Origin of the sequence: Amycolatopsis thailandensis (assembly GCF_042723255.1) — a bacterium.
Lineage (GTDB): Bacteria > Actinomycetota > Actinomycetes > Mycobacteriales > Pseudonocardiaceae > Amycolatopsis > Amycolatopsis thailandensis.
The window spans coordinates 54031-110542 of the sequence record NZ_JBHXJK010000005.1 but is presented as its reverse complement, the minus strand read 5'-3'; the positions used below and the strand labels follow the sequence as shown (position 1 = coordinate 110542).

The 56512-nt window shown below is 67.5% G+C and carries 54 protein-coding genes and 2 pseudogenes (1 of these 56 cut by a window edge); 32 read left to right on the top strand and 24 right to left on the bottom strand.

What is annotated here, in order from left to right; translation table 11 throughout:
* On the bottom strand, positions 1 to 868 hold the 5' portion of the coding sequence (locus ACFWMR_RS03460; RefSeq protein ID WP_378376649.1) for a glycosyltransferase. It extends 2663 nt beyond the left edge of the window; 868 of the gene's 3531 nt are visible here — the first part of the coding sequence; its start codon is at positions 866 to 868; its stop codon lies beyond the left edge, outside the window.
* Between the two features lie 228 nt (positions 869 to 1096).
* Here ACFWMR_RS03460 and ACFWMR_RS03455 point away from each other — a divergent pair, with 228 nt between their 5' ends.
* The 3 genes from ACFWMR_RS03455 to ACFWMR_RS03445 all read left to right on the top strand — a co-directional run bounded on the left by ACFWMR_RS03455 (position 1097) and on the right by ACFWMR_RS03445 (position 4890).
* Complete coding sequence (locus tag ACFWMR_RS03455; RefSeq protein ID WP_378376647.1) at positions 1097 to 2758, top strand: toll/interleukin-1 receptor domain-containing protein; 1662 nt, start codon at positions 1097 to 1099, stop codon at positions 2756 to 2758.
* A 175-nt stretch (positions 2759 to 2933) separates the two neighbouring features.
* Complete coding sequence (locus ACFWMR_RS03450; protein ID WP_378376646.1) at positions 2934 to 3515, top strand: hypothetical protein; 582 nt, start codon at positions 2934 to 2936, stop codon at positions 3513 to 3515.
* Positions 3516 to 3636: 121 nt separating this feature from the next.
* Entirely contained in the window at positions 3637 to 4890 is a 1254-nt protein-coding gene (locus ACFWMR_RS03445) for a DUF222 domain-containing protein (RefSeq protein WP_378376644.1), read from the top strand.
* A gap of 239 nt (positions 4891 to 5129) precedes the next feature.
* Here the strand turns inward: ACFWMR_RS03445 and ACFWMR_RS03440 are convergent, their stop codons facing one another.
* Positions 5130 to 6218, bottom strand: coding sequence for a DUF5005 domain-containing protein (locus ACFWMR_RS03440; RefSeq protein ID WP_378376642.1), 1089 nt, complete (start codon positions 6216 to 6218; stop codon positions 5130 to 5132).
* A 57-nt stretch (positions 6219 to 6275) separates the two neighbouring features.
* On the opposite strand from ACFWMR_RS03440, the gene ACFWMR_RS03435 reads away from it, so the two are divergent.
* Positions 6276 to 7529 (top strand): choice-of-anchor Q domain-containing protein, encoded by a 1254-nt coding sequence (locus ACFWMR_RS03435; RefSeq protein WP_378376640.1) that lies wholly within the window; start codon positions 6276 to 6278, stop codon positions 7527 to 7529.
* A gap of 66 nt (positions 7530 to 7595) precedes the next feature.
* Here ACFWMR_RS03435 and ACFWMR_RS03430 read toward each other — a convergent pair whose 3' ends face one another.
* The 5 genes from ACFWMR_RS03430 to ACFWMR_RS03410 all read right to left on the bottom strand — a co-directional run bounded on the left by ACFWMR_RS03430 (position 7596) and on the right by ACFWMR_RS03410 (position 11934).
* Positions 7596 to 8144: a snapalysin family zinc-dependent metalloprotease gene (locus tag ACFWMR_RS03430; RefSeq protein ID WP_093933501.1), complete on the bottom strand. Its 549-nt coding sequence runs from the start codon at positions 8142 to 8144 to the stop codon at positions 7596 to 7598.
* A gap of 152 nt (positions 8145 to 8296) precedes the next feature.
* A complete protein-coding gene (locus tag ACFWMR_RS03425; RefSeq protein ID WP_378376638.1) occupies positions 8297 to 9247 on the bottom strand; it encodes a zinc-binding dehydrogenase in 951 nt (316 codons plus the stop codon).
* Positions 9248 to 9265: 18 nt separating this feature from the next.
* Positions 9266 to 9631: a MerR family transcriptional regulator gene (locus ACFWMR_RS03420; protein ID WP_378376636.1), complete on the bottom strand. Its 366-nt coding sequence runs from the start codon at positions 9629 to 9631 to the stop codon at positions 9266 to 9268.
* 36 nt (positions 9632 to 9667) lie between these two features.
* Entirely contained in the window at positions 9668 to 10336 is a 669-nt protein-coding gene (locus ACFWMR_RS03415; RefSeq protein ID WP_093933498.1) for a response regulator, read from the bottom strand.
* Positions 10333 to 11934, bottom strand: a complete 1602-nt coding sequence (locus ACFWMR_RS03410) for an ATP-binding protein (protein ID WP_378376634.1) — start codon at positions 11932 to 11934, stop codon at positions 10333 to 10335. The genes ACFWMR_RS03415 and ACFWMR_RS03410 overlap by 4 nt, the downstream gene beginning before the upstream one ends.
* Positions 11935 to 12139: 205 nt before the next feature.
* Here ACFWMR_RS03410 and ACFWMR_RS03405 point away from each other — a divergent pair, with 205 nt between their 5' ends.
* A complete protein-coding gene (locus tag ACFWMR_RS03405; RefSeq protein WP_378376681.1) occupies positions 12140 to 13459 on the top strand; it encodes a cation:dicarboxylate symporter family transporter in 1320 nt (439 codons plus the stop codon).
* Between the two features lie 82 nt (positions 13460 to 13541).
* Positions 13542 to 14123, top strand: a complete 582-nt coding sequence (locus ACFWMR_RS03400) for a DUF6000 family protein (RefSeq protein WP_378376633.1) — start codon at positions 13542 to 13544, stop codon at positions 14121 to 14123.
* Here ACFWMR_RS03400 and ACFWMR_RS03395 read toward each other — a convergent pair.
* The 5 genes from ACFWMR_RS03395 to ACFWMR_RS03375 form a co-directional block, all read right to left on the bottom strand.
* Complete coding sequence (locus tag ACFWMR_RS03395; protein WP_378376631.1) at positions 14113 to 14514, bottom strand: winged helix-turn-helix transcriptional regulator; 402 nt, start codon at positions 14512 to 14514, stop codon at positions 14113 to 14115. The two genes, ACFWMR_RS03400 and ACFWMR_RS03395, sit on opposite strands and share 11 nt — an antisense overlap.
* Positions 14515 to 14652: 138 nt before the next feature.
* Complete coding sequence (locus ACFWMR_RS03390; protein ID WP_378376629.1) at positions 14653 to 15357, bottom strand: carbon-nitrogen hydrolase family protein; 705 nt, start codon at positions 15355 to 15357, stop codon at positions 14653 to 14655.
* Between the two features lie 9 nt (positions 15358 to 15366).
* Entirely contained in the window at positions 15367 to 15828 is a 462-nt protein-coding gene (locus ACFWMR_RS03385; protein ID WP_378376627.1) for an SRPBCC family protein, read from the bottom strand.
* On the bottom strand, positions 15825 to 16535 hold the full coding sequence (locus ACFWMR_RS03380; RefSeq protein ID WP_378376625.1) for an anti-sigma factor family protein: 711 nt from the start codon (positions 16533 to 16535) through the stop codon (positions 15825 to 15827). The genes ACFWMR_RS03385 and ACFWMR_RS03380 overlap by 4 nt, the downstream gene beginning before the upstream one ends.
* On the bottom strand, positions 16532 to 17083 hold the full coding sequence (locus ACFWMR_RS03375) for a sigma-70 family RNA polymerase sigma factor (RefSeq protein WP_378376680.1): 552 nt from the start codon (positions 17081 to 17083) through the stop codon (positions 16532 to 16534). Before ACFWMR_RS03375 ends, ACFWMR_RS03380 begins: the two co-directional genes overlap by 4 nt.
* 259 nt (positions 17084 to 17342) lie before the next feature.
* On the opposite strand from ACFWMR_RS03375, the gene ACFWMR_RS03370 reads away from it, so the two are divergent.
* On the top strand, positions 17343 to 17978 hold the full coding sequence (locus tag ACFWMR_RS03370; protein ID WP_378376624.1) for a fibronectin type III domain-containing protein: 636 nt from the start codon (positions 17343 to 17345) through the stop codon (positions 17976 to 17978).
* A 73-nt stretch (positions 17979 to 18051) separates the two neighbouring features.
* Here ACFWMR_RS03370 and uvrA read toward each other — a convergent pair whose 3' ends face one another.
* A complete protein-coding gene (gene uvrA, locus ACFWMR_RS03365; protein WP_378275461.1) occupies positions 18052 to 20907 on the bottom strand; it encodes an excinuclease ABC subunit UvrA in 2856 nt (951 codons plus the stop codon).
* Between the two features lie 77 nt (positions 20908 to 20984).
* Entirely contained in the window at positions 20985 to 22208 is a 1224-nt protein-coding gene (locus tag ACFWMR_RS03360; protein WP_378376622.1) for an acyltransferase family protein, read from the bottom strand.
* Positions 22209 to 22315: 107 nt separating this feature from the next.
* On the opposite strand from ACFWMR_RS03360, the gene ACFWMR_RS03355 reads away from it, so the two are divergent.
* Complete coding sequence (locus tag ACFWMR_RS03355) at positions 22316 to 22993, top strand: MBL fold metallo-hydrolase (protein ID WP_378376620.1); 678 nt, start codon at positions 22316 to 22318, stop codon at positions 22991 to 22993.
* A gap of 95 nt (positions 22994 to 23088) precedes the next feature.
* On the opposite strand, the gene ACFWMR_RS03350 is transcribed toward ACFWMR_RS03355, so the two are convergent.
* The 3 genes from ACFWMR_RS03350 to ACFWMR_RS03340 all read right to left on the bottom strand — a co-directional run bounded on the left by ACFWMR_RS03350 (position 23089) and on the right by ACFWMR_RS03340 (position 25315).
* Positions 23089 to 24498 (bottom strand): DUF4365 domain-containing protein, encoded by a 1410-nt coding sequence (locus tag ACFWMR_RS03350; RefSeq protein WP_378376618.1) that lies wholly within the window; start codon positions 24496 to 24498, stop codon positions 23089 to 23091.
* A 141-nt stretch (positions 24499 to 24639) separates the two neighbouring features.
* Positions 24640 to 24936, bottom strand: a complete 297-nt coding sequence (locus ACFWMR_RS03345; protein WP_378376616.1) for a type II toxin-antitoxin system VapC family toxin — start codon at positions 24934 to 24936, stop codon at positions 24640 to 24642.
* A 100-nt stretch (positions 24937 to 25036) separates the two neighbouring features.
* Positions 25037 to 25315, bottom strand: coding sequence for a type II toxin-antitoxin system Phd/YefM family antitoxin (locus ACFWMR_RS03340; RefSeq protein WP_378376614.1), 279 nt, complete (start codon positions 25313 to 25315; stop codon positions 25037 to 25039).
* A 355-nt stretch (positions 25316 to 25670) separates the two neighbouring features.
* On the opposite strand from ACFWMR_RS03340, the gene ACFWMR_RS03335 reads away from it, so the two are divergent.
* Positions 25671 to 26837 carry an HAF repeat-containing protein gene (locus ACFWMR_RS03335; RefSeq protein ID WP_378376612.1) on the top strand — a complete coding sequence of 389 codons (1167 nt, stop codon included), beginning with the start codon at positions 25671 to 25673 and terminating at the stop codon, positions 26835 to 26837.
* Positions 26838 to 27047: 210 nt separating this feature from the next.
* On the opposite strand, the gene ACFWMR_RS03330 is transcribed toward ACFWMR_RS03335, so the two are convergent.
* Positions 27048 to 28286: a hypothetical protein gene (locus ACFWMR_RS03330; RefSeq protein WP_378376611.1), complete on the bottom strand. Its 1239-nt coding sequence runs from the start codon at positions 28284 to 28286 to the stop codon at positions 27048 to 27050.
* Between the two features lie 173 nt (positions 28287 to 28459).
* Here ACFWMR_RS03330 and ACFWMR_RS03325 point away from each other — a divergent pair, with 173 nt between their 5' ends.
* The 8 genes from ACFWMR_RS03325 (at position 28460) to ACFWMR_RS03290 (ending at position 36181) form a co-directional block, all read left to right on the top strand.
* A complete protein-coding gene (locus tag ACFWMR_RS03325; protein ID WP_378376609.1) occupies positions 28460 to 28627 on the top strand; it encodes a hypothetical protein in 168 nt (55 codons plus the stop codon).
* Between the two features lie 58 nt (positions 28628 to 28685).
* The gene (locus ACFWMR_RS03320; RefSeq protein WP_378376607.1) at positions 28686 to 29081 is read left to right on the top strand and encodes a hypothetical protein; all 396 of its coding nucleotides are present in this window, start codon (positions 28686 to 28688) and stop codon (positions 29079 to 29081) included.
* A 78-nt stretch (positions 29082 to 29159) separates the two neighbouring features.
* Entirely contained in the window at positions 29160 to 29654 is a 495-nt protein-coding gene (locus ACFWMR_RS03315) for an AMIN-like domain-containing (lipo)protein (protein WP_378376605.1), read from the top strand.
* A gap of 190 nt (positions 29655 to 29844) precedes the next feature.
* Positions 29845 to 30558 (top strand): HEAT repeat domain-containing protein, encoded by a 714-nt coding sequence (locus tag ACFWMR_RS03310; RefSeq protein ID WP_093933486.1) that lies wholly within the window; start codon positions 29845 to 29847, stop codon positions 30556 to 30558.
* A gap of 36 nt (positions 30559 to 30594) precedes the next feature.
* Entirely contained in the window at positions 30595 to 31281 is a 687-nt protein-coding gene (locus ACFWMR_RS03305) for a hypothetical protein (RefSeq protein ID WP_005159205.1), read from the top strand.
* Between the two features lie 157 nt (positions 31282 to 31438).
* Positions 31439 to 34339, top strand: coding sequence for a discoidin domain-containing protein (locus ACFWMR_RS03300; protein ID WP_378376603.1), 2901 nt, complete (start codon positions 31439 to 31441; stop codon positions 34337 to 34339).
* A 46-nt stretch (positions 34340 to 34385) separates the two neighbouring features.
* The gene (locus tag ACFWMR_RS03295) at positions 34386 to 35189 is read left to right on the top strand and encodes a MerR family transcriptional regulator (protein WP_378376601.1); all 804 of its coding nucleotides are present in this window, start codon (positions 34386 to 34388) and stop codon (positions 35187 to 35189) included.
* A complete protein-coding gene (locus ACFWMR_RS03290; RefSeq protein ID WP_378376599.1) occupies positions 35186 to 36181 on the top strand; it encodes a BtrH N-terminal domain-containing protein in 996 nt (331 codons plus the stop codon). The genes ACFWMR_RS03295 and ACFWMR_RS03290 overlap by 4 nt, the downstream gene beginning before the upstream one ends.
* Here ACFWMR_RS03290 and ACFWMR_RS03285 read toward each other — a convergent pair.
* The 3 genes and pseudogenes from ACFWMR_RS03285 to ACFWMR_RS03275 all read right to left on the bottom strand — a co-directional run bounded on the left by ACFWMR_RS03285 (position 36163) and on the right by ACFWMR_RS03275 (position 38278).
* Complete coding sequence (locus ACFWMR_RS03285; protein WP_378275485.1) at positions 36163 to 36960, bottom strand: DUF1684 domain-containing protein; 798 nt, start codon at positions 36958 to 36960, stop codon at positions 36163 to 36165. The genes ACFWMR_RS03290 and ACFWMR_RS03285 overlap by 19 nt on opposite strands.
* A gap of 85 nt (positions 36961 to 37045) precedes the next feature.
* Positions 37046 to 37342, bottom strand: coding sequence for an antibiotic biosynthesis monooxygenase family protein (locus ACFWMR_RS03280; protein ID WP_378376597.1), 297 nt, complete (start codon positions 37340 to 37342; stop codon positions 37046 to 37048).
* Between the two features lie 170 nt (positions 37343 to 37512).
* Positions 37513 to 38278, bottom strand: a pseudogene (locus ACFWMR_RS03275) (IS5 family transposase).
* A gap of 177 nt (positions 38279 to 38455) precedes the next feature.
* On the opposite strand from ACFWMR_RS03275, the pseudogene ACFWMR_RS03270 reads away from it, so the two are divergent.
* From ACFWMR_RS03270 to ACFWMR_RS03220, 11 genes and pseudogenes are all read left to right on the top strand, one after another.
* Positions 38456 to 39643, top strand: a pseudogene (locus ACFWMR_RS03270) (DUF222 domain-containing protein); the annotation flags it as partial.
* Positions 39632 to 40756, top strand: coding sequence for a 3'-5' exonuclease (locus ACFWMR_RS03265; protein WP_378376678.1), 1125 nt, complete (start codon positions 39632 to 39634; stop codon positions 40754 to 40756). The pseudogene ACFWMR_RS03270 and the gene ACFWMR_RS03265, both read left to right, overlap by 12 nt.
* Positions 40757 to 40771: 15 nt before the next feature.
* On the top strand, positions 40772 to 40975 hold the full coding sequence (locus ACFWMR_RS03260) for a DNA-binding protein (protein WP_378376595.1): 204 nt from the start codon (positions 40772 to 40774) through the stop codon (positions 40973 to 40975).
* Positions 40976 to 41044: 69 nt separating this feature from the next.
* On the top strand, positions 41045 to 41422 hold the full coding sequence (locus ACFWMR_RS03255) for a DUF1801 domain-containing protein (RefSeq protein ID WP_378376593.1): 378 nt from the start codon (positions 41045 to 41047) through the stop codon (positions 41420 to 41422).
* 19 nt (positions 41423 to 41441) lie between these two features.
* Positions 41442 to 41828 (top strand): YchJ family protein, encoded by a 387-nt coding sequence (locus tag ACFWMR_RS03250; RefSeq protein WP_378376676.1) that lies wholly within the window; start codon positions 41442 to 41444, stop codon positions 41826 to 41828.
* A gap of 52 nt (positions 41829 to 41880) precedes the next feature.
* Entirely contained in the window at positions 41881 to 43119 is a 1239-nt protein-coding gene (locus ACFWMR_RS03245; protein ID WP_378376591.1) for a hypothetical protein, read from the top strand.
* A gap of 125 nt (positions 43120 to 43244) precedes the next feature.
* Positions 43245 to 46343, top strand: coding sequence for a glycosyl hydrolase 2 galactose-binding domain-containing protein (locus ACFWMR_RS03240; protein WP_378376589.1), 3099 nt, complete (start codon positions 43245 to 43247; stop codon positions 46341 to 46343).
* 118 nt (positions 46344 to 46461) lie between these two features.
* Positions 46462 to 46866: a helix-turn-helix transcriptional regulator gene (locus ACFWMR_RS03235; RefSeq protein WP_093933475.1), complete on the top strand. Its 405-nt coding sequence runs from the start codon at positions 46462 to 46464 to the stop codon at positions 46864 to 46866.
* 5 nt (positions 46867 to 46871) lie between these two features.
* Positions 46872 to 47267 carry a VOC family protein gene (locus ACFWMR_RS03230; protein ID WP_378376587.1) on the top strand — a complete coding sequence of 132 codons (396 nt, stop codon included), beginning with the start codon at positions 46872 to 46874 and terminating at the stop codon, positions 47265 to 47267.
* Positions 47268 to 47307: 40 nt separating this feature from the next.
* Entirely contained in the window at positions 47308 to 49179 is a 1872-nt protein-coding gene (locus ACFWMR_RS03225; RefSeq protein ID WP_378376674.1) for a Na+/H+ antiporter, read from the top strand.
* A 19-nt stretch (positions 49180 to 49198) separates the two neighbouring features.
* Positions 49199 to 49885 carry a histidine phosphatase family protein gene (locus tag ACFWMR_RS03220; protein WP_378376586.1) on the top strand — a complete coding sequence of 229 codons (687 nt, stop codon included), beginning with the start codon at positions 49199 to 49201 and terminating at the stop codon, positions 49883 to 49885.
* Here ACFWMR_RS03220 and ACFWMR_RS03215 read toward each other — a convergent pair.
* On the bottom strand, positions 49848 to 50615 hold the full coding sequence (locus ACFWMR_RS03215; protein ID WP_378276129.1) for an ABC transporter permease: 768 nt from the start codon (positions 50613 to 50615) through the stop codon (positions 49848 to 49850). The two genes, ACFWMR_RS03220 and ACFWMR_RS03215, sit on opposite strands and share 38 nt — an antisense overlap.
* Positions 50616 to 50637: 22 nt before the next feature.
* Positions 50638 to 51132, bottom strand: coding sequence for an MmpS family transport accessory protein (locus ACFWMR_RS03210; RefSeq protein WP_093933471.1), 495 nt, complete (start codon positions 51130 to 51132; stop codon positions 50638 to 50640).
* Positions 51133 to 51371: 239 nt separating this feature from the next.
* On the opposite strand from ACFWMR_RS03210, the gene ACFWMR_RS03205 reads away from it, so the two are divergent.
* Entirely contained in the window at positions 51372 to 52079 is a 708-nt protein-coding gene (locus tag ACFWMR_RS03205; RefSeq protein WP_378376584.1) for a DUF6597 domain-containing transcriptional factor, read from the top strand.
* Here ACFWMR_RS03205 and ACFWMR_RS03200 read toward each other — a convergent pair.
* The gene (locus tag ACFWMR_RS03200; protein ID WP_378376582.1) at positions 52022 to 53509 is read right to left on the bottom strand and encodes an FGGY-family carbohydrate kinase; all 1488 of its coding nucleotides are present in this window, start codon (positions 53507 to 53509) and stop codon (positions 52022 to 52024) included. The two genes, ACFWMR_RS03205 and ACFWMR_RS03200, sit on opposite strands and share 58 nt — an antisense overlap.
* Before the next feature lie 114 nt (positions 53510 to 53623).
* Between ACFWMR_RS03200 and ACFWMR_RS03195 the strand changes: the two genes are divergently transcribed.
* The 3 genes from ACFWMR_RS03195 (at position 53624) to ACFWMR_RS03185 (ending at position 56275) form a co-directional block, all read left to right on the top strand.
* A complete protein-coding gene (locus tag ACFWMR_RS03195) occupies positions 53624 to 54604 on the top strand; it encodes a LacI family DNA-binding transcriptional regulator (RefSeq protein ID WP_093933468.1) in 981 nt (326 codons plus the stop codon).
* A gap of 334 nt (positions 54605 to 54938) precedes the next feature.
* Entirely contained in the window at positions 54939 to 55520 is a 582-nt protein-coding gene (locus ACFWMR_RS03190) for a DNA-binding protein (protein WP_093933467.1), read from the top strand.
* A gap of 98 nt (positions 55521 to 55618) precedes the next feature.
* The gene (locus ACFWMR_RS03185) at positions 55619 to 56275 is read left to right on the top strand and encodes an RES family NAD+ phosphorylase (RefSeq protein WP_007028108.1); all 657 of its coding nucleotides are present in this window, start codon (positions 55619 to 55621) and stop codon (positions 56273 to 56275) included.
* The last annotated feature ends 237 nt before the right edge of the window (positions 56276 to 56512 follow it).

The following is a 56512-nucleotide window of genomic DNA, read 5'->3' as shown; positions in this document are numbered from 1 at the left end:
CCGCGAGGGGAAGCCGATAGCACATCTCGGTGATCTTCCGGACGACCGCCGGATCGCCCCTTTCGTTCTTCGCTCCCAATTCGGCGACCGACGTGAACAGAGCGACCGCGGCCGCAGGTTCCAGCGCCCGGACGTGCTGGTGCAGGGCCGCGTCCAAGACCGTCAGTGGCTGACGGCTGGCGATTATGACCGCGGACCTGCCGTTGGGAGGGCGCAAGGCATGCACCTGCTGAGCACTCGAGACGTTGTCGAGCATGACCAGGACGCGGCGGCTGGCGAGTTTCTGCCGGAGAAGCGCGGTCCGGTCTTCCTCGGACGACGGCACCAGTTCGCCAGGCACCCCCAGCCGTCGCAAAACACGGACGAGGGCCTCGTCTTTTCCCAAGGGGTGACTGTCCGGGTTGTAGCCCCGCATGTCGAGGTAGATGCAGCCGTCCGGGTAGTCATGATGGAGCCGCTCGGCCACCCACAGCCCGATCGCCGTCTTGCCGACACCGGCCATGCCGTAGAGCACGCAAACACGCGCTAAGCGACTCGGCTCGGCGGGGCTGAGATACCGCTCGAGCGCCCTCGCTTCGTCGTCACGACCGATCAACTTGCTCGGCCCGGCAGGCAGGTCACACGGTGGTTCGACACGGGCACGCCGTTCATCGACTGCCAGGACCGCGGCCGCACGTGCCAGCTCGTTCCCAGTTCCCAGGACGCGATCGCAAGCGGCGGCGAACGTGGTCGTCGGTGGTGCCACTCCGTGCTCCACACGACTTATCTGCGCCTTGCTGTAGTGGATCAGATCCCCGAATGCTTTCAAGGACAAGCCAGCACCGGTGCGCAACTCCTGCACTCTCGCCCCGAAGGCCTTTCGATCCACCGCTGCCCCTCTTCTCGCGGTCACTCGCGTTGCTCAGGTGTTCACCCATGGTCAGGCAAGACACCTCGACAAAGGGTCTCGCCGAGCCGTTCAGCCGTTACAAAACCCGATGGGAACGATGGAACGGCATGGCAGGTCGCGGCCACCACTACACATGGTGAAGTCTCTGGGGAGAAGAGACTACTGGATGAAACCTGCGCCAGTGCCGGCTGAGAGGATCCAACGAACTTGTCCGATGCGACCTACGACGTCTTCCTATCGTTCTCCGGCGACGATCGGAAGTTCGGCCGCGCCCTCGCGAAGAAGCTGCGGGCGCAGAAGATGGACGTTTTCCTCGACGAGGACGGGATCGCGCGCACCGACAGCCTCACGGAGCGTATCGAGCTTGCCTTGCAAAGGTCGAAAACGCTCGTCGCGTACTACTCGGCGAACTACGGCAGCAGGCCCGCGTGCCAGCACGAACTCATGACGGCCTTCCTGGCCGCTCAGCGGGAAGGCACCGTTCGACAGCGGATCCTGGTGATCAACCCCGAGCCGGGGACGGACCATATTCAGCCGATCGAACTGGCGGACACGAAGTTTGCCCTGGCCAGGGCGAGGCCTGGGAGGCTTGCCCGGTGGATCGCGGGAAAGACACGCGAGATGGACGGTCCCATCGGTCCCCCACCGTCTTTCGAGGGACATCTGTGGCCTGCCTGGCTGACTCCGTACGTCCAGAGGTTCTTCGGACGGCACCGTGAGCTTTGGAAGCTTCACACGGAACTCCACGCCAGCAAGTACCCGGTCATCAGGGATCGCGCCTATGGTTCGTTTGTATCGGTCTGGGGCTTGTCCGGCTCTGGGAAGACCGCTCTCGTAGCGAACTACGCATGGCGCTTCGGGGACGCATTCCCCGGCGGAGTCCACTGGCTGAGCCTAGCCGGAGCCGGGTCGAGGCTGGATCGGATCCGGTCAGTCTATAGTGGCGAACTCCGAGGTGTCGGCCGCAAGATGGGCCTGGACCTCGGCCTGGTCCCGGACGACCGACTTCCCTCGACCTTGGCTCGAGCACTCGGCACGTCCGCTGCCGCCAGCCTGTGGATAGTCGACGACCTGCCCCCTGGTTGCGGTCCCGCGGACCTCGACCATCTGGTGCTCCCCGGCGGATGCGGAGCGCACACGATACTCGTCGGTCAGGATGGCGCTTTCAAAGATCATCTGCCTCACGTCCGGGTGGGGCCGCTGTCTACGGCCGAAGCGAACAAGTTGCTGGATTGGTATCGGAAGCCTGACGATGACGTGGACCGGAAGAGCCGCCGGGCTCTCATCCACGACCTGGGCGCCAACCCAGGACCGCTGGTCGCCTTGGGCCTGCACCTCAGGGACCGGCAGGGGCTTTCTTCTTACCGAACAGCCGGAGACGAACTCGGCGCCAAGCAATCTTTGCGTCATGCCGTGTTCGGGGATGCCCGGCGGCTCGTCCGCCGGATGAGTGGTGACGAGTTGGATCTCCTCGGCTTCATTTCCCGGGCCGACCAGTACGAATTCCCCAGTCACGTGCTCGCGACGGTTCCCAGCTTCGCGACCGTCGATATCGGCGCCGTGTTGAACCGCTTGCTCAGCCGCTCGGTGGCGACCCGCGACGGTACTCGATGGAGGGTCGATCCTTGGGTGGTGGAAGCAGCTAAGGGGCGAGTACGGGCACTCGATGTCAAAGCCATCCCGCAGACCGAAGTCACCGACTTCCGCGTAGAGGTCGCCGAGTTTCTCAAGCCGGCGGACGGGTCACGAAGAGAAGACCGGGTGCCAGTGGCCGAGGCAAGCCGACCTCGACGAATCGTGGCCGGTATCTCCGCCCGTCGGCGATGCTGTCGCCGCGGTCCGGGCTGCTCACGCTGTACGACACCGTGAGCGTTCCCGGACGGTTCGGCTGCGGATGCACGGTCGCGTCGTGAAACGATCCACCGATCGCTCGCTTCGGATGCTCACATAGAACCCGCGATTCGCCGAACAAGCCGGTCGCGGAAACAAGACCATGATGGCCCCTTCCTCGCATCAGCTGTGCGGAAGAGGCCATCATGGCCTCATGAGTGATCAGTCCGAGCGGTGGGTCGACGCCACCCAGCTTCCTGAAGAACTCGTTGCTCTCATCGACACCCTCCGCCCCGGCGAGGACGTGCGTATCACCCGGAACGGCGAGACCATCGGGACGATTTCCGGCGCTGTTCAAGAAGAACCGGCTCCTTCGACGGACTCCGAGGACATCACCGTCGTGGCCACCGCCATGAAGCTGTCAGCGTCGGCGCGGGGCTCGTTGTCCGAGCGACTCGGCCCCGGTTACCTCGTCCTGGACCTGCACTCGGCTCCCCCGACCGTCGACGTGCTGCTGGTCCCGCCCGCCAGCCCACAGCTGATCGGCAACTTCCGGGCGCTGTATCCGAAGGCCCGGATCGTGATCACGGAGATCGAGGACGCCGAACTCGGGGTCAAGTACGAGGGCCCGGTCCGCCGCCTCCTCGACGCGGGTGCCGAGGCCTATCTGCCGTCGAGCACGATCCCGCGACTGGCCGAGCAGCTGGATCGCACGATGACCCAGCTGAACCAGCTCACCGGTGGTACGTCGGCTCCCCTGACCATCGAATCGCCGCGGGATCGCGCCTTGGAGTGAATGGTGCGGTCATATCGGCTGATACCAGCTGATTGTCATCACTCTTAAGAGGCGAATATGCCGACTAGCAGTCACGTAAAATTACGAACACGTGTTCGAAATGTGGGCGTATTATGGAGGTGTGTCCGAGACCTTCCTTCCCGAGTTGCCGCAGGAGTTGTGGCGTGCCGGCAAGCTGGAGCTTGCCCATGGCGTGCAACAGTTCCTGCAGCTGATGCGGGTCGCCTCCGCCGCTCTGGGGCAGTTTCTGGCGGAGGTCGAGTCTCGGGGTTCGAAAGACTTGTATGGCTATGGGTCGACTGCGGCGTGGTTCGCCGATGTGGCTGGGCTGTCGCGGGGTGAGGCGCAGTCAGTGGTGAAGCGGGCGATCGCCTTGAACCCCACCCGCAATCTGGACGGCACCGAGGCTCCGGCCTTCGCACCCACCGTGGGCGCGGCGGCCGCCGCGGGCATGATCGGGGACGAACGGATCGACCAGATCCTGGAGATCTTGGCCAAGATCCCTGCGGACACGTCGGTGGAGGATCTGGAGAGCGCGGAGAAGATCCTCGGGAACCTGGGCCGTGGCGCTGGTCCCCGGCAGCTGGTGAACGCGGAGCTGGAGCTGCTCGGCTGGCTCGATCCCGACGGCAACGAACCCAAAGAACCCGAACCGAAGCAGCCCCGCCGCGAGATCACCCTGGAGCGTCGCCGGGACGGGTTCTGGAAACTCACCGGCCTGCTAGATGACGAGCTGGGGGCTCGTACCGCGGCTGCACTGGAGGCGTACGCGAAACCTCGCCCGGTGGACGAGTTCGGCCAGGCTGATCTGCGCATGAAGTGCGAGCGCCTGGGCGATGCGTGGGCCGAGCTCCTCGACTTGGCGATCGCCTGCCCCGACCAGCCTGGCACCAGCGGGTACCGGACGTTGGTGCACGTGACCATCGGCCTGGAAGAACTCAAGACCGGGATCGGGAAAGCCTGCCTCGACTTCATCGGGACCATGACCGCCCGCGAAGCTCGGATGGCCGCCTGCGACTGCCTGATGCTGCCCGCGGTGCTGAACGCCGCCGGGGAACCCCTCGACGTAGGACGGCTGAGACGGTTCGTCACCCCAGGCCAGAGACGCGCACTCAACATCCGGGACCGGGGCTGCGCGTTCCCGGGGTGTCATCGGAAACCCAAGAACTGCCACGCCCACCACATTCACCACTGGGCAGACGGCGGCCCCACCGACCTCCGGAACCTCGTGCTCCTCTGCGGTTTTCATCACCGCCTGATCCACCACGGCGACTGGCAAGTCCACATGGCAGCAGACGGACTCCCCGAGTTCGTACCGCCTCAGTACTTGGATCCACTACAACGAACCCGGCGCAACACCCTCCACCGCGCCTGAACCCCTGCATCACCGAGGAGCCCGCCAGCCAACCCGGCGACGGGCCCCTCGGCATGCCCACAGGCGCCACCGACCTGGGTCAAGTGGTCGTGAGCGGCAATTCGGGTTATTGAGAGAAAAGGCAAAGGTCGCGTGTTGTCTGTTCCCGGTCCTTGTTCCCAATGTCGCATTCGAGACGCTCAGCGACACAAATGCGACATTGGGAACATCCCACGCCGAAACCGCGAGCCCGCCACCACTCACGACCACCGGGAGTCACTCCCAAAAGGTAGTGCCGGCGGCCAAACGACCTCCACGAACCGCGGCCGGTAGATCCGCGCGTCCGCGATGTTGTCGGCGTGGTCGAGCGAGTTCACGTTGTACGACACCATGAGCTTCCCGGGACGGCTCAGCTGCGGATGCGCGGTCGCATCGTAGACGATCCGCCGGTCGCTCGCTTCCGGTGCCCGGTAAAGGGTCCGCGGAGCACCGAACGGGCCGGTCGGCGAACCGGCGGTGTAGGCGAGCATCACCGGACTGAAGCCGGGACTGGTGTCCATGGTGATCAGCACGTACTCGCCACCGATCCGGGTCACCGAGAACGCCGTCCCGACCCCGGACAACATGCGGGCGGAGTCCTCCTCGTGGGACGACCAACCGAAGCCGGTCCAGAACTGCCACGGTCCGCGAAGACCGCCGGCAGGCACCCTGGCCAGCCGCAGATGACCTTCTTCGGCACCGTAGATATAGGTGTACCCGCCGTCTTCGAGTAGCTCCGATCCCCACGCGACCTTGTCGCCCACCGGGATCACCAGCAGGTCGGACGGCGTCAGCGCGGGCAGCCGGAAGGTGGCCAGCGAGGTCCCGGTGCTCCGGAAATCGAGTCCACCAGACCCCGTCGTCTTGTACCGGTTGTAGAGCACCCGCAGGACGTCGCCCTCGACGACGCCGTCACCGACCCAGTAGTACTCACCTGAACCCGCGAGCCCGATCAAGGGCTCCGGGTCTTCGGCGGTGCCGCCGTGCAGCGTCTCCCCCAGTGTTCCATCAGGCCGCTGGACGACCAGGGTGTTGCGGGCGATCGGGCTGTCCGGCGGGCGGCTGTGGTCCGGGTTCACCCTGCCGAGGAACGTGTCCGAGAACAGCCACGCGGTGCGGCCGTCCGGCAGCGGCACTGACACCGTGCGATCCCCGCCGGTCCAGTGCCCGCCCTGGTCGCCATAGGCGTTCCAGAGTTCGTTCGGGCCGACGGAGGTCACGGGCGGCGGCGCGGACGCGATGCCGCTGCTCGCCACCACGGCGCTGAACAGCAACGCGGCCACGAAGAGAATCCGCGACGGCCGGCGCATCGGATCATGATAGGTCTTTGTACGAGCCTTGTGCGGCAAGTGGTTACGGTCCGCGGAATGTCCTGGAAACTGCTTTCCGTGAGTGTGCTCGCCGCTCTCGCGTGCACCGGATTCACGACGGCCGAAGCCGCTTCGAAGATCTACTACGTCGACCAGGTCACCGGCAGTGACACTGCGAGCGGCACCTCGCAGCAGGCCCCGTGGAAGTCCCTGACGAAGGTCTCCTCGACCACGTTCGCACCCGGTGACACCGTGCTGCTGCGGCGCGGCGGGGCCTGGACCGGCGGGCTCGCCGTCAAAGGCTCGGGCATCACGATCGGCGCGTACGGCACCGGCGCCCGCCCGATCGTCAAGGGCAACGCCGAAGCGTGCGTCGACCTGCCCGGCGACGACAACGTGGTGCAGGACCTCCAGATCGGCGTCGCAGCCGACGCCGGGCGCTGTTCGTGGGCCGGGGTGAAGGTCTCCGGTGACCGGAACAAGGTGCTGTCGAACCTGATCACCGGCGCCGGTGCGGGCGTGTACATCGCGCCGTCCGCCGACCACACCGAGGTCACGCAGAACGACCTTGTCGACAACAACCACATGACCGTCGTGACCCCGGGCGGCAACGACGACTCCGGCGCGTTCGCCGTGCTGGTCCAGGGCAACGACTCCGACATCGGCTGGAACCGGATCAGCGGCTCGATCGCGAAGGCCGACGACTTCGGCGGTCTCGACGGCGCCGCGGTCGAGATCTTCTACGGGTCCCGCAACGTCATCCACCACAACATCTCCGAGGACAACGAGACCTTCACCGAACTCGGCACGGACGGGAAGGACCCGGACGGCGTCTCGGCAGGCAATGTCTTCGAGTACAACGCGATCTTCGGCGCCAAGACGCGCGGCGGGATCATCACGCGCGGCGCCGAGGACGGCAACGGGCCGGTGCTCGGCACGGTGTTCCGCAACAACTCGCTGCGGCTCCCGAACGCGGAGTCGGAGGGGTTCGTCTGCTACGGCGGGTGCACGAACCAGATGCTGACGATGACGCAGAACGTCGTCCAGGCGGCGTACAAGGTCGGCTACGCGGACCCGACCTTCACCGCGACCGATCACAACGTCTACTTCGGCGGGCTTCGCCAGTTCACGGCGGGCGCGACGGACAAGGTCGCGGATCCGAAGTTCACCTCGGTCACGAACCTCGTCCTGCGGGCGGGCAGCCCGGCGATCGACCTCGGCACCACGAAGTACGACGACCGGGACGTAGACGGCAATCCGGTCTTCGCCGGGGCGCGGGTCGACGCGGGCGCCTATGAGTTCCAGGGCTAGAACGCCGTGAAGACCTCCTTCCCACCTTGCGAGCGGGGAAGGAGGCCTTCACAGAGCGTGAGAGCGTCAGTAGTTGTAGATGCGCTGCATGGCGCCCGCCGCGACGAGCCCGTTGGCCCACAGCGAGTTCACCCGCGAGACTTCCTGGGCGTTCGGCTTCGCGTTGGTGCAGGACGGGCCGGGGCCACCGCCGGACATCAGTTCGGAGCACGGGCCCTGGTAGTTGTCCGGCAGGCCGAGCGCGTGGCCGGTCTCGTGCGCGGCGATCCGCGTCTGGTCGTACTGCTGCGCCTGCGTGTAGTCGATGAAGATCGTGCCACGGCCGTGGCCGTCGGTCTGGGCGTACGAACCCCGGGGGTCGTTCCCTTCGGTGTAGCGCAGGGTGGCGCCCGACGAGCTCTCCTGGAGCTTCACGTTGGACACCGAGTTGTTCCAGTTCGCCGCGCCCGCCTGGATGGCGGCACGGAAGCTGGGCGCTCCCGAGGCGTCGTAGTAGACCGTGGTCGTCGCGGCGGTCTGCTGAGCCGGCTCGACCGCGGCGGCCTGGCCCGCGGTCACCGGGACGGCGAGCAGCGCCAAGCTCACGGACGCGGAGACGAAGAACTTCCTTGCCATGGACCCACTCCTTGTGAGGACAACGGAATGGTTGGTGAATTTAGGAGCCTCCGCCGCGACTGGGCACCAACTTTCGTCGCGTCAGCCAGCTGGTGATTTACCAACACTTTCGTCTATTGACATGCGCATGTCCGCATACAACGATGCCGCGCTCAAGGCCGGAGCACGAGCTTGCCCGAGGTCGCCCGCGCCTCCAGTTCCGCGAGCGCCTTCGGCCCGTCCGCGAGGTCGTACACCGTCGGTGTTCCCGGAGCGCAGACGCCGACGGCGATCAGCTCCCGCAGCTCGTCCATCAGCTCCGCGAAGATCGTCGGCGCTTGCTCGATCAGGACGCCGAGATGCAGGCCGATCAGGTGGATCTGGTGCCGGAAGTTCAAGTCCCGGTTGGTGATCGGGACCTCTCCCCCGGCGACGCCGTAGACCACGACGCGTCCGGTGACCCGTTTGGCGGCGGCGAGGCTCGCGGTGAACGTCGTCCCGCCGACCGATTCGAGCACGAGGTCCACCGCTTCCACCTCCGCGCCGTAGTCGAGGACGCGATCGGCGCCCAGCGCCCGCACCAAGTCGTGCTTGCCTGGCGAGGTGATGCCGATGACGGTGGCCCCGTAATGCTTGGCCAGCCGGACCGCGGCCTGGCCGACCCCACCGGCCGCCGCCTGCACCAGCACCGTCTCGCCGGCCGCCACCCGCCCCAGCGGCTTGAGCGCGGCGAGCGCGGTGACCCAGTTCAGGATCAGCCCGATCGCCTGGTCGTCCGACCAGCCCGCCGGCACGGGGATCGCGCCGGCCGCGGGCATGACCATGTACTCGGCGAAGGCACCTCCGCCAGTCCCGACGACGTGGTCGCCGATCCGCGGTGACAGCACGCCGTCTCCGGCTGCGACGACCTCACCGGCCGCTTCGAATCCGGCGACGTACGGCGCTTCCGGGCCACCCGCGTAGGTTCCCCGCGTCTGCATGACATCGGCGAAGTTGACACCGGCGGCGGTGACCTTCACCAGGATTTCGCCTGGTCCCGGCGCCGGGACGGGCGCATCGGTGATCAGGTGGAGATCTTCAGGGCCATTCGCGGATTCCTGTCGCAGCGCGCGCATCGAAGTCATGTCCGCACGCTAAAACCCTCACGTTTGTGTCAGGGTCAAGTCGCGGAGGTACGCGTCGAGGGCGTCGCGATTGCGGGTCATGAGCGCGATCCGGCGATCGAGGACTTCCCGCTGCCGCGCGACCTCGTCGATCATGTACTCGCACGGCACTCTCGGCCGGACGTCTCCGGGCCCGTCGAGATACGGGAGGACTTCGCGGATCAGCCTCGTCGGCAGTCCCGCGTCGAGCATCCCGCGGATCTGGAGGACGGCCCCGACCGAGCCGTCGCAGAAGTCGCGGTAGCCGTTGCCTTCCCTGCCCGGGCTGATCAATCCCTCTTCCTCGTAGTAGCGCAGCGCACGGACGCTGACCCCGGTCTTCCGCGCGAGTTCGCCGATCTTCACTCGTCCACGGTAGCCGTCGCGACGCGGTATAGGTCGTTATACGGTCTTCGGTTTGTACCAGACCTCGGGGCGGCCGACCTGGCCGTAGCGGGGCTCGCGCTGGGCGAGACCGTTGTCCGCCAAGTACTCGAGGTAGCGCCGCGCGGTGACGCGGGAGGCGCCGATCGCGGTCGCGGCGGCCCCGGCGGAGAGTCCGTCCGCCGACGAGGCGAGGACTTCGGTGATCGCCTCCAGGGTCTGCCCGCTCATCCCCTTCGGCAGTGCCTGCCGCTCGGTGGTGCGCAGCGTGCCGAGCGCGCGGTCGATCTCGGCCTGCCCGGTGACCTCGCCCGAAGCGCCGTGGAACTCGGCGTAGCGTTCCAATTTCTCGCGCAGGGAAGCGAAAGTGAACGGTTTCAGCAGGTACTGCACCACGCCGACCGACACGGCGGCCTTGACCAGCGCCAGATCACGCGCCGAGGTCACCGCGATGACGTCGATCGGGAGACCGGCCGCGCGCAGCGACCGGCAGACCGCGAGCCCGTGCGTGTCCGGCAGGTAGAAGTCCAGCAGCACCAGGTCGACCGGCTCGCGTTCGCAGAACCGCAACGCGTCGCCGCCGGAATGGACGACGCCGGACACGGTGAAGCCCGGCATCCTCTCGACGTACACCCGATGCGCGTCGGCGGCCACCGGTTCGTCCTCGACGACCAGCACCTTGATCATCGCGTTGACTCCCTCGGCAACCACACGGTGAACACCGCGCCCTCGTCGCGGCCGACGTCGATCGTCCCACCGTGCCGTCGCACCGCCTGCCCCACCAGCGCCAAACCGAGCCCGTGCCCGTCCTCCGGTTTGGTGGACCAGCCGCGCCGGAACACCTCTTCGACGTCTTCGACACCAGGGCCGGTGTCCGCGACCCGCAGCAGCAACCCGTCGGCGTCGGAACGCACGGTGACCTCGACTCCCGGGCGTCCACCCTCGCCCGCGTTCCCCGCCGCCGCGTCGATCCCGTTGTCGATCAGGTTGCCGAGGATGGTCACCAGGTCTCGCGGCGGGACGCCGGTGTCCGAATCCTCCATCACGGTGTCGGGCGTGATCGTGAACTCGACGCCGCGTTCGCTCGCCTCGGCCGCTTTGCCCAGCAGCAACGCCGCCAGCACGGGTTCGGCGACCGCGCCGACCACGCGATCGGTGAGTTCCTGCGCCAGCGCGAGTTCTTCGGTCGCGAACTCGACGGCCTGTTCGGGGCGGCCGATCTCGACCAGCGAAACGACGGTGTGGAGCCGGTTCGCCGCTTCGTGCGCCTGCGACCGCAGCGCCTCGGCCAGTCCGCGCACCGTGGTCAGTTCCCCTGTCAGCGCCTGGAGTTCCGTGTGGTCACGCAGGATCACGACGGTGCCCATCGCCTCCCCTCGCGAACGCACCGGCGCCGTGCTCACGACGAGCACCCGGGCTTCGGTGAGGTGGAGTTCGTCGGTGCGCTCCTCCCCCGACGTGAACGCTTCGACGAGGTCTTCGGGAATGTCCAATGCGGACAGTTCCCGGCCGACCGGATCGTCGGCGACGCCCAGCAGCGCGCGGGCGCCGTCGTTGCACAGCACCACCCGGCCGTCGCCGCCGACGAGCAGCAGTCCCTCACGCATCGAATGCAGGACGGCTTCGTGGTACTCGAACAGGTTGCTCAGTTCCTCGGGCGCGATCCCCCTGGTCTGCCGCCGGAGCCGGGCGCTGACCAGATAGCTGCCGATCCCGCCGACCACCAGCACCGCCACCGCGACCCCGATCAACGGCCACAGGCGTTCGCGCAATTCGGCGTCGATCGCTTCGACGGTGATGCCGACCGACACCAGCGCGACGACCTGTCCCGCGGCGCCGCGCACCGGGACCACCACGCGTTCGGAAGGGCCGAGAGAACCCGCGTAGGTCTCGACGACCTTGCCGCCGCGCTGTGCCTCACCGATGTTGCCGATGAACGGCTGCCCGATCAGCTCCGGATTCGGGTGGGTGTAGCGGATCCCGTTCGTGTCCATGATGGTCACGAAATCCACTTCCGTGTCCGAGCGGACACTCTGAGCGAACGGCTGGAGTGTCCGGGTGGGCTCCGATGTGGACAGTGCGGCGAGCACGCCTGGCGCGTCCGCCACCGCTTCGGCGACCGCGGTCACCTTGTCCCGCGCCCGGTCTTCGGTGGCCCGTACGGAATCGAGGTAGGCGAAGGTGACGCCGGCCGCGACGAGCACGAAAAGCACGACGAGCTGCAGAATCAACAGCTGGCGGGCGAGACTGCCGCGCCTGGTCCGGATCCGCGTCGTCGAGGGCACCCGCTCATACCAGCACACCGGTGCGGAAGCCGCTCAGCGCGCCCGGCCGGAATTCCCCGGAAACCACTCGCACGAACTCAATGAACACAACCGTGACCCAGCTCACCTGCCCGGGTGATAGTGACCGGCAATCCCACGGACACCCCCTGAGCTGGAGGCAAAGGTGCCTACAACGCCGGAAGCGGCGCCCCGACGCCGCGACAAGATGCACTACCTGTACCTGGCCGTGATCGCGGCGGTCTTCCTCGGCGTCGTCGTCGGGTTCGCCGCGCCGGGTCTGACCAAGGAGCTCAAGCCGCTCGGCACGGGCTTCGTCAACCTGATCAAGATGATGATCTCCCCCATCATCTTCTGCACCATCGTCCTCGGCATCGGATCGGTGGCGAAGGCCGCGAAGGTCGGCAAGGTCGGGTTGCTGTCGCTCGGCTACTTCCTGATGATGTCGACCTTCGCGCTCGCGATCGGTCTCGTCGTCGGCAACCTCCTGCACCCGGGTGAAGGCCTTCACCTCGACCCGGCAGCCGCCGCGAAGGCGCACACGCAGGCCGAGGGCGCCGAGGGCACCGTCGACTTCCTGCTCGGCATCATCCCGACCAGCTTCGGTTCCGCGTTCACCGAAGGCCAGGTCCTGCAGACGTTGCTGGTCGCGCTGCTCGCCGGCTTCGCCGTCCAGAAGCTCGGCACCAAGGGCGAGCCGATCCGCCGCGGTATCGAGCACATCCAGCGACTGGTGTTCCGGATCCTCGCCATGATCATGTGGGCCGCGCCGGTCGGTGCGTTCGGCGCCATCGCCGCCGTCGTCGGCGAAACCGGCTGGGGCGCGCTGCGCAGCCTCGCCGTCATCATGATCGGCTTCTACCTGACCTGCCTGGTGTTCGTGTTCGGCGTGCTCGGCACCGTCCTGTGGCTCGGCGCCCGGGTCAACATCTTCACGCTGCTCCGCTACCTCGGCCGTGAATTCCTGCTGATCCTCTCGACCTCGTCGTCCGAATCGGCCCTGCCGCGCCTGATCGCGAAGATGGAGCACCTCGGGGTCTCCAAGCCCGTCGTCGGCATCACCGTGCCCACCGGGTACTCGTTCAACCTCGACGGCACGGCCATCTACCTGACCATGGCGACGCTGTTCATCGCCAGCGCCCAGGACCAGCCGCTGGGCGTCGGCGAGCAGATCTCCTTGCTGCTGTTCATGATCATCGCGTCGAAGGGCGCAGCGGGCGTGAGCGGCGCCGGTATCGCCACCCTTGCCGGCGGCCTCCAGTCGCACCGGCCGGAACTGGTCGACGGCGTCGGCTTCATCCTCGGCATCGACCGGTTCATGTCCGAAGCCCGCGCGCTGACGAACTTCGCCGGCAACGCCGTCGCGACCGTCCTGGTCGGAACGTGGACCAAGGAGTTCGACCGCGACCAGGCCAACCGGGTCTTCAGCGGTCAGGCCCCGTTCGACGAAGCCACCCTGATCGACGACCACTCCGACACCTCCAAGGAGCCTGACGGAGACCGGGAGAAGACCGTGGCGCACGCGTAGCGCCCGGCGACGAACCGGAACCGCGGTGCGAGGGTCCCCCGTCCTCGCACCGCGGTTCTTCTTTTCTGGAAAACTCCAGGCCATGCCGGACGCCATCGACCGCTACGTGATCTCGCGGTACTCGAAGCTGTTGCACGGCAACTTCGCCGGGATGATGAGTGATCCCGAGCGCGAGACCTTCCTGGGCGACCTCGTCGAGGACGCGCGCCGGATCACCGACGAAGACCTGGAAACGCTGCTCGACGACGGCTGGCGGCCACGCATCACCGCGGCCTGGCTGATCGGCGCCGACCGCCGGACAGCGTGGCGCGGGCGCGTCCGCGAACTGTTCCTGGAAAGCGGCATGGTCTTCGCCGGGCAGGGCTACTGTTTCGCGCTCGCCCGGTTCGGCACGATCGCCGACGCCGAGATCCTCGTGTCCTATCTGGACCATTACCTCGCGCGGCCGGACCTGCGCTACGACCAGGCGTGGGCGCTCGCGGCGCTGCACCACATCGACGCCGACCTCAGGACGGCTTACACGTCACGCTATCTGCGGCCGGGCGGTCTCTGGGAGAGCTGGTCCGCGAAGAACAGCACGGACCTGCCGTTCCACAAGATGTACTTCGACATGCTGTGCTCGCACGTCCAGCGGGCAGTGCACGCGGCCGATGTCAGGCGCTGACCTTCTCGTCGTAGACGACGCGCGACGCGGCGATCGATTCGCGGTGCCGTTCCGCCCAGCTCAGCAAACCGCTCAGTGACGCGTACAGCTCCTTCGCCATCGCCGTGGCCTCGTACTCCACCTTCGGCGGCACTGTCGGGTACACGGTGCGCACGAGCAGGCCGTCGCGTTCGAGGTTCCGCAACGTCAGGGTGAGCATCCGCCGGCTGATCCCCTCCACCGACCGCTCCAGCTCGGTGAACCGCACCGGACCGCGGGTGGCCTCCAGCAGGATGCCGATCGCCCACTTGCCGCTGATCCGGTTGATCACCTCGAGCACGGTGCACACCTCGAGTTTTTCCGGGTCGACCACCCTGGCCCGCGCGGTCACATCGTTGTTCCCCTGGGACATGAAAGTGCCTCCTTCCGGCACGGAACAGAGTCACACAAGATGGGCGCTGTTACAAGTGATGCACCAAGGCGCCACCTGGGGAAAGAGGCTCGTTCTGGCCGCCCTCGTCGCGGCTGTCTTCCTGCGCGAAAAGAAGGCTCAGGAGGTGATCGTCGCGTAAGCCCACTCGGAGACTTCGCCGCCGAGGCGTACTTCGGCGGCGCCTCCGGGCTTCCAGACCCCGCTGCCGCCGAACGCGGCCATCCCGCCGGTCTTGCCGGAGTACTGGGAGAGCACGACCCACATCCCGTGTCCGGCCGCGACGCCGACCTGGTCGAGCAGCCGTTGTTCCTGTCCCTCGCTGAACAGGGCACTGAGGACGTAGACCTCGGCTCCCGCTTCGGCGAGTTCCTGTGAGTGGTCCGGATTCGCGGCGTCGAGGCAGATCGCGAGGCCGAGACGCCTGCCACCGACGTCGACGATCACCTGTCGCGTTCCTGGTTCGAACAGCTCGTCTTCGCTGTCGTGCAGATTCCGTTTCGCATAGGTGGCAACGGTTTCCCCGCTGGGGTCGAGAACGAGCGTGCCGATGTGACGCCGGCCGTCCTCTACCAGCGGAAGCCCGATGACGGCGTGGACACAACTCGCCCGGCAGGCCTCCCGGAGCGGTTCGAGGCGCGGGTCGTCCGCTGTCAGCCAGAGTCCCGGGTCGGCGGCGAGCGCCTCGAACTCCAAGCCGGTCAGGGAAAGCTCGGGGAAGACGCAGAGGTCGGCCTCCGCGATCCGGAGGAGCCTCGCGTGCTCGGCGATGTTCGCGGAAAGGTCCGCGGGGACGGTGAACGGCTGCACGACAGCGACACGCATGACCGGAGCCTAGGCGAGATATCCCCGCAAGCCGTGTTGTCCCCGTCTCATCATGAGCGCGTGGTTGACCCGGAAGACCGGCCTGGCGATGCGATCGAGCTTGCGCAGCAACGGTTTCCGGGCCTCGACCTCCTGCGTGATCTCCAGGAGGGTGCCGTCACCCACCGAGGTCAGGACGCCCGCCAGCATCCCTTCGAGATCGCCGCTGAGCAGGACCCGCACCCGGCCCTCGTGCTCGTCCTGACGGTCGCGATGCATCCGGACGGTCAGCGCGTACGGCAGCCTGGACCGGCAGACGAGTTCGGCGGTGTCCTCGTCGACCTTGCTGACCGAACGGACATCGCGCCACCAGAGCGGATACGCGGCGAGGTCGACGACCGCGTCGAAGACCGCCTTGGGCGAGGCGGGAAGCACCCACGTGTCGCGGAAGCGGTACCAACCGCCTCCGCGACCCGTGAGCGAGCCCGTCATACCCGCGCCGACACCAGGTTCCGGCCGTCCATGGTCACGACGTCGACCGAGGCCACGTCGTCCGGGGCGACCAGCGCCGAACCGTCGATCCCGGTGCCCTCGCGTTCGCCCTTCGCGGATACCAGCCAGCTGCCCGCGTTGACCCGTTCGCCGCTCTTGGTCACCACGACGAGCTGGCACTTCTCGCCCGCCCGGACACCCTCCGCCTTCGCGTGGAGCCGGACCCAGCCCATCGCCGGGGCCACCCGGACCGCCAGTTGCACACCCGTTTCCCGGTTGGTGGCCGCGATATCGCGGGTGCCGGGGACCGGGGCGGTCGCCGTCGGCACCGGCAAGGCCACCGTCGACGGTTCGGGCGACGTCTGCCGCCCGACCAGCACACCCGCGCCCAGCGCCACGACGACCAGCACGGCCGCGCCGGCCAAAGCCAGGACCCGCCGCGGTTTGCGCTCCCGGGTGCCTTCTTCTTCGCGAACCTGACGGAGCGTGCGCTGCAAAAGCAGGTCGCCGCCGTCGGGAGGTCCTTCGAGGAACGCCTCCGGCGGAACCTCGTCGAGGTGATACCGCAGTTCCGAGAGCTCGCGCACCTCACGCCGACACGCGGGGCAGCTCGCGAGATGCGTCTCGAACGTGGCCGCTTCCGCCGCCGTGAGCCCGCCGAGGACGTAGGCGGCGAGCTGGCCCTGGTCGTGTCCCACCGCACTCATCGCGCTACCTCCTTCCCTGGTCCCGACATCACGGCTCTGAGCGCCCGTAACGCGTAATAAGATCTCGACTTAACGGTACCCGGGGCCACGCCCAGGGCCTGCGCCGCTTCGGCCACCGTCCGGCCCCGGTAGTAGATCTCCACCAGGACGTCACGATGTTCCGGGGAAAGACCGTCCATCGCGCCGAGCACGGCCATGGAGTCCACCACGCTCTGCGCGTGGTCCCGTTCCACCGCCGGGGTCGGCGCTCCCTCTTCGGGCTCCGGCACTTCCGGCGGCCGCGCCGCCCTGGCCCGCGCGCGGTCGGTGATGATGTTCCGGGCGACCGTGAGCAGCCAGCCCCGCACCGATCCCTTCGCGTCGTTCTCCAGGTCTTCGGCGTGTTTCCACGCCCGCACCAAGGTCTCCTGCACGACGTCCTCCGCGGCCGCGCGGTCCCCGGTCAGCCTTGTCGCGTACGCCAGCAGGCTTCGCCCGTGTTCGGCGTACAAGTGCCGGACCAAGTCCTCGCCTTTGGCCTTTTTGGGCCGCCAGCCTCCGATCGCCACTCGCGTCCTCCCGACGGTCTTCTGGGTCGGCGAGGACAGTACTGCAACCCGCAGGGGCAGAGTGGATCGTTCGGCGCGCGCCGCGATCGAACTGTGCATCGGCACCGGCCTCTCCTCGGTTCTCCATGGCCGCCTCCTCTTGCCTCCCACACGGACCGCGCGGGGCCGCGGTTCAACCGGGTCTTGTCGATCACCGGACGCGCTCGTATGCTGACGCCTCCGGATCCCGCCGCCGCCTGATTCCCGGGAGGGACGAGGCGTGCCAAGGAAACTCGCGGCCGTTCTGCTGGCGGTCGCTTTCGTGTCGGGATGCGGTGCGGAACCCGGTTTCACCGCGACGCTGACGGATCCGGTGAACGTCGACCTGAGCTGGCCGGACGACGATCCGGACGTCGCGGGCAGGATCGTCGAATACACCACCGATCCGCACGGCGAGTACACGATCCTGCGGTTCGTGCCGCCTCGGCAGACGACCTACCGGCATCCGGATCTGATGCCGGAAACGCGGTTCTACTACCGGATCCGGCCCTTCTACGGCGCCGTGTCGGACGCTGTCACGGTTTCCGGAGCCGCCACCCCGGCTTCGTCCGGACCTCCCGTGTCCTTACGGGCGGGCGATCGCTCGGCCGCTCCGGCGTCGTTCCGGGCCGAGGCCGCGCCGGAGGCGATGGTGCGGTTCAGCTGGGCGGACCGCTCCAGCGACGAGGACGGTTTCCTCGTGGAGATCAAGAAACCCGGCACGGACGATTTCGTGCCGATCGAGATGTCGGATCCGGGGACGACGTCGGCCGGGCTCGCCTCGATGCCGGGCGAGGAAGGCGCCTCGTACCGGCTGCGCGCCTTCTACTACGGGCCCGCTTCGCCTGTCTTGGACCGGACCACGGGGAAGGGCTAGTCCGCGCGCGCAATGAAGGGGCCTTTCATAGCAAATTTTGCTATGAAAGGCCCCTTCATTGCACTTGGTGACCTCAGGCGAGAACGGTCTTCAGGAACTCACCGGTGTAGCTCTCCTCCACCGAGGCGACGTGCTCCGGTGTGCCTTCCGCGATCACGGTGCCACCGCCGGAACCACCCTCGGGGCCCATGTCGATGATCCAGTCCGAGGTCTTGATGACGTCGAGGTTGTGCTCGATGACGATCACCGTGTTGCCCTTGTCCACCAGGCCGTTGATCACGCCGATCAGCTTGCTGATGTCCTCGAAGTGCAGACCGGTGGTCGGCTCGTCGAGGATGTAGACCGTCTTGCCGGTGGACCGCTTCTGCAGTTCGCTGGCGAGCTTGACGCGCTGCGCCTCACCGCCCGACAGCGTCGGCGCGGGCTGCCCGAGCCGGACGTAGCCGAGGCCGACGTCGACGAGGGTCGCCAGGTGCCGGTGGATCGCCTTGATCGGCTCGAAGAACTCGGCCGCCTCCTCGATCGGCATGTTCAGCACGTCGGAGACGGTCTTGCCCTTGTAGTGCACCTCGAGGGTCTCGCGGTTGTACCGGTCGCCCTTGCAGACCTCGCAGGGGACGTAGACGTCCGGCAGGAAGTTCATCTCGATCTTGATCGTGCCGTCACCGGCGCAGGCCTCGCACCGGCCGCCCTTGACGTTGAAGGAGAACCGGCCCTGCTGGTAGCCGCGCACCTTCGCCTCGGTGGTCGCGGCGAACAGCTTGCGCACGTGATCCCAGACGCCGGTGTACGTCGCCGGGTTCGACCGCGGGGTGCGGCCGATCGGCGACTGGTCGACGCGGACCAGCTTGTCGACGCCTCCCAAGCCGTTCACACGGGTGTGTCGGCCCGGGACCTGACGGGCGCCGTTGAGCTTGTTCGCCAGCACCGTCGCGAGGATGTCGTTGACCAGGGTGGACTTCCCGGAACCCGAGACACCGGTGACCGACACGAGGCAGCCGAGCGGGAACGACACGTCGAGCCCGCGCAGGTTGTGCTCGCGCGCGCCGACGACGGTCAGCTGACGCTTCTTGTCGATCGGGCGCCGGATCGCCGGGACCTCGATCTTGGTGCGTCCCGACAGGTACGCGCCGGTGATCGATTCCTTGTTCCGCAGGATCTTCTTGTACGGTCCACTGTGGACGATGTGGCCGCCGTGCTCCCCCGCGCCGGGGCCGATGTCGACCACCCAGTCGCTGGAGCGGATGGTGTCCTCGTCGTGTTCGACGACGATCAGCGTGTTGCCAAGGTCGCGCAGCCGGACCAGCGTCTCGATCAGCCGGTGGTTGTCCCGCTGGTGCAGGCCGATCGACGGCTCGTCCAGCACGTACAGCACGCCGACCAGACCGGAACCGATCTGCGTGGCGAGCCGGATGCGCTGCGCCTCGCCGCCGGACAGCGTCCCGGAGGCGCGGTCGAGCGAGAGGTAGTTGAGGCCGACGTCGAGGAGGAAGCGCAGCCGCGCCTGGATCTCCTTGAGCACCGCGCCCGCGATGACCTGCTCGCGCTTGCCGAGCTCAAGCTCGTCGAGGAACCGCGACGCCTCCGCGATCGAGAGGGCGCACACCTCGGCGATCGACCGGTCGCCCTGCGTCTTGTGCTCCAGGGTGACCGCGAGGATCTCCGGCTTGAGCCGCGTGCCCTGACAGGCCGGGCACGGCACCTCGCGCATGTAGCCCTCGTACCGCTCGCGCATGTAGTCGGACTCGGTCTGCTCCTGGCGCCGCTCGAGGAACGGGATGACGCCCTCGAAGCTCGCGTAGTACGAACGCTGGCGGCCGTAGCGGTTCTTGTAGCGGACGTGGACCTGCTCGTCGACGCCGTGCAGGACGGCCTTCTGGACCTTCGCCGGCAGCTTGCGCCACGGGGTGTCCATCCGGAAGCCGATGGTCTCCGCAAGCGACTCGAGCAGCCGGATGAAGTAGTCCGCGCTCTGGCCGCCCGCCCACGGCGCGATGGCGCCCTCACCGAGCGACATCTCGTCGTCCGGGACCACGAGCTCCGGGTCGACCTCCTTGCGGACGCCGATACCGGTGCAGTCGGGGCAGGCACCGTAGGGCGCGTTGAAGGAGAACGAGCGCGGCTCGAGGTCCTCGATCGCCAGCGGGTGGCCATTGGGGCAGGCGAGGTTCTCGGAGAAGCCGCGCACGCGGTGCGGGTCGTTCTCCGGGAGGTCGACGAACTCCAGCTCGATCAGGCCGTCGGCCAGCCGCAGCGCGGTCTCGACAGAGTCGGTGAGCCGCTGCCGCGAGCTCGTCTTCACCGAAAGCCTGTCGATGATGACGGCGATCTGGTGCTTTTCCTGCTTCTTCAGCTTCGGCGGGTCGGTGAGCGGGTGGATCGTCCCGTCGACCACGACACGCGCGTAACCCTGCTGCTGCAGGTTCTCGAAGAGGTCGACGTACTCCCCCTTGCGCCCGCGCACGACCGGCGCGAGCACCTGGAAGCGGGTGCCCTCCTCCATGGCGAGCACCTGGTCGACGATCTGCTGCGGGGTCTGCTTGCTGATCGCCTCGCCGCACTGCGGGCAGTGCGCCTTGCCGGCGCGGGCGTAGAGCAGGCGCAGGTAGTCGTAGACCTCGGTGATGGTGCCGACGGTCGAACGCGGGTTTCGCGACGTGGACTTCTGGTCGATCGACACCGCGGGCGACAGGCCCTCGATGAAGTCGACGTCCGGCTTGTCCATCTGGCCGAGGAACTGGCGCGCGTACGCCGACAGCGACTCGACGTAGCGGCGCTGCCCTTCGGCGAAGATGGTGTCGAAAGCGAGGCTCGACTTCCCGGACCCGGACAGACCGGTGAACACGATCAGGCTGTCGCGGGGCAGGTCGAGATCCACTCCGCGGAGGTTGTGCTCGCGGGCGCCGCGAACAACGAGGCGATCAGCCACGCCAGGGTCCCTTCAGGTTTCATTCTCAGCTGCGGTCGCCGGCCCGGTCGATAGCTGCACGGGCGGCCGCTTCCATGCTACGAGGCACCACCGACAGAAACTGGTTCCGAGTCCTTGACCTGCGGTTTTCCAGGCTTATCGCGTCGATCCCGGCGAGCGGTGAGCCACCGGTGGACCGGCCGCTCCACGCCCGCGGTGATCGCCCAGCCCCCCAGGACGGCGGCGGCCAGCACGAGCGGGAGACGAAGCCAGCCGGGGACGCCGACGTTCAGCAGGGCACGGGCCAGGATGTATCCGAGTTCCTGGTGCACCAGATAAAGACCATACGAGATGCCCGCGAGCCAGGTGACAGCCGGGGCGATCCTGGAGAGACCGGGGAACCGCCAGTCCGGCCCGCGCGCGGCCAGGCACACCAGTAGCAGCATGATCGCGAACCCGACGAGCGACGGCCAGCGCTCCGGATCGTTGGGCAGGGCCTGGTGGAACGGGAAGACCTGCAGGTCCTGCGCGGCGCAGGCGGCGATCACGAAGAGCGCGAGGTGCCAGTGCGCCAGCCGTCGTTTCGCCCACAGCCAGATCGCGATCCCGATGGCGAAGACGTGCACGCGATGCAGGCCCAAACCGTAGTAGAAGGTCTCGACGAGCTTCGGCGTGGAAAGCGGGTCGAACACGACGAACCGCAGGAAGAGCGGCACCAGGATCAGCGCCCAGAGCAGCCCGACGGTGAGCCGGTGGGTGCGCCAGCGGCGGGGCCACAGCAGGGCCGCGGCGGTGAACGCGACGAGCTGGACCGGCAGCGTCCAGTAGGCGCCGTCGAGGTAGTAGAAGAGTTCGTACCGCCAGCCCCATTCCTGGACCATGCCCAGGTTGGCGAGCAGATCGGCGCCGGTGGGGATGTACCAGGGCGACGGATCGGTCGGCGGCCCTTGCGGAACGCCGAACAGGAATCCGGAGAGGCCGGGCGGGAACGGCAGGCCGCTGAACCGGATCGTCGCGTACCGGGCGACGACGTAGGTGACTGTCACCGCCACCAGGTACGCGGGCACCAGCCGCGCCACCCGGTTCCACAGCCACCGCCGAGGTTCACCCTTTCGAAGGCTCGCGCACACGAAGAATGCGGAGATCACCAAAAGGATGGCGGCGCCGAACTGCGCGGTCACCCGGAAGGGGTACCCCACCAGTTCCGGGTGCAGGAGAGCACCTTGATGAGTGACATGCCCGAGCATGACCGCGAAGACGGCGACAACGCGAAGGACGTCCCAGCTGATCTTGCGCGAGGTGCGCGGTGAGGCGTCGGGCACGGGTGTCCTGTGGTTCGGCTGGCGGGGCGACGCGAGCCTACGGCCTGACTCTGTGCGGCGCCTGTGCGGGTGGAACCGATTGCAGGGGAACGACTACCGTGTGCACCGTGAACATCGTCGAGACCTACACCGGGCACGTCGAACCCGGCGGAGACGCCGCCCGTCGCACCCTGGACGCGCTCACCATCACGAAGCTGTCGGTCGGTCCGATGGACAACAACGCCTATCTGCTCGTCTGCCGCGCCGAGAACGAGGCGCTGCTGATCGACGCCGCGAACGACCCGGAACGCATCTCCGACCTCATCGGCCACGGCCCCGACCGTCCCGCGCTGAGGACCGTCGTGACCACCCATCAGCACCAGGACCACTGGCAGGCCCTCGGCGCCGTCGCCGGCGCGAACGGCTCGAACACCGCCGCCCACCCGCTCGACGCCGAACCGCTGCCGATCCCGCCGGACTTCCTCGTCGAACACGGCGACACGCTCAAGGTCGGGCAGGTCGTCCTCGAGGTGATTCACCTGCGCGGCCACACCCCCGGCTCGATCGCGTTGCTGTACCGCGACCCGGCGGGGCACCCGCACCTGTTCACCGGCGACTCGCTGTTCCCGGGTGGGGTCGGAAAAACGGGTTCGCCTTCGGATTTCACGTCGCTGCTGGACGACGTCTCGTCGCGGATCTTCGACGAACTGCCGGACGAGACTTGGTTCTACCCGGGGCACGGGGACGACTCGACGCTGGGCGCCGAACGTCCGAAGCTCGCGGAATGGCGCGAACGCGGCTGGTGATCTTGGCGACGTTCCCGAACGGGGCCGCCTACCCGGTAGGCTGCCCCGCTTCGAAATAGGCAGCTCCGGATCGCCGGAACTGCTGTCCACGACGATCAGCGCGCCTTGGTGGACACCTTCCGAACGAACCACTCCCCCGGCCAGAAGGTGTCTCCCAGCATCAGCTGATCGAAAAGAACGCAAACGGCTCCGGGTGCGTCCTCGGAATCCCAGACCGCGGACACGGTCCGGCCACGTTCGTTCCCGTACCTGCTCAGCCAGTAAATTCTGTCGCCCGGCTTGAGATTGAAGGCCATTACCGATTCCCGGTTCGCCGACCTTTGGGTACTCGGTTGTCCTACCCGCGCGCCGAAACCGTATTCCCCGGTCGGCCGAGAGCATCGCCAAACGATCCGGAACTGTTTGTCGATCGGCAGCGCAGGCGCGCCCACGCGTACTTCTTCGACCAGGTAGAACGTGACGATCTTGCGTGCCTTTTCCGACATTTCACGCCATGATTTCGAAAGCGCTTCGGTATATGTCTCGGCATCCGACTCCAACTCCCTGGCAATAGCGATCAGGTCGTTGCCGGCTGCGGCATCCGTGCGGAACGCCTGGATCGACCGAGTCAAAGCGTCGGGTTCGATCCAAAGACGGCGTTCGACTCGCCTGGCCACGTAGTTGTCACGTGCGTCGACGTTGGTGAGAAGCGGCGGGTCCTCGACGGCGTGTTCACGAGCCCATTGAGACGCGTCGAAGCAGGCCGCCAGCCACTGCGCCTCAGCCGGGCTCAGTATCGTGTCCGCCACTACGGGCATGCGGGGAAGCAGACCTGGTCGACCGTGGGGATGGAAGTGTTCGGGACCGACGTGCTCCGGATACCAGCCAAGGTCGCTGTGGAGCAGGGTTGCGAATCCCTCGCCCCAGCGCTGCCAGAAGATCATATCCTCGCCGTGCACATTCACATGGTGCTGAACGATGTCCGTTGGACCGAACTCGACGCCTGCCATCTCGCCCAACTGGGCCTGGATGATCCGGTTACCCCGATAGCGACTCAGGTAGCGTCTGACCTCGGCGACGAAGCCCGCAATGGAATCGTCGTCCAACGTTTTATCCGGGCTGATTGTGATCGTTTTGAGCACGTCGCCATTGCGCCGTGCGGTCAGCAGTTGCTTGGTGGCATTGGCCCAGTAGAGACCGTCGGTGTCCGGGTCATGCACGACGCAGAGCACCGGGAGATTGCCATCCGCCCAGGTGCCACCGTGGTCACCGATCGGCACGGCGTACCCGCCGGCCCTGCGCCACGAACGGCCACCCTTGACCTGGATCTTGACCAGGTCGCCAGTGACCTCACCGTCCTCGGTGAACGTGACGTGTTGGTCCTCCCCGAAGTCGTTCTGGCCATCCACCTCCTGAACGATGTGGTTGTGCCGCTCCAGAAGCGCTCTCAGCGCGTTGACCGCCGCACGGCTGGGCCTGCGAGCGTCAGGAACCTTCGGCAATGGATCCTCCGGATCAGGGTGCAAGGCCAGACAGTTGGTCCGCGACCGCTTGGGAGCGATCGGTGACTAATGGCTCATTTCAGTACGCCGCTGCCCTGGTAATCAGGGTGGTCAGCGTCGAGTTGCGCCGACCAACGGTGAGATCGACTTGAGGAACGCACCTGATCAGATACCGACGACTTCGACCATGTCGCCCAGGCCCTTGAAGTCGTCTTCGTTCCGGGTATACAGCGGCAGCTCTCGCGAAGATGCGATGGCCGCGATCATCAGATCCATTCGCCGGGGTTTCGGATCCCGGTTCGCCGCGAGGACCAGCGCGACCAGCGTTCCATATCGAGCCGCGGCATCGCCGTCGAACGGAAGCGGAGCGAAGTCGACGATCGCGGCACCGAGCTTCTCAGTGCGCACCGCGCGGACCGCGGGATCCTTCGCCATCGCCACCCCCTGATGGAGCTCAGCCATCGTGATCGCCGTGAGTTCCGGTACGCGTGGCAGAGCCGAGGGCTCAAGCAGACCAAGATCGATGTAAGCGCACGTGTCGAGGACTCCCGCCTCGTGACGCTCAGCCACGCCCTGGCCCCCACACGTCGTCAGAATCGACACGGTCCTCGGTGCCGAAGAACTCATCGGCTTCCTGCCGCATCTGAGCCGCCTCGACCTTGGGCAGCCCCCGGTGCCGCTGAACGAGCTCTTCAGCGGTCAGACGCCGCCTACGAGGTATCGGTCGCAGCTCAGCCACCTCGACACCGTTGCGAGTGACGTGGTAGATCTCGCCGGCCTCGACTGCGTCCATGACAGCAGCGGAGTTGTTACGGAACTCGCGCTGGGTGATCACCTTCATGAGACAAGTGTAGCGAGGTGTAGCTCACCGAGCTACACCTCAGCTTGCCCTCGACAGTCAGGCACGCTTACGCAGTTTCAATCGCCCAACATCACGTATCGAGAAGTCTCGAAGTTCGCGCACCACGAACCTATCCTCACCTTTCCCGACAGCGGCCTTCACATTCACCTTTCCACTCACCGCACAAATACGCTTTTCCTTCTTGTCGATCCTCCAGGAGAGATGGAAAGCCTTAGATAGCAAGAAAAGTATGTCGGCTGTTCGTGTGGACCACCGCCACGTGAGCGCAATTCACGAAGCGGTTGCGTTACCGTTCTTCGGACCTGGATGACCACATCCGACTCAGGGAGAAATCATGTCGAGAAATCGTGTGCACAGTCGCCGAAGACCGGTGTTGTCACTGACGGTGACTCTCGTCGTGTCCGCCGGCGCGTTGACCGGGACCGCGCGGGCGGACACGGCCGGGCCGGTGATGCTCGAACGGTTGCCTGGCGACGACAGCAGCCTGGTCCTCGCGGTCAACGACGCCGGCGTGATGGTGGGGTTGTCGTCCAAGGGCCGCGATCCGCGGATCAGCCATCCGGTGCGCTGGGACGCCGACGGCAGGATCACCGCGCTGCCGACACAGGGCGACGGCCAAGGGAGCGTGCGCGACATCAACCGGCACGGGGTTTCCACGGGTATCGCGGCGACTCCGACCGGTTCCGCGCCTGCCCGCTGGGACGCCGAGGGCAGGGTGACCACGATGCAGCTACCGCCCGGCTATTACGGCGCCGGCCCATCGGCGATCAGCGACAACGGTGTCGTCGTCGGCACTTGGATCACGTCGGGCTACTGGATGGGCAGCTTCCGCTGGGACCCGGACAACAAGGTCACGGACCTGGGCACACTGCCCGGCGGCGACTGGACCTGGGCCGAGGACATCTCCGATGACGGCCGCATCATCACGGGCGTGGCCGCCGGCGGCGACAAAGTCCATCATGCCGTCCGCTGGGTGAACGGCATGCCGATGACCCGGCTGGCGCCGGACTACCTGGCGAGCTCGGCGCACCAGACAAACGGGCACGGTGTCTCCGCGGGTTTTGTCACCGAGAACCTCGGCGCCCGCGACACGCCGGTGACCTGGGATCGCGACGGCGCGATGCGCCGTCTGGAAGTGAAGGAAAGCCAGCTGCTCTGGATCAACGCCATCAGCAGCACCGGCTATGTGATCGGGAGCAACAATCACTATCCCCCGGACGACCGTTGGCTGTTCCTGTCGGCCCCCGACGGCACCCTCACCATCCTGCCGGACGACCAGCTGAGCGCCGTCGTCAAAGGGGTCGACGCGAAAGGCACCGTGGTCGGCAGCATCCGAGGCGAGGCGACCGTCTGGTTCCGGAACGGTGAACGCAGGCGACTCGTCGGCCTGCCCGGCGGCAAGGAGAGTACGGCCGACTTGATCAACGACCGGGGCCGCGTCGTCGGGAGCGTCACCGACTCCCAGTGGAAGACCCGTGAGGTGTTCTGGGATCTCAAGTAGCGCCCAGGCAGGGCCGCGGGGTCCAGGCGGCCGAGGTCCAGAGGGGAAACGCTGCCACAGTAGCGGATCACGGGTCACATAAAGACACAACCCGCTACTTTACGTTATGATCACTGTCTGTAGTTTTGCCGCGTTCACATTCATTGACCCAAGGAGGTTCTCGATGGCGATGCGCGGCGACGACGGCAAGGGCGGCGGAAACACCGGCAACTAGCCGGAGACTGAGGCGGGCCACGTCGGGCTCCGATGCGGCCCCGCTTCGAGCGGCCAGCGGAAGGCGATGCCGTACTCCTCTCGTGGATGGCAGGGCTCGAGAAACGTGTGCTCGACGACGCCTCGCCGGATCTCGAGCAGATGCCGATCGCCGGCGGGCCTGCGGACCATGCGTTCGTATTCGGTCTGTTCCGCGTACCACCAGCAGGCATCGGGGACGCAATCGTCGAATGTGACGCTGATGCTCAGACCGCCGGTCACCCTGCCGTCACCATCGACCACACCCGGCGCGATTCCGTGATGGTCAACGTCGACGTTGATCCATTTTCGCTCTTCGTCGAGATCGTCATCGCAGGCGAGGGAGATGAACTCGTGACGCTCGCCTTTTCGCAGCGGTTTCGGGAAACGCAACTCCATGACCAGTGGATCTCCCGGCTGCGCCCCAGGCGAAGTCTCGACGTGGCAACCGAAGATCGCTTTGATCGGGATCGACGCGAGGCCATCGTCCTCTCCGATGAGAGCCCGCGCCATGTAACCATGGACGCCGTTCTCCCGAGCGACGACGTTCCGCACGGTCAGCCGGCGATACGCCGTTCTGCGCCGCATTTCCACGGCCACCAGCAAGCGTTCCACGAACACGGGCTGTGCTCCGTCCGACGGCACGCGACCTCGGGGCGCCCGTGGTTCCGGGAACGCGTTCGAGTCACGGGCGATCTCGACATAAGCACGCCAGGCTTCACCCTCGAGAACCTCCAGATTTCTTGCCAGGCAAGGGGCGAGCTTGTCGCTCACCGCGCGCCGCCATGCCTTGTGCATCGGCGTCGTCGTGGTCGGCGGCGGATCCCCGAAAACCCCGGGCAGGTCTTTCAGCTGGCCGAAACGGTCATCGAGGGTCGATCTCCACGCCATCGGGCCCAACCGGAAAGCGGCGGCCAAGACGTTGCGGCGCCGGGACTCGTTCGTCGAGCCGATCTTCTCGATCTCATCGAGTATCAGGCCCCAGACCGCGAGCGCCCGCACCTCCGGGGGTGCCGTGGTCATCGACTCCGTCGGCCGGACCAGGCAACCGAGGACGGCGGCCGACTCGCTCGCCGGGTCTTCGATCGCGTACCGCAGAAACCTGAGCGGCTTTCCGTCCTTGCGGACCGCGAGCCACCGCAGCGCGGCTTCGACGGCGGCCACAGAACAGGAAACACGGTCCCTCTCCAGCTGGATTGTCACGATGCCCTCCACCATTCGCGGCAATGATCGACAATTCGCGGCGCGGCAGGACAACGGTCGACCATCGGAGAGCCCGCCCTCGACGACAAGAAACTCCTCCTGACCGTGAAAGATCAGAACCGGCGAGGGTCTTCGCCGGTCGTCGCGCCCTACGGTGTACTAGTACACCACATACGGAGGGTTCGACAATGACCAAAACCGGCTCCGGCAGAGAACACGAGGGAATTGTCAAACTGATCAAGACCTCACTGGCCGGCGTGGGCGGCCTCTATCTGTTCACCGGATCCTTCATCGTGACGACGCTCGGCACGACAACAGTGGTCGCGGTGCTCTACTTGAGCGGATTCCGTCGCTAGCCTGTCGTAACGTTTCCGCGCCACGGCCCGAACCACGTCGCGATGCCGTACCACGGATGTGACCACGTCACAGCGGTCGCCATCGGCGGCCGGCTCCTCGCGTCCGAAGTTCCGGCACACAGCGGCAACGGCGAGATCGCCGGACCGGATTGGCGCCCCCCGCTTGTCCGCGTGGTCCGTCGTCGCCAAGGCGTTCCGGAGCACCGGCGGCTTCCTGCCGAAGGAATTCAGCGACTACACCGGAGAAGCCGCGCTGTGCACCGGAATCGTGGGCGGCACGGCGATTCTGCTCGGCTCACAGGACGACAGCCACCGGGACGAGGACCGGAGATTCACACATCTCATCGCGTCCGCGAAAAGCGATCTCCACTACATGCGTTCGCTCGCCCAGCGAGTGAGAAACCATTTTCCAGCGAACTTCGAGATCGCTCGACGTCAATTCCGCGATCAGTAACGATCGAGCGAAGAATACAACCTCCGCGCCACAACGGACGTCTTTCCGGAACCAACTCTCCGGCAGGAGGTCATCGTCATGACCCGTACTCTCCGGCGCGCGCTCGGGGCGCTCGCCGCCACCACCCTCATGCTCACCGGCGCCATCGCCGCGGCAGCGCCCGCTTCCGTCGCGGCCCAGGCGATCCCCACGATGACCGGGATTCGCACCGGCCAGAACCCCGGCTTCGACCGGGTCGTGCTCGACCTGACCGCGGGGCCCGCGCCCGCCGTCCGGTACGACCTCGTCGACGAGTTGATCGCCGACGGCTCGGGCGAGATCGTGTGGCTGACCGGGGAATACTTCATCGCTGTCGCCGCGACTCCGGCGGCCGCGCACGACGACGCCGGGAATCCGACCTATCCCGGACCGCGGAAGTTCCGGACCCGGAACCTCCACAACGTCATGGCGGTCGCGGTCACCGGTGACTACGAGGGCACGTTGTCCATCGGTCTCGGCGTCCGGTCCAGGACACCGGTCACCGTGTTCACCCTGACTTCGCCGAACCGCGTCGTCATCGACGTCCGCCATTGATCACGAGCGGGAATCCGTGAAGGCTTTTCGCCGAACGCGCAGTTTCCGGTGAGCAAAATCCTTTTCGGATTCCCGCGGTGAAAATCCCGTTCTGCCCGATGGGGCGATTTTTCCGAAATCCAGGTATCTGCCGCCCGGTGTCGCGTTCCTTCCTTCCGTCAGCATCACCGCCGATGCGAAGGAGAACCTCATGCCGACCCCACGCAACCCCGACACCCCGTCCTTGGGCCCGGGTGGTGACAACCTCGAAGCGGGCCCGGGAAGTTCGGGTCTGGGAAGCTTCTCGAACAGCGAAATCGGCGAGCTGGTGACCCAGGCCGCCGAAACCATGGCCGCGTCCGGCGAGGACGCCGAGCGCAATTACCAGCGGAGCCTCGACAGGCTTCGCGAGCGCGCGGACGACGTCGTCCCGGCCCTCGGCGAGCAGTACGACGCCCTATCCGAGGAGCAGTACCTGGAGCGCTGGGGCCTGGTCCAGCTGCTCACCGACCTGCGGCACGCGGCCGCCGTTCCGGCGCTCGAAAACGTGCTGCGCCAGCCGATCCCGCCGGAGCGTTCCGACGACCCGGCACACGGGATCAGCACCGTCGGCGAAGAGGTGATCATCCGCACCACCGCCGTGGAAGCGTTGGCACGCCTGGCATCCGCCGGGGACAGCGCGGCCAAGGACCTGCTGCTGCGGCAGGTCCGGCACGAGGTGTTCACCGTGCGGCGCGCGGCGGTCCAGGCCATCGCCGAGGTCGGTGACACCGAACTCACCGCCAGGGTGCGCGAGGAGCTGAGCGGCACCGAGGACGAACGCCTGCTGAACATCCGGCGGGTCGACGTCCGCGGTGTCCCGCAGGCCGTCGGCGGCCGGTACGTGAAGGACAAGCAGACCGACGACGTGCCTCCGCCCTCCTGAACCGAACGAATTCCTTCTACAGACAGGTGATCTCCGATGGCCACTTGCAGCTACACCGTGCCTGACAAGAACGTGACCGGGGACAATTTCTACGGTGCCTCGATCTGCAATCAGACCTACATCGACTATTTCTGGAACACCTACGGCTTCGCGGGCAACAAGGACTACTGGGACGACGGCTTCGGCTGGGAAGACGCGTGCAACACCGACAAGCCGCTCGCGCGGACGTTCAACGCGTGCTATCTGCTGACCTATTCGGCGCAGGATTACCAGAACGACGCCTATTCCGGCGCGATGCTGAACTGGGCGCGCCGCTACGTCCGCGACAACTGCGACGACCTCCGTTCGCTCTGTGGCGACGGCAGTGCCATCGCGCGCTCGTTCAAAGGGGCGTTCGTCGACGACCGGATCGAGTTGTACCTGGGTTTCTGGTACTCCAAGGACGTTCCCGGCCGCGCCGAGACGTTGATCCACGAATCGCGGCACCAGGGCGGGAAACCGCACAACGCGAACTTCCCGGCGGGTTCGGTGTTCGGCGCTGGCAAGAGCGGCGCCGACTCCACGTGGGGCTACGAGGGCGCCTGGATGTACGGCGCGCTCTACCTGTGGTGGTTCTTCGCCCAGGGCGCCCGCACGACGTCGGCGTTGCGTGAACGAGCCCGCCAGCGCGGGAACCTCGTGATCGACAACGCTTTCGCGACCCACCCCGGCTTCAACATCTGAGTCAAGCCCGGCAAGCCCTCTCGTACTGCAGACGAGAGGGCTTCGTCGCACGATACCTCCGACGACTAGAGTCATGTCCCGCTCAACGGGGCTTGACCAGCGAGATATCTGCCGCAATCATCGGATCTCTCGGCAACCACGCCCTGGATGAGAGCGGATGGTCATGAGAGTTCACCGCACCGCCTGGCTCGCCTTGGTTCTCGCCCTGGTGGCGGGTCTGCTCACCACGCCGCCGGCGAGCGCGGAGCTGCACCATCCCCGCCAGAAATGGCTGCGCGAGGCCACCGCGGGGCTCTTCCTCCACTGGGGCATGTTCACCGCGCCACGGCAGACCGACTGCGCCGCCTGGGAACGTGCCGTCACCGACGGCGGCTGGAGCGCCGACTACTGGGTGGACGAGGCCCGCAAACTCGGCGCTTCCTACATCGTGCTCGCCACTTTCCACAGCAGGCTGGGCTACGCGCGGCCGTGGCCGTCGGCGATCCCGGGCAGCTGCGCCACGCGTCGCGACCTCCTCGGCGAGCTCGTCAAGGCCGGAAACGCCAAAGGTATCCGGACGATCCTCTACATGACCGACGATCCCCAGTGGCACAAGGAAACCGGCGTCGAGTCGCTGGATTCCGCCGCGTACTCCGCCTACAAGGGCAAGCAGGTCGACCTGACCACCCGCCCCGGTTTCGGCGAGTACAGCTACGACCTCTTCCACGAGGTCATGGACCGCTACTCGGACCTCGCCGGGTTCTGGATCGACAACGACAACGACTATTGGGAGAAGAACAAGCTCTACGAACAGATCCGTGAGAAACGACCGTCCTGGTTGCTGAGCAACAACAACGAGGACACGCCGATCATGGACACCGTCAGCAACGAGCAGAAGACCGGCATCACCCCGCCGTACGACTACCCGCAGGCCGCGTTCACCCCGATGCCGCGGCTCACCGAGGCCGACTACAAGCTGCCGACCAATGGCGGCTGGTGGTACGACGGTACCGATCAGGCCGTCGACTTCCGGCTGTCCACCGGTCGCTACATCACCAACGCGGGTTCGTCGATGAAGTCGCTGATGGCCGAAACCCCGATGGTGAACGGGAAGTTCCCGCCGCAGCAGGAGGCATACAACAACTTCATGGCGAGCTGGGTGCCCCCGATCAAATCCTCCTTGCAGGGCAAAGAGGGCGGTGGGTACATGTACGGCGGGATGCAGCCCGGCTTCTGGAACGACGGCGCGCACGGCGTCATCACCGTCGAGCCCGGCGCCGGGACGCAGTACCTGCACGTGGTCACCCGCCCGAGCACCGATCTGCTCCGCCTGCGCGACAACGGCTATCAGGTGACCAAGGTGTCCGACGTGCGCACCGGGAAACCGCTGCGTTTCAGTCAGTCCGCCGGGTATCTGACCATTGTGGACCTCAAGGACTGGGACACCTACGACACGGTGTTCAAGGTCGAAACCGCCGGGCAACGGAACTTCCTCGATTCCCGCACGATCAAGGCGACCGCTTCGTCCTCGCGCGCGGATCACCCGGCGTCGAACCTCGTCGACGGGAACTTCGAGAACTACTGGGACGCCGACGGCAAGCAACCGGTCTCCCTGACCTTGGACCTCGGCAAGCGGCGGACGGCGGCGTATCTCGCGGTGAACCAGCGTGAGATGTCGCCGACGCACGCGCGCGAATCGTTCGGCAGGCCCGAGGACTCGTCCCGGATCAAGGACTATCGCGTCTACGTCAGCGACGACGGCCGGAACTGGGGCGAGCCGGTGCGCACCGGGGCGATGCCGAGCGCTCGCGGCGTGCAGTTCATCGATTTCGGTGAACGGCAGGCCCGTTTCGTCAAACTGGAAGTGCTGAACACCTGGTCCGGCCCGCAGGCGAAACCCTTCTACCGGCAATTGGCGATCGACGAGATCAAGGTGGCGTCCGGCTACCCGACGTCGCTTCCGGGTGACCGGGTTCCGCTGGAGGCCGAGTCCTTCCGCAACGATCACGACGGCCGCGCCCGCCTCGGCCGGTGCACCTCGTGCTCCGGATCGTTCCAGGTCACCGGGCTCGGCGGCGGCCCGCGCAACTCGGTCACCTATCCGGGGGTGACGGTCGCGGAAGCCGGGACGTACCGGCTTCAGCTCGACACCTCGGCCGGGCCCGCGACGTCGGTATCGGTGAGCGTCAACGGTAGTGCGCCCGTCGAGACCGCGATCGACGGCGGCACACCCGGAACCGTGGCCTCGACGGCGATCCCCGTCGCCTTGAACGCCGGGGGAAACACTCTCAAGGTGTTCAGCAAAGCCACGTCGGGGCCGGGCCTCGACCGGATCGCGATCGCTCCCCTGCCACCGTCGTCCTACATCCCGAAGACGACCCTGATCGTCGAACCCGGTGGCGTCCAATGGCTTTCCCCGGGGCGGCAGTCCTTGCGGGTCACCGCGAAGCTGCGACTCGACGCCGATGACGCGATCGGCGAGGTCACGCTGGCTCCGGTCGCCCCGACGGGCTGGAGCGTGCAGGGCGCTCCGGCGACAGCGGGGTCCATGCGCGTCGGGAACGAACTCGAAGCGTCCTGGACACTGGTGTCGCCCGAAGGCGTCACCGCGGCCGACATCCCGGTCACCGCGTCGTTCGACCTCCTCGGCCGCACGAAATCCGTGAGCAAGCCGGTGCGGGTGAGCCCGCGACCGGCGGACCGGGTCTTCATGCGCGAGGCCGAAGATTCGGCGAACGACGTCGGCGGCGCGGGCGTCACGAACTGCGGGGTCTGCTCGGGCGGCCAGAAGGTCCGCAACATCGGCGGCGATCCGGACTCGTTCGTGCGGTTCGACGACGTCACCGTGCCCGAGACCAGGCGCTACACCCTCCACATCGACTTCACCGTCAACGGGCCGCGCTCGTACTTCGTCACGGTCAACGGCGGCGCTCCGGTCGAGGTGAAGGTCGATGGCGCCGGCAACAACACCCAGCTCACGACGTCGGTGCCGGTCGAACTGAAAGCGGGGGCGAACACGATCAAGCTGTCCAACGACCACGCGTCCGCCCCGGATCTCGATCGGCTGTCACTGGGGTGAGCTACCGGCTTGACCCTCTCCCCGGGAGAGGGTTCAGGCTGGTCCCATGACGACCTTGATGCCGATCGGCGTGTTCGCGCACGCCACCAGGCTGTCGGTCCGCGCGCTGCGGAACTACGACCGGCTCGGGCTGCTGGTGCCCGCCAGGATCGACCCCGGCTCCGGGTACCGCCGGTACTCGCTGGAGCAGTTCGCCCGCGCGGGCTTGATCCGGCGGCTGCGGGAACTGGAGGTGCCGCTGGCGGAGATCGCCGAGATCCTCGACGCGGGTACCCCGGACGAGGTGAAGGCCGCGATCAAACGGCACCACGACCGGGTGGCCGCGCGGGCCGCGGAACTCGCGGCGATCAGCGGCGGGCTCGACTCCGTCCTCGCCGAGCCGACGCGGTGGCTGCATGTCTACGAGCGCGTGCGCACGCCGCAGCCGATCGCCCGCCTGACGATCCAGACCCCGCTGAGCGGCCTGGCCGAGCGGATCGGTCCCGCCTACGCCCGGCTGTTCGCGGCGCTCGACGCTCAAGGCGTCATGCCGTCCGGCCCGCCCGGGACCCGCTATCGCACCGATGATCCCGACGAGCTGTCCGTCGAACTGTTCGTCCCGGTGGAGGGGCCAGTGCGGGACGACGGCGAGATCGGTTCCGCCGAACTTCCCGGTGGCCTGCTCGCCGCGACGATCCACGAGGGCGGCTACGAAGACGTCGAGGCGGCCTACCGATCGCTGGGCCGCTGGATCGCCGAACGCGACCGCGTCCCGACCGGGCCCGCCGAGGAGTTGTACCTGGTGGCGCCCGGCCCGGCGGTCGCGCCCGAGGCCTACCGCACCGAGATCGCCTGGCCGGTGACCGCGTGATCCTCGACGGCGTCAAGACCGAGGGCGGGGAGCACTGCGAGACCAGCACCCTCGACGTCCTCCTGCGGCACGCCGGGGTCGAGCTGTCCGAGCCGATGCTGTTCGGGCTGGGTGAGGGCCTGGGCTTCATCTACTGGGACGGGAAGAACCTGCCGTTCCCCTTTCTCGGCGGGCGCGCGAAACCCGCCGAGATCACCCGGAAGCTGGCTGAACGCCTCGGACTCACCTTGCGGGTCAAGGAAACGACGTCGGCGCGCACGGCGTGGCGGAACGTGGCCGAGCAGATCGACGCCGGTTTCCCCGTCGGCCTTCAGCTCGACTCGTACCACCTCGAGTACTTCACCTCGAAAGTCCACTTCGGAGGACACTTCGCGGCTTTGTACGGCTACGACGGCGAGCACGCCTTCCTCGTCGACACCACGCAGCAAGGCGGTGCCGTGTCGACGTCACTGACGAGCCTGGAGCGCGCCCGCGGCGAAAAGGGACCGATGACGGCGAAGAACCGCTCGTTCACCATCGGCGCGGACGCACCCCTTGTCCCGCTCGCCGACGCCGTCCGCACGGCAGTACGGGCCAACGCGGCGGAGTTCCTGAACCCGCCCATCGCCAATCTCGGGTATCGCGGGATCGGCAAGGCCGCCGTCCAGGTGCGAAAATGGCTGGAGCGCAGCAGCGAACCGGCCCGCGACCTTCCGCAGGCCGCCGTCCTGATGGAGCGGGCGGGGACCGGCGGTGCGCTCTTCCGCCGGATCTACCGGGACTTCCTCGAAGAGTGCACGACACTCGTCGACGACGCCGGTCTCCGCACAGCGTATGAGAAGTACCGCGAGATCGTTCCACTGTGGACAGAGGTCGCGCGATTGTTCGCACAGGCCGGGGAAACCGGCGAAGCCCGACGGCTCGCCGACGCGTCCGCCATCCTGTCCGAGCTGGCTCAGCGCGAACAGGAGGCGATGACGGCTCTGGCGACGGTTCAGCGTGGGCGCTCGTAGGGCAGCTTCTCCCCCGCTTCCACCGCGAACGGGAGGTTGTTGCCCGCCGGCGGCAAGGGGCACGTGGCGAAATCGGTGAACGCGCACGGGAGATTCGTCGCGCGGGTGAAGTCGAGGACTACGGAGCCGTTTTCATCCGGCGGAGGCACCGCGAGCGACCGGTTCGCCGCGTAGGTGGTGACGCCGCTCGTGGCATCGGTGAACAGGATGAGCAGACCGTCCTTCTTGCCGTTGAACGCGGTGAGCGTGTGCTCCACGCCGTCGTGTTCGAACCGCACGATGCCCGGGGAGACGTAGACGTGGCTGAGTCCTTCGACGACGGCGCCGACGGTGGTCGGTTTCGGCTCGTCGAAGGCCTCGAAGGTCCCGGTCAGCACCCAGGCCGCGTCGGGCTCGTACGCCGGGACACCGCGGAAAGCGTTCAGCACCGGCGCTTTCGGGTCGTGCGTGCGGATGAGGTAACCGCCACGGCGCGCGACCTCGATCTCGATGTCCCCCGCGACGACCCGGGTGGTCGCACCGCTGTTGACCAGCTCGAAGCGCCGGACGCCGGTGAGCCGTTCGCCGTCGTGGGAGAGGTCCGCGCCCTGCGGGTCGAGGTAGGCCGCGTCCGCGTCCTGCCACCACAGCCCGGGCAGGCCCTCGTAGGCGCGCGGCTTGTCCTCGAGCCAGTCGAGCGAGACCAGGGCGAGCCAGCCGAGCGGGTCGGCGAGGTCTCGCTCGCGCTGGGTCTTCCAGTCCTGCCAGTCCCGCGTGAAGGTGTCCAGGCTTGTGCTCATCGGCGATCCCTTCCGTGACCTTGCTCGTTCTCCCAGGTCAACGATGTGCGGACGGCGATATTTCGCGTCCCGGCATGTGGGCGCGTCAGGCCCGGTAGTCGTCGGTTACGCCCTCCTCGGCGGAGATCAGCTCGGCGATGGGCGCGAAGAAGGCCTTGATCCCGGGCAGGTTCGCGCCCTTCTCCCTCGACGCGGCGAAGTCCTCGGAGGAACGCCACCACACGACGTCGAGCCAGGTCTCGTCGTCGACCCGGATCAGCTGGGCATCGAGGAAACCCTCCCGGTCGGCCCGGAAGTCGGCGAGCATCGCGGAACGGGCCTGGAGCAGTTCAGCCGCGCGGTCGGCCGAGACCTTGAAGCGGGTGAGTTCGACTGTCGTCATGGTGCCGATGCTAAGCGACCCGCCCTCCCGGTGGCGGCCTTCTGGAGATCACTGACTGAACGCGGAGAGGCGCCCTATTGTTGTCGCGGTTTTCCAGCGGATGCGCAGGTGGCAGGCTCGGTCGGCGTAGATCCGGCGGGGCCGTCGCCGGGACGGTGGGATCTGGTGGATCAGCTGATGGCGCAGCCGAGGGTGAGGAAGGCGTCGTGGAGGTCGTCACGGATCTCCCAGCGGATGCGTAGCCGCCGGAACCAGTGCAGCAGGGCGAAGGCGCCCTCGACAACCCAGCGATGAACACCGACACCGGAGCCGTGTTCCTGACCTCGGCGGGCAATAAGGGTGTGATTCCCGCGGCGGACAAGCTTGCGGTACTTGTCGTGATCGTAGGCGCGGTCGGCGTAGAGCCGTTGTGGTCGACGGCAGGGCCGTCCACAGCGGCCCCGCACGGCTGGGATCGCGTGGATCAGCGGCATCAGCTGGGTGACGTCGTGCCGGTTCCCACCGGTGAGGGTGGCCGCCAGCGGGATCCCGGTGCCGTCGGTGATCACATGGTGCTTGGACCCGACACAGGCTCGGTCTACCGGGCTGGGGCCGGTTTTAGGCCCCCTTTTAACGCCCGCACATGCGATCCATCAAAGGCTGCCCGTGACCAGTCCAGCTGGCCCGCCGCGTGCAGTTCCGCCAGCAGCAGCTCGTGCAACTGCTGCCACATCCCGCAACCGCCGCCAGCACGTCATGCCCGACCCATAGCTCAGCTCTTGGGGCAAGAACTCCCACGGAATCGCCGTATAGAGCACGAACATGATCCCGCACAACGCCTTACGGTCGTCCAACCGCTTACGCCCTGGATGCCAATACCGACGCTCCACCCGCGGCAACAACGGCTCGATCCGTTCCCACAAACCGTCATCGCCCCCACGGACGCCGCTGTCCCACCAGCTCACCCCTCACAGAACGATCACCGAGACACGGCATCAAGCCACACCCCAAGATCATTCTGTTACGACCCCTAATTGCGAAGCTTGCCGATTCACTCTCAAGTGGGAAATGCGCGGGTTCGCGGTAACGCAAAATTACGAACACGTGTTCGAAATGTTGGTGTATTATGGAGTTGTGTCCGAGACCTTCCTTCCCGAACTCCCGCAGGAGTTGTGGCGTGCCGGCAAGCTGGAGCTTGCCCATGGTGTGCAGCAGTTCCTGCAGTTGATGCGGGTCGCGTCCGCTGCTCTGGGGCAGTTTTTGGCGGAGGTGGAGTCTCGGGGTTCGAAAGATTTGTATGGGTATGGGTATGGGTATGGGTCGACGGCGGCGTGGTTTGCTGATGTGGCTGGGTTGTCGCGGGGTGAGGCGCAGTCGGTGGTGAAGCGGGCGATCGCGTTGAATCCGACTCGTGCTTTGGATGGCACGGAGGTTCCGGCCTTCGCGCCGACTGTGGGTGCGGCGGCCGCTGAGGGCATGATCGGGGATGAGCGGATCGATCAGATCCTGGAGATCTTGGGGAGACTCCCGTCCGATACGTCGGTGGAGGATCGGGAGAGTGCGGAGAAGATCCTCGGGAACCTGGGCCGTGGCGCTGGTCCCCGGCAGGTGACGAAGGCCGCCGAGGACATCCTCGGCTGGCTGGATCCCGACGGCAACGAACCCAAAGAACCCGAACCGAAGCAGCCCCGCCGCGAGATCACCCTGGAGCGTCGCCGGGACGGGTTCTGGAAACTCACCGGCCTGCTGGATGACGAGCTGGGGGCTCGTACCGCGGCTGCACTGGAGGCGTACGCGAAACCTCGCCCGGTGGACGAGTTCGGCCAGGCGGATCTGCGCATGAAGTGTGAGCGCCTGGGCGATGCGTGGGCCGAGCTCCTCGACTTGGCGATCGCGTGCCCCGATCAGCCTGGCACCAGCGGGTACCGGACGTTGGTGCACGTGACCATCGGCCTGGAAGAGCTCAAGACCGGGATCGGGAAAGCCTGCCTCGATTTTGTCGGCGAGATGACCGCCCGCGAGGCGCGGATGGCCGCCTGCGACTGCCTGATGCTGCCCGCGGTGCTGAACGCCGCCGGGGAACCCCTCGACGTAGGGCGACTACGACGGTTCGTCACCCCAGGCCAGAGACGCGCACTCAACATCCGCGATCGAGGCTGTGCGTTCCCCGGCTGTCACCGAAAACCCAAGAACTGCCACGCCCACCATATTCATCACTGGGCAGACGGCGGCCCGACCGATCTCCGGAACCTCGTGCTGCTGTGCGGTTTTCATCACCGGCTGATCCACCACGGCGACTGGCAAGTCCGAATGGCAGCCGACGACGACCTGATCGAACTCGGCCGCGCGGAACTCGCGGACCGGCCGCTCGAAACGCCGTACGCGGGAGTCGTCGTCGACGAGGTGCAGGACATCCCTCTGTGCGGCTTGCGACTGCTGAACGACCTCGCGGGCGACGGGCCGAACAGGCTGTTGCTGGTCGGGGACGGCCAGCAACAGGTCTATCCCGGTGGCTGGCGGTTGTCCGACGCCGGCATCCCGGTCCAGGGCCGCGGCGAAATCCTGAAGGTCAACTACCGCAACCGTGCCGAGGTCCTGGGTTTCGCACGCCGATTCGACGCGACCAACCGGGTCGACGACCTCGACGGCGCGGACGGTGTCACCCTGCGCGCGGCCGAGTCCGCCAGTGAGGGCGGAGTGACCGAGACCTGGCGCGGCACCTCCGGCGAACTGTCCGGCGCGCTGGTCGAAGCGGTCCGAAACCTGCCGGTGCGCCCTGACCATTCGGCGCTGATCGTCTTCCACCACAAGGACCTGGGCCGGTGCGCCGAGATCTTGCGCAAGGCGGGGATCCCGACGCTGGCGTTGGAGCACTACTCCGGCGCGGCCGACGGCAAGCTCAAGATCGGCACCGTGCATCGGGCGAAGGGCCTGGACTTCGAAGCCGTTCTGGTGCTGGAGAACACGCACGAGAGCGTGACCGGCAGCGAGGCCGAAGAGGAACGCCGTGAGTTGCGCGGCAGGCAGCATCTGGTCGCGGCGACCAGGGCTCGCGATTTCCTCTGGTGGGGCGTACTCGACGACACCGCGCCCGAGCAGGCCGAGAAGGCCGAGCAGTCCGAGAAGGCCGAGAACGCGGCGAAGGCCGTGGAGACCGAGGACGACTGCGTTCACGACATGCCCATTTCCTGGTGCTCGCTCTGCCGCAAACCGCCGCCGAGCGTCCTTCCCCACGGTTACCGGACTTCCGGAGGAACCGCGTACCACAACGACCCCGACTGCACGTGGCTGCGAAAGGGCCAGGGAAGCGCGCACCGACAGGGCATGAACGTCCACGACGTCACCCGTCTCGCCTGGGGATCGGTCACCCCGGGCGAGCTCGAGCCGTGCGAGTTCTGCTGCAGTCCACAATGGATGCGACGTCACGGCCACTGACCGAAGGGGAGCCCCATGGACGACCAGACCGATCTGCCGTCCGGCATCGGCAAACCGGCGACGCGTGCCTTCGCCGCCGCCGGCTACACGCGACTGGAGCACTTCACCCACGTCACCGACGCCGAACTCGCGAGCCTGCACGGCGTCGGCCCCAAAGCGCTCCGCATCATCCGCGAGGCGCTGGAAACCCGAGGTCGGGCACCCGAACCCACCGAATAATTTTTTTGTCTTGACAACTTAAGCCTTCGGACGGTTAGCTGAGCGCACACCGATCGAAGGGACCAAGTCATGGCCAAGTTCGCGAACGTCGACGACTACCTCGCCGCTCTCCCCGAGGGTTTGCGTGAGGTCGCCACCGCGCTGCGCCCGATCGTCAACGCCGCCTTGCCCGGCGCCATCGAGGCGATGTACCACGGCTCCCCGACCTGGAGCGCGGGCGAAGCCGCAGGCAAGAACCTCGTCTGCCTGGTGAAGGCGTACTCGTCATACGTCACCTTCGCCCTCTGGAAGGGCCAGCTCGTCGACGACGAGTCCGGCAGGCTCGAGGCGAGCGCACGGGAGATGGCACACGTCAAGCTGCGCTCGGTCGAGGACATCGATGCCGACCTGTTCACCGGCTGGCTCAAGCAGGCACGAGACCTCGAAGCCCCCGCCGGAGCACGGTGACACAATCGGCGACGTGCCTGTGATCACCGACGAATCCCGTTGCCCGTGCGGCCTCGGCGAGCCCTATGGCGTTTGCTGCGGCCGTTTCCACCGGGGAGCCGCGACAGCGCCGACCGCCGAACGCCTGATGCGGTCGCGGTTCAGCGCGTTCGCCGCCGGTGACACCGCGTACCTCATCGCGACCTGGCATCCGAAGACCAGGCCCGCGGACCTCGAACTCGACCCGGGGCAGCGCTGGACCTTCCTGGAGATCCTCGGCAAGACCGGCGGCGGGCTGCTGGAGAACGAGGGCACGGTCGAGTTCCGGGCGCACTACCGGCAGGACCGCCGGGCGGACAGCATGCACGAGAACAGCCGCTTCATCCGCGTCGACGGGCAGTGGATCTACGTCGCGCCCGTCGCCTGAGTTCCATCAACTCGCCCAAACAGGCTTCCCTCGCGTGATAAACAGTGTGGCGATGGGAAAACTGACCCGCCGGGCGAGGGCGAAGGCCGACTACTACGCCTACTCGGCCGCTCGTGAGTGGCCGGTCGCGGCGTCCGGGATCGGCGTGGTCCTCGGCGCGGCGACGATCCTCCCCAGCGCGATCGGCATCGTGCTTTCGGTGCTGGCACTGGCCTTGGGGACGGCCACCTTCGTCAGGGATCTCCGGCTGCTGCGGGCACGCTGGGCCGGGTTCGAGTTCAGCGCGATCGCCGCCCCGTTCCCCACCGCCGAGCTGCCGCCTCCGCCCGCGTATCCGGGAGCGAAGTATCTCGCCGTACCCGCGCGGGGAACGGCGCTCGTCAGCGACCCGATCGACGAGGCACTGTCGGCGGGGAACTTCCGGATCGCCGTCTCCGAGGAGCCGTACCGCCTGCCGCCCAAGCTCAAGGCGACCGCGCCGCACGTCCTTCCCCTGCGAGCGAAGGGCCGCGTGCTGTTCAACGGCCCCATCGTCGGCATGCGCGGCGAGCCGCTTCCGGCGGCGGGCGCCGCTCCTGCCCCGATCCGGCTGCATCGCGCGCGGTTCTTCGACGCCGTGTGCTCCAACGAACTGGCGACCCTGCGGATCACCAGGAAGGACACCGGCGAGGAGTACGACCTCCGCCGCGAAGAACTGGCCGACTCCTCGGGCAGCCTGCGCACGCTCGCGAGCAGCGAACTGGCCGATCTGGTCGGCGTCTCGACCATCGCGTTCACCTCCGACGGCAAACTGGTCGTGGTGCTCCAGTCCCGGCGGAACTCGGCGAGCGCGATGCTGCTCGCGCCGTCGGGCAGCGGCTCCCTCGAACCCCAGGATCTCGACACCGCCGACGGCGGACGCCGCCGGATGCTGCACACGGCGGTGATCGCCGGGATGGAACGGGAACTGCGCGAAGAGACCGGCGTCCTGCCCGGCGAGATCGTTTCGACCCGGCTGACCGGGTTCGCGCGCTGGATGGAACGCGGCGCGAAGCCGGAGTTCTTCGGGATCACCGAGCTTTCCGTGGACGGCGACACCCTGCGGACACGTCGCACCCGTGGCGCCGAAAAGCTGTTCAGCGAAGGCGCGAACGTGCTCGACGTCGACCTCGCCGCGCTGGGCGAAGAGCTCTCCGCCGGGACGGCCGTCGCCGAGGCGTCGACGTTGCCGGCGAGAGTGCGTGACGACGCCTCCCTGCCCTTGTTGCTGTGCTTGCGCGCCGCCGCACTCCGGCGGACTCTTCACCACTGACGAACCCGGTGCAAGGGTCTGGCCTTGCCGTGATGTGACGGCTACCATCTCCCCCAACATTGTTAGGGAACTTTCTTAACGATTTCCGCCCAGGTCCGCCGCCGTGTGCCCAAGGAGGCGCGCTCGTGAGTTTTCGGCAGAAGAGAACCCGGATCCCGTTACTGGCCATGACCGTCACCGCGCTGGCCGCGGCGGTCTGCGGGGTGACCACCGCTCCCGCCGCCACCGGCGCGGAAGCGGCCGTCCCGCTGTCCGTCGGCGCCGCCGCGGGCAACGCCACCCCGATCCCCGGCTACGTGATCCAGTCCTCGGCACAGGTCAGTGACGACTCGGCGGTGTCGAAGCCGGGCTTCCCCACCGCCGGCTGGTACCCGGTGTCGTCGCGCTCGACGGTCTACGCCGGACTGCTGCAGAACGGCAAGTACGCCGACCCGTTCTACTCCACGAACATGAAGAACGTGCCGACGGCGCAGTTCACCGTGCCGTGGTGGTACCGCACCGACCTGAACGTCGAAGACACCTCGCAGCGCACGTACCTCGACTTCAGCGGTGTCCTCTCGAAAGCCGACGTCTGGGTCAACGGCACCCGGATCGCGACGAAGGACCAGGTCAACGGCGCCTACACCCGCCACGACCTCGACATCACCGAGCACGTCCGCCAGGGCGTCAACAGCGTCGCGTTCAAGGTCTACCCCAACGATCCCAACAACGACCTCTCGATGGGCTGGATCGACTGGGCGCAGACCCCGCCGGACCAGAACATGGGCATCGTGCGCGACGTCCTCGTCCGGCGCGGCGGCCCGGTGGCGCTGCGCAGCGCCCACGTGGTCCAGAAGCTGAACTCCTCGCTCAGCCACGCCGACCTCACGGTGAAGGCCGACGTCCGCAACGACTCGGCGAACGCGGTGCAGACCACCGTCGCCGGAACGGTCGCGGGAAAGCCGGTCAGCCAGACGGTTTCGCTGGCCGCGAAGGAACGGAAGACCGTCACCTTCCCGGTCGTCGGCCTGGACAACCCGAACGTGTGGTGGCCCGCCGGAATGGGCGGCCAGAACCGGTACGACCTCGACCTGACCGCGAGTGTCGGCGGCACGGCCTCCGACGCCTCGAAGTCGAAGTTCGGCGTCCGTGACGTCAAGGCGACGCTGAACTCCAGCGGTGGACGGCAGTACAGCGTCAACGGCAAGCCGCTGCTGATCCGCGGCGGTGGCTACACACCGGACCTCTTCCTTCGCTGGAGCGAGACCGCGGCGGCCGACAAACTCAAGTACGTGCTGAACCTCGGGCTCAACACGGTCCGGCTGGAAGGCCACATCGAACCGGACGAGTTCTTCGACATCGCCGACGACCTCGGCGTGCTGACGATGCCCGGCTGGGAATGCTGTGACAAGTGGGAAGGCCAGGTCAACGGCGAGGAGAAGGGCGAGCCGTGGGTCGAGTCGGACTACCCGATCGCCAAGGCGTCGATGTTCTCCGAGGCCGAGCGCCTGCGTGACCACCCGAGCGTCATCTCCTTCCACATCGGCAGCGACTTCGCGCCGGACAAGCGGATCGAGCAGGGTTACCTCGACGCGATGAAGGCCGCCGACTTCCAGCCCCCGGTGATCCCGGCGGCGTCGGCGAGGCCGTCCCCGATCACCGGCGCGTCCGGTATGAAGATGAACGGCCCGTACGACTACGTCCCGCCGGTGTACTGGTACGACAAGTCGCAGAAGGACCGTGGCGGCGCGTGGAGCTTCAACTCCGAGACCAGCGCCGGCGTCGACATCCCGACGATGGACACCCTGAAGCGGATGATGTCGGCCAGCGAGCTCGAAACGATGTGGAAGAACCCGTCGGCCGCGCAATACCACCGCTCGTCCTCGGCGACCTTCGGGAACCTGAAGCTGTTCGGCAACGCCCTCACCAAGCGCTACGGCGCCCCGGCCGACCTGAACGACTTCGTGCGGAAGTCGCAGCTCGCGCAGTACGAGAACGTGCGTGCGGAGTTCGAGTCGCACTCCCGCAACTACACGGACTCCACCAACCCGTCGACCGGGTTGATCTACTGGATGCTCAACAGCCCGTGGACTTCGCTGCACTGGCAGCTGTTCGACGCCTACATGGACCAGAACGGCGCGTACTACGGGGCGAAGAAGGCCAACGAGCCGCTGCACATCCAGTACTCGCACGACAACCGCTCGGTCGTGGTGATCAACCAGACGTCGAACGCGGTGAGCGGGCTGACGGCGACCACGAAGCTGTACAACCTCGACGGCACCGAGAAGTACAGCAACACCAAGACCGGGCTGTCGGTTGGCGCGCTGGGCGCCAAGTCCACCGCCGTCACCGTCCCCTCGGTGAGCGGGCTGTCGACGACCTACCTGGCGAAGCTGGTGCTCACCGACTCCTCCGGCAAGGAGGTCAGCCGGAACGTGTACTGGCTCTCCACCAAGGCGGACACGCTGAACTGGAGCGGCAGCGACTGGTACTACACGCCGCAGTCGGCCTACGCCGATCTGTCCGGGCTGAAGAACCTCGGGCAGTCCGCCGTCGGCGTGACGGCGAAGTCGGCCGCCGGTTCCGACGGCACCACCACGACGACCGTGACGCTGAAGAACACCTCGGGCGGCAAGCTCCCGGCGTTCTACGTCGACTCGAAGGTCGTGGACGCCGCGGGCAAGCCGGTGCTCCCGGTGGAGTGGAACGACAACGCGGTGAGCCTGTGGCCAGGTGAAACGACCACGCTGACCGCGAAGTACCGCACGGCCGACCTCAAGGGCTCCAAGCCTTCGGTACGGGTCTCGGGCTGGAACACCGGCACGCAGACCGTTCCCGCCGACGGCTCCGGCCCCGGTCCGAACAACCCGGTCGACTACCAGGCCGAGGACGCCACGGTCGTCCGGGGCGCGGTGGAGTCCAACCACGCCGGGTTCACCGGCAGCGGGTTCGTCAACTACGACAACGTGGCGGGCAGCTCGGTCGAGTGGACGGTCACCGTGCCGTCCGCGGGCACCTATGACGTCGTCGTCCGGTACGCCAACGGGACCTCGGCGGACCGGCCGCTGGACTTCTCCGTCAACGGCTCGATCAGCGCGTCGGGTGTCGGCTTCGGCGGCACCGGCGCCTGGCCGAACTGGACGACCAGACCCGTCAAGATGACCTTGGCGGCGGGGCAGAACAAGATCAAGGCGGTCGCCACCACGGCGAACGGCGGTCCCAACGTCGACAAGATCACCCTCTAGCACGGGGAGTCGCCAACGGCCCCCTTCGCCACCCGGCGAAGGGGGCCTTTTCCGTTCCGGCGTGGGTTAGGCTTTCCGGGTGAACGGAAAACCCGACCCGCGCCTGCGGGACCTCGCGATGTTGCGACGCGTCCGCGACCGGATCGACCGGGACTACGCCCAGCCGCTGGACGTCGAGGCGCTCGCCCGCGGCGTGCACGTCTCGGCCGGGCACCTGAGCCGGGAATTCCGCGCCGCGTACGGCGAATCGCCCTACAGCTACCTGATGACCCGCCGGATCGAGCGGGCCATGATGCTGCTGCGGCGCGGGGACATGTCGGTCACCGAGGTCTGCTTCGACGTCGGCTTCTCGTCGCTGGGCACCTTCAGCACGCGATTCTCCGAACTGGTCGGCGTCTCACCGAGCGCCTACCGCAAGCAGGCGGCGGAAGAGGGCCGCGGCATGCCCGGCTGCGTCGTCAAACAGGTCATGCGACCGATCAGGAATAGAGAAGCGGCCTCCCGTCGCCCCGACCTACCTTGAGTCGCATGATCCTCTCGATTCACGCGTCCTTCCTCCCCGCCGACGATCTCGAGGCCGCTCTTTCCTTCTATCGCGACATCCTGGGCTTCGAGACGCGGGACGAAGGTCCGCACCGGGTCGCCGTCGGCCCGCCGGGGCAGCCGCGGACGTCGATCGTGCTCCGCTCCCCCGCCGCGGGCCCGGAGCTCACCGACGAGGAGCGCGCCACGGTCGCCGAACTGATGGCCAAGGGCACCTACGGGGCCATCGTGCTGTCCACTTCGGACCTGATCGACACCTTCGACCGGATCCAGGCCACGGGGGCCGACGTCGTCCAGGAGCCGATGGAACAGCCTTACGGCGTCCGCGACTGCGCTTTCCGCGACCCGGCGGGCAACCTGGTGCGTATCGAACAGCGGTAGCCGGGCCTCGGTGCGCGCGCACCGGGGCTCTCGGGTGATGATGAGCGGCGTGGAGATCGCGGTAGAACTCGTGGCACTGGTGGTGGCCGTCCTCCTGGTCACCGCCGCGGCGCGGAAACTCGACTGGTCGGCGCCCCTGTGCCTGATCGCGGTGGGGGTCGTCGCCTCGTACGTCCCGGGCATCCCGGAGTACGAACTGGATCCGGAGGTCGTGCTGCTGGGGCTGTTGCCCCCGCTCCTCTACGCGACCGCGATCCGCACGTCGCTGATCGACTTCCGCCGCAATCGCGGGCCGATCCTGCTGCTGTCGGTGGGGCTCGTCATCTTCACCACGGCCGCGGTCGGGGTCGTGGCGTGGCTGGTGATCCCCGGCCTGCCGCTCGCCGCCGGGCTCGCGATCGGCGCGGTGGTCGCGCCGCCCGACGCGGTCGCGGCCACCGCCGTCGCCCGCAAGGTCGGGATGCCGCGCAAGCTGACCCGGCTGCTGGAGGGCGAAAGCCTGTTCAACGACGCGGCCGCGCTGGTCGCGTTGCGGACCGCCATCGCGGCCATCGCGGGCTCGGTCAGCGTGTGGCAGGCCGGTGGTGACTTCCTGCTGGCCGCGGGTGGTGGGCTGGTGATCGGTTTCGCAGTCGGCGCGCTCGCCGCGCTGATCCGCACCCGCCTCGAAGATCCGGTCACCGACACCGCGCTTTCGCTGGTGGTCCCGTTCGTCGCGTACCTGGCCGCCGAGGCGATCCACGGTTCCGGCGTGATCTCCGTGGTCGTCGCGGGCCTGATCCTCGGGCACAAGGCCCCGAGCATGCTCTCGGGCCGCTCGCGGCTGGCCAGCAGGCTGAACTGGCAGACCATCCAGTTCCTGCTGGAGAACATCGTCTTCCTGCTGATCGGCCTGCAGGTCCGCCGGATCATGACCGAGGTCGGCGACAGCGGGCTGAGCGTGCCGGAACTGATCCTGATCTGCGCCGCCACCCTGGCCGCGACCATCGTCGCCCGGATCCTCTGGATGGCCGGCATCGGCCTGGCGCGGCGGACCTTCCGCCGTCACGCCTGGCCGTGGCGGTACTCGGCGGTGATCGCCTGGGCCGGGATGCGCGGCGTCGTCACGCTCGCGGCCGCGTTCGTACTGCCCGCGGACACCCCGCAGCGGGCCGTGCTCGTGCTGGTCGCGTTCGTCGTCGTGGCGGGAACGCTGCTGCTGCACGGGACGACGCTGCCGGTCCTGGTCCGCCGCCTGAAACTGCCGCCGCCCGACCCCGCCGAGGACGCGCTGCAGGAAGCGGCCGTCATCAACACCATGACCAGGGCCGCGCTCGACGAACTGGAGAAGATCCGCACCGTCGATGATCCCGACGACATCGTCGAACGCCTGCGCAGCCGGCTCCAGCACCGGTCGGACTCGGCCTGGGAGGAGCTCGGCAGGCAGAGCGCCCTGACCGAAACGCCGAGCGACGTCTATCGGCGCCTGCGGATGAGGCTGCTGGAGGTCGAACGGGAGAAGTTCCTGGAGGCGCGCGACTCCGGGATGGCCGATGATGATGTCCTGCGCCGGATCCTCGAACGCCTCGACATCGAGGAATCCATGCTGGACAGAGAAGAGGAGGAGACCGTGCCGGACTCCGATCGGGAACTGCGCACCCCCGCCGCGACGGCGGGATCGTGCAAGCATCTGACCAAGGAGTGGCCCGCGGCCGAACCCAGCTCGCCCGATGTGTGCGCGGTCTGCGTCGAGAACGGGATGACCTGGGTCCACCTGCGCGAATGCGTCAAATGCGGGAACGTCGCCTGCTGCGACTCCTCGCCGGGCAAACACGCGACCGAGCACTTCCACGAGACCCTCCACCCGGTGATGCGCAGCCACGAACCGGGCGAGACCTGGCGCTGGTGTTTCGTGGACAAACAGCTCGGTTGACTCGGTATCGTCGGCGGACATGAGCACCCCTGAGCAGGAAGTCGAATACCGCCAGCACCGCTTTTCACCCCCGCCCGGCGCGACCGAGATCTTCCTTGTCCGCCATGGCGAATCGGCACCGGCGAAGGGCGACGATCCGTTCGACCTCGTCGACGGGCAGGCCGACCCGGACCTCGCACCGGAGGGCCGGGACCACGCCGAGCGGGTCGGGCGCCGACTGGCGGACGAGCGGATCGCCGCGCTGTACGTGACGACGCTGCGCCGGACGTCCCAGACAGCGGCACCGCTGGCGGCGAAGCTCGGGCTCACGCCGGAGGTCGAAGCCGACCTGCGAGAGATCCACCTCGGCGACTGGGAGAACGGGCTCTTCCGGCGCTACACCCACGAAGGTCATCCGATCGTCGAGCGGCTGTGGCGGGAACAGCGCTGGGACGTCATCCCGGGGGCCGAGTCGATGGAGTCGTTCGGTGGCCGGATCAAGGCGGCCGTCGGCAGGCTCGCGGCGGCCAACCCGGACCGCCGGATCGCCGTGTTCACCCACGGCGGTGTCATCGGCGAGGTCTTCGCCCAGGCGAGCGCCGCCGGGAACCGGTTCGCGTTCCTCGGGGCGGACAACGGCTCCATCTCGCATCTGGTGGTGTCGGGCGACGACTGGATGGTGCGCCGGTTCAACGACACGTCACATCTTCAGTCGCCTTTCGGCTGATCCGGCCCGCCGCGACCAGGTGCACGACGACCAGCACCGCGACAGCCTCCGCGGCCAGCAGCCCGATGAGCACGAGCACCTGGGTCACGCCTGCTTGAAGCGGCCCGGCGCCACCGAGGAGGACACCGACGTAGGCGCCGGGCAGGGTCACCAGGCCGACCGTCCGTGTCTGGTCGAGCGCGGGGATCAGCGCCTGTCCCGCCGACGGCCGGCAGATCTCCAGCGCGGCCGGGCGGCGGAGGAAACCCAGCGCCAGCGCGGCTTCGTACTCGCCGTGCCGGGACACGAGTTCGTCCAAGGCGCGCCTCGCCGCCTGGGAGGTCGCGGACATCGCGCCGCCGATGACGATCCCGGCGATCGGCACGATCGCGATGGGCCGCCACGGGACCACCCCGGTCGCGAGCACGAGGGTCAGCACCGGCACCACGCCGGACGCGATGGCGAGCGCGACCCACGCGAGGTCCTTGGCCACGCCGATCCGGCGCGCAGAGGTGATCGCGGCGATCGCGAACATCAGCAGCACGAACCCGCCGGTCAGCCAGCCCGATTCCAGGATCCCGACGATCACCAGCGAAACGGCGGCGAGCTGCACGACGGCGCGCGCGGCCGCGAACAGCACCGCCTTGCCCTGCCCCAGCTGCCCGAACCACACCACCGCCGCGCCGAAGATCGCCAGCACGGCCAGGACCACGGCGAGCACCGGGCCGAACGCGATCGCACCATCCGTCACACGGACGATCCTGCCGCAGGAGTCAGGACGTACAGGTCACCGGCGCGCCCGCCGCGGGGGCGGTGCGGTCACTGACGACTTCGCCGTCGACGAGGATCCTGCATCGCAGCGCGCCACTACCCGAGCCTTGTGCGGAGAGGCTGTAGAACTCGTCGCGGCCTTCCTGACTCGCGCGCTCGAACGTGGTGCTCCACGGCGCCGTCACGTCGGTCTTCTGCATGAGTTCCGAGCCCTGCGCGACATAGGTGACGTTCTGGGCGCCCTTCGCGCCGGAAAGTTCGTAGACGACCAGGTGCGTCACGGCGCGCACGGCGGCCGCGGCCTGCTCGACCTGTTCCACCTGCGGCGCGGGCGGGTTCTGCACCGGCCGCGAGGCCTTCGGCAGCACATAGCTGGTCAGGGTGACGGCGACGGCCATCACGCCCAGCACGACCACGATGGTCCCGAGCGGCTTCAGCCTGCCCGGGGCTCCCTGTCCCGGCGCCGATGCCGGAGGGGTCGCGGTGGGAACACCCATGGAGAGGTCTTCTCTCGTCCGAGCGCACTTCCGTCGAGTGCGTCGACTACTTCTCGCTGGAAGGTGACTCCGCGTTAGCCGTTATCGGGAAGAAACCCGATATTCACCCTTTTGGGTGTCCCGGTGAGCGAAGACCACCTGGTCATAGGGCGGTTGGCGTAAACACAGTGAGCCGAACAGCTCACTTTGAGTGATATGGCTGCTCGATACCGTCGTACCCCCGGGGCATCATGGCAAGCGTGTATCGGGAGACGACGGCGCCCGGCGGACTGCGGGACGTGGTGCGCTGCCTGTGGGAGGACGCGGGCCGGGCGCCGAAGCGGATCGTGCCCGACGGCTGCGTCGATCTGGTGGCATGCGGCGGCGAGGTGTTCGTCGCGGGGCCGGACACCACGGCCTGGACCTGGGAGACGCCGCCCGGCACCCGGGCGTACGGCGTGCGCTTCGCCCCCGGCAGGGCGCGCGACGTCCTGGGGCTGGGCGCCGACGAGCTGCGCGACCGGCGTGTCCCCCTCGGCGACCTCTGGGGCAAGGAAGGCGAACTGCTGGCCGAGCGGGTGCTCTGCGGCGGCGTTTCGCTGGCCGACGTCGTCGCACGACGCCGAGCGGACGGCGCCGACCGGGAGATCTCGGAGCTGATCGCCAGGCTCGACGGCGGCGTCCCCCGGGTTTCCGCCGCGCTGGACCGGTTCGCGACGGGAGAACGGCAGCTGCGGCGGCGGTTCACCCTCGCGGTCGGCTACGGCCCGGCGACGTACCTGCGGGTCACCCGGTTCCAGCGCGCCATCGGCCTCGCGCCGACGACGCCGGATCTCGCGTCGCTGGCGTTTTCGGCGGGCTACGCCGATCAAGCCCACCTGAGCCGGGATTGCCGGGAGTTCGCCGGGGTTCAAGCGAGGGAGTTCTTCCGCGCCAAGAAGTGCGCTATGTCCATTGTGGACCGGTAAAGCGCGCGGTAGTGCGGGTAGAACTCGTCGTAGACATCGGCGTCCGCGCCGGGACGGACGACCTCGGCGACCGGGTTCCAGGCTCCGGCATCCGGCTCCCACCCCAGGGCATGGGCCGCGAGAACGGCGTCACCGAACGCCGCGCCGACGGTTTCCGCGGGAATCTCCTGCTCGATCCGCGCGACGTCGCTGACGATCCGCGTCCACACCCCGCCCCGCGTACCGCCTCCGACGGCGACGAACCGGCGTGCGCCGCCCCCGGCTTCGCGCATGGCCTCGAGGTTGTGCCGCACCCCGTACGCCGTCCCTTCCAGCGCCGCGCGGTACAGCTCGGCGCCGCCGTGCGCGGTGGTGAGCCCGGCGATGACGCCGCGCGCGTCCGGATCCGGTATCGGTGTCCGTTCCCCGGCGAAGTACGGCAGCATCAGCAATCCGCGGCTGCCGGCCGGAACCTCGCCCGCCGCCGCGACGAGTTCCCCGAACTCGCCGCCGACGAGCCCCCGCAGCCAGTCGGTGATCGCGCCGGACGTGGCCATCCCCGCCGCGAGTGAATAGGTGTCCGGGAACGCGCCTCGCGTCGTCCACAACCCCGGCACGGGGCGGGGATCGGAGAGCATCTGGATCAGGAACATCGTGGTGCCGTACATGAGCATCGTGTCCCCGGGCGCGGTGACACCGGCGCTCGTCGCCTCCGCCCAGGCGTCCACGGTGCCCGCCGTCACCGGGATCCCTTGTGGCAAGCCGGTTTCCGCGGCCGCCCCGGCGGTGATCGAGCCGACCACCTCGGTCGGCCACGCGAGCCGGGGCAGCTCGACGCCCGGGGCGATCGCGGCGACCCGGTCCGGCGCCCACCGGGCCTCGCGCAGGTCGTACATCGGGTCGCATTGACTCGCGGAGTGATGGTCGAGAACGTATTCACCGGTCAGCCTCAGGACAAGGAACGAACTCGCCATCAAGAACAACTTCGCGCGTTCGAACACGTCCGGCTCGTTCTTGGCCAGCCAGCGCCATTTCGGTCCGACGGCCTGCGAGCCGAGTGCGCTCCCACCCCGTTCCACAATGGATTCTTCGCCGAATTCCCGGTCGAGTTCACGGATTTCGTCATAGGCACGGGTGTCGACGCCGTAAAGGATCGCCGGGCGCAACGGTTTCCCGGAAGCGTCCGCGGGCAGGAGCACCGGGCCGATGCCGCTGACCGACACTCCGATGATGGGATGATCCCCGGCGCCTGCCGAGAGTTCCCTTGCCAGTACGAGGAAGTCTTGCCACCACACGGTTTCGGCGTCGTGCTCGAACCAGCCCGGACGGGGCCGTGCGGTATCGTGTCGCCGGGAGGCTCGCGCCACCACGGTGCCCCGGGAATCGACGAGGACACCTTTGGAACTCGAGGTGCCGATGTCGATGCCGAGCACCAGGCCCGGTTCCCCCACGAGACCCCCGAACTTTCCGGCACGAGTAGCGCGATCAGCGGATGGTAACGATTGTCGGTCAAGCTATTCTTCCCGTGCGAAGGTGTCAACACACCTGCAGAAGGGGAGGTCACGGTGGCCACCATCAACGACGTGGCGGCGAAGGCCGGGGTTTCGACGGCGACCGTGTCGAGGACGCTCAACGGTAAGTCCACTGTGGACCCGGTGCTCGCGGCACGGGTACAGGCCGCCGCGGCGGAATTGGGATATCACCCGAACGGGCTGGCACGAAATCTGCGCCGTCAGGAAACCGCGGTCCTCGCGCTCATCATCTCCGACGTGGAGAACCCGTTCTTCACCGCGATCGCCCGCGGTGTGGAGGACATCGCGCAGACCGCGGGCTACTCGGTGGTGCTGTGCAACGCCGACGACAACGAGGAGAAGGAGCGGCGCTACATCGACGTCGCCCTGCAGGAGCGGGTCGCCGGCGTGGTGCTCTCCCCCACCGGCCGGGCCACCAACGTCGACAGGCTGACCGAACGCGGCACGCCCGTGGTCGCCGTCGACCGGCCGCTACTGGAGAACACCGGCGACCAGGTGCTGGTCGACACCCGGCTCGCCGCCCACGAGGCGACACGGCACCTGCTCGACGGCGGATACCGGCGAGTCGCCTGCGTCAGCGGTCCGCCCGGGGTGCGCACGGCCGAAGACCGGCTGGCCGGCTACACCGACGCCGTCGGTGCCGAAAACGCGCTCACACGGCGCGCCGAGTTCCGCGCCGAGGGCGGCAGGCTCGCCGCGCTCAGCCTGCTCGACGAGCCCGAACCGCCGGACGCGCTGCTGGTCGGCAACAGCACGATGGCGATCGGCGTCCTGGAGGCGCTGGCCTCACGTGGACTGCGCTCGGGACAGGACGTGGGGATCGTGTCGTTCGACGACGCGCCGTGGACGACCCTGATCGATCCGCCGCTGACGGTGGTCGCCCAGCCCGCGAACGAGGTGGGCCGGGTCGCCGCCGAACTGCTGCTGGCCCGGATCGGCGACAGTACGCGCAAGGCCACGACGACCACGTTGCAGGCGAAGCTGATCGTGCGCCGCAGCTCACGGCGCGACTGACCCCGGAGATCCCAGGTGCACGACGTGCCTGGGCGACCGGCTCGCACCGGCCGCCCAGGAACGCCCCACCCCCTTGTTCCCCCAAGCCGGCCCCACACCAGCCGGGTTCTCCGAAGCGGTGGGAAGAAATCGTTTACCTTCCGGAAGGTAAATTCCCGCATACGACCTGTCAAGCCGGATCCCTGGACAAGCTCGCCCGATCCGGGCACACTATTGCGACATTGCCTACTGCGCGTGTGTGATTCCGTGCACTCTGTGTTCATCTCTGGTGAATTCCCCCACGAAATCGAGATGAGACCGCACGAACCCGCACAGACGAGTTACTCTAGGCGCTATGTCGATAGCGCTCGAGAACGTCCTCGCCAAGGCGGGCCTCAAGGTCGACGCCGACGAGTTCCTGACTCTCGTCGAGGACGCCGCGCGGAGGCTCTCCCCGCCGAACCCCGATCCGTCGCATTACTTCTCGGCGGACCAGCGGGCCGCGCTCACCGACGTCGGCCTGGACCTCTCCCCCCGCAGCGAGGACGAACCGGACTTCCGTGCCCGCACGGTCGCCGCGCACGCCGTGCTCGCCGATTCCGCGCTCAGCGTGCTGGAAGCGGCCAAAGCCCTCGGCGTGGACGACAGCCGCATCCGCCACCGTCTGAAGGAAGGCAGGCTCACCGGCTGGAAGGACCAAGGCTGGCGGCTGCCCTCCTGGCAGTTCACCGGCTCGGGGGTCCTGCCCGGCCTGGAGGTCGTGCTGCGCGCCGTCCCCGAAGACCAGCCCGCGCTGGTCGTCGCCGCCTTCATGAGCACCCCGCAGTCCGATCTGGTGATCAACGACCACCCCGCCACCCCCCGCCAGTGGCTGCTCTCCGGCGGAGACCCCGAACATGTTGCAAAGCTGGTAGCCACTCTGGGGTCGCCGTTCTAAGGTGTCTTGCCCGACGACGGAAAATTTCAGTCGGGGGTAGGCCGTAGGCTGACCCCATCGAGCAAGATCACCCGACAAGGACGGACGACTCCCGAGGTATGGCCCGGCTCCCCCTGCCGCCCGCGCGCTCTGTCCTGGTCAAGGAGCTGCACCGCACCAACGACGTGGTGACGGTGCACCCCGGCACCAGGCTGGTCAGGATCTTCACCGCGCACGGCAACCACCCCCAGCAGTGGAATTCGTTCCGCTACAGCGGACCGCTCCCGCACGGCCGTTTCGACCCGCAGACACCGGGTCGCGGCGGACGCCCGGTCACCGACCCCGGGAACGGCGTCCTGTACTTCGGCCTCACCGTGCGCACCAGCATCGCGGAGGTCTTCCAGACCACGTCGACGGTCGACCGCAAATCCCGCGGCCCGCGCCTGGTCGTCGTCCGGCCCACCCGCACCCTGCGGCTGCTCGACCTCGCCGGCCTGTGGCCGACCCGAGTCGGCGCCTCGCAGGAGATCTCCAGCGGCCCGAAGAAGATCACCCAGGCCTGGGCGCGCGCCATCCGCGCCGCCTTCGGCGATCTCGACGGCGTCTGGTACCGGTCTTCCATGGATTCCGGCGGCCCCGCTCTCGCGTTGTGGGACCCGCCCGCCGGCAATTCGCTGCCGGTCGCGCCGGACGTCCTGCTCCCTTTGGACCACCCGGGGCTCGACGTCCCGCTGGGCCGGGTGTGCGAGGAACTGAACTACACGCTGCTGTCGTGAGCGGCAAGAGCGATTCTATTCAGCGGTAAGTCGAATACGGCATGGTCGATCCTGTCGAGCAGGCCTTCTTCGCTGCCTTGAGGGCAGGATTCCGGGCCGGTCGGTGGACCGGCGTGACCCGCGTGTCCACTTAGGACATTCAGCGCCGTTTGGGCGTCCGCTTTATGCCCGTATGGGCTGTTCTGCGTGAGGTCGTGAGTGGAGAGACAGGTTCTCACCCTTCGCGAGGGTCAGAGG

Bases quoted from the DNA above. Each gene is read 5' to 3' on its own strand.
- ACFWMR_RS03285 (WP_378275485.1), bottom strand. From the start codon at position 36,960: ATGAGCACAAGCCTGGACACCTTCACGCGGGACTGGCAGGACTGGAAG.
- ACFWMR_RS03340 (WP_378376614.1), bottom strand. From the start codon at position 25,315: ATGAAGGTGATCACCCAGCGCGAGTTCCGTAACAACTCCGCTGCTGTC.
- ACFWMR_RS03300 (WP_378376603.1), top strand. From the start codon at position 31,439: ATGGTCATGAGAGTTCACCGCACCGCCTGGCTCGCCTTGGTTCTCGCC.
- ACFWMR_RS03330 (WP_378376611.1), bottom strand. From the start codon at position 28,286: ATGGTGGAGGGCATCGTGACAATCCAGCTGGAGAGGGACCGTGTTTCC.
- ACFWMR_RS03260 (WP_378376595.1), top strand. From the start codon at position 40,772: ATGGACGACCAGACCGATCTGCCGTCCGGCATCGGCAAACCGGCGACG.
- ACFWMR_RS03400 (WP_378376633.1), top strand. From the start codon at position 13,542: ATGCCGGACGCCATCGACCGCTACGTGATCTCGCGGTACTCGAAGCTG.
- ACFWMR_RS03295 (WP_378376601.1), top strand. From the start codon at position 34,386: ATGACGACCTTGATGCCGATCGGCGTGTTCGCGCACGCCACCAGGCTG.
- ACFWMR_RS03395 (WP_378376631.1), bottom strand. From the start codon at position 14,514: ATGTCCCAGGGGAACAACGATGTGACCGCGCGGGCCAGGGTGGTCGAC.
- ACFWMR_RS03190 (WP_093933467.1), top strand. From the start codon at position 54,939: ATGTCGATAGCGCTCGAGAACGTCCTCGCCAAGGCGGGCCTCAAGGTC.
- ACFWMR_RS03230 (WP_378376587.1), top strand. From the start codon at position 46,872: ATGATCCTCTCGATTCACGCGTCCTTCCTCCCCGCCGACGATCTCGAG.
- ACFWMR_RS03430 (WP_093933501.1), bottom strand. From the start codon at position 8,144: ATGGCAAGGAAGTTCTTCGTCTCCGCGTCCGTGAGCTTGGCGCTGCTC.
- ACFWMR_RS03225 (WP_378376674.1), top strand. From the start codon at position 47,308: ATGAGCGGCGTGGAGATCGCGGTAGAACTCGTGGCACTGGTGGTGGCC.
- ACFWMR_RS03390 (WP_378376629.1), bottom strand. From the start codon at position 15,357: ATGCGTGTCGCTGTCGTGCAGCCGTTCACCGTCCCCGCGGACCTTTCC.
- ACFWMR_RS03325 (WP_378376609.1), top strand. From the start codon at position 28,460: ATGACCAAAACCGGCTCCGGCAGAGAACACGAGGGAATTGTCAAACTG.
- ACFWMR_RS03405 (WP_378376681.1), top strand. From the start codon at position 12,140: ATGCACTACCTGTACCTGGCCGTGATCGCGGCGGTCTTCCTCGGCGTC.
- ACFWMR_RS03345 (WP_378376616.1), bottom strand. From the start codon at position 24,936: ATGGCTGAGCTCCATCAGGGGGTGGCGATGGCGAAGGATCCCGCGGTC.
- ACFWMR_RS03335 (WP_378376612.1), top strand. From the start codon at position 25,671: ATGTCGAGAAATCGTGTGCACAGTCGCCGAAGACCGGTGTTGTCACTG.
- ACFWMR_RS03305 (WP_005159205.1), top strand. From the start codon at position 30,595: ATGGCCACTTGCAGCTACACCGTGCCTGACAAGAACGTGACCGGGGAC.
- ACFWMR_RS03220 (WP_378376586.1), top strand. From the start codon at position 49,199: ATGAGCACCCCTGAGCAGGAAGTCGAATACCGCCAGCACCGCTTTTCA.
- ACFWMR_RS03380 (WP_378376625.1), bottom strand. From the start codon at position 16,535: ATGAGTGCGGTGGGACACGACCAGGGCCAGCTCGCCGCCTACGTCCTC.
- ACFWMR_RS03310 (WP_093933486.1), top strand. From the start codon at position 29,845: ATGCCGACCCCACGCAACCCCGACACCCCGTCCTTGGGCCCGGGTGGT.
- ACFWMR_RS03425 (WP_378376638.1), bottom strand. From the start codon at position 9,247: ATGACTTCGATGCGCGCGCTGCGACAGGAATCCGCGAATGGCCCTGAA.
- ACFWMR_RS03280 (WP_378376597.1), bottom strand. From the start codon at position 37,342: ATGACGACAGTCGAACTCACCCGCTTCAAGGTCTCGGCCGACCGCGCG.
- ACFWMR_RS03435 (WP_378376640.1), top strand. From the start codon at position 6,276: ATGTCCTGGAAACTGCTTTCCGTGAGTGTGCTCGCCGCTCTCGCGTGC.
- ACFWMR_RS03255 (WP_378376593.1), top strand. From the start codon at position 41,045: ATGGCCAAGTTCGCGAACGTCGACGACTACCTCGCCGCTCTCCCCGAG.
- ACFWMR_RS03450 (WP_378376646.1), top strand. From the start codon at position 2,934: ATGAGTGATCAGTCCGAGCGGTGGGTCGACGCCACCCAGCTTCCTGAA.
- ACFWMR_RS03315 (WP_378376605.1), top strand. From the start codon at position 29,160: ATGACCCGTACTCTCCGGCGCGCGCTCGGGGCGCTCGCCGCCACCACC.
- ACFWMR_RS03415 (WP_093933498.1), bottom strand. From the start codon at position 10,336: ATGATCAAGGTGCTGGTCGTCGAGGACGAACCGGTGGCCGCCGACGCG.
- ACFWMR_RS03185 (WP_007028108.1), top strand. From the start codon at position 55,619: ATGGCCCGGCTCCCCCTGCCGCCCGCGCGCTCTGTCCTGGTCAAGGAG.
- ACFWMR_RS03235 (WP_093933475.1), top strand. From the start codon at position 46,462: ATGTTGCGACGCGTCCGCGACCGGATCGACCGGGACTACGCCCAGCCG.
- ACFWMR_RS03210 (WP_093933471.1), bottom strand. From the start codon at position 51,132: ATGGGTGTTCCCACCGCGACCCCTCCGGCATCGGCGCCGGGACAGGGA.
- ACFWMR_RS03385 (WP_378376627.1), bottom strand. From the start codon at position 15,828: ATGACGGGCTCGCTCACGGGTCGCGGAGGCGGTTGGTACCGCTTCCGC.
- ACFWMR_RS03440 (WP_378376642.1), bottom strand. From the start codon at position 6,218: ATGCGCCGGCCGTCGCGGATTCTCTTCGTGGCCGCGTTGCTGTTCAGC.
- ACFWMR_RS03265 (WP_378376678.1), top strand. From the start codon at position 39,632: ATGGCAGCCGACGACGACCTGATCGAACTCGGCCGCGCGGAACTCGCG.
- ACFWMR_RS03245 (WP_378376591.1), top strand. From the start codon at position 41,881: ATGGGAAAACTGACCCGCCGGGCGAGGGCGAAGGCCGACTACTACGCC.